A 54,342-nucleotide genomic window follows, 5' to 3' on the forward strand; every position below is an offset into this window, starting at 1 on the left:
AGCGCAGCACCCCGGTGCGTCCGCGCCCGCCGTCTCCCAGGCGGTCGAGCTGCCAGTACAGCCCGGAATAGGGGGTATGCCAGCGTGGGTCGGACAGGCGCTGGGTGTCGATGCGGGGCTCGCCCCGGGCATCGGTGTCCAGTCGGGCGGTCAGCTGGTCGAGCTGCAGCCGCAAGCCGCGCTCGAACTGGCTGGCCGCATGGTCTCGGAACAGCCCGTCCAGGAACACGCCGGCCAGCAGCAGCGAGACCGCCAGCATGACCAGGGTGCCGGCCAGCAGCCGCCAGCGCAGCGAACGCATGGGGTTCCGGCGGCTCATGAGGCGTGTGGTGCCAGCCGGTAACCCAGGCCACGCACCGTCTCGATCACGTCGCCCGGCAGCTTGCGGCGCAGCCGCGCCACGAACACTTCGATGGTGTTGGAGTCGCGGTCGAAGTCCTGGGCGTAGATGTGTTCCACCAGTTCGCTGCGCGAGACCACCCGACCGGGGTGATGCATGAGGTAGGCCAGCACCTTGTATTCGTGCGCGGTCAGCTCCACCGGCAGGCCGTCGGCACTGACCCGGCCACTGCGCGTGTCCAGCGCGACCGGGCCGCAGCGAAGCACCGCCGACGCCTGGCCGTGGGCGCGGCGGATCAGCGCCCGCAGACGCGCCAGCAGCTCCTCCATGTGGAAGGGCTTGGTGAGGTAGTCGTCTGCGCCGGCGTCGATGCCCGAGACCTTGTCGGTCCAGCTGTCGCGGGCGGTGAGGATGAGCACCGGCATCGTCAGCCCGGACTCACGCCAGCGGTGCAGCACGGTCAGACCGTCCAGCCGGGGCAACCCCAGGTCGAGCACGACGGCATCGAAGGCGCTGTGCTGGCCCAGGTGATGCGCGTCCACCCCGTTGTCGGCCTCGTCCACCGTGTAGCCGGCGGCCTGCAGGCCGGTGCGCAGCTGGCTGCGCAGAAGGGCTTCGTCTTCGACCAGGAGGATGCGCATGGGCGGCGATCGATCAGGGTTCCTTGCGGCGCTGGCGCAGCACCTCGGCGCTGCGGGCGTCGACCTCGAGCTTCATCAGCCGGCCACCCGGCTGCAGCAGCTTGAGCTCGTAGATCCAGCGCCCCTGATCGCGTTCCAGCTCCACCTCCAGCACCTGGCCGGGATGGCTGCGCTCCAGGCGCTGCAGCAAGGTGCTCAGCGGCAGCACCTCGCCCCGGACCAGGGCTTCGCGGGCCCTTTCGTGGTCATCATCGGCTGCGGCCAGACCCGGCCAGGCGGCAGCCACCAGCAGCACTGCGGCCAGGGCGCATGCCATTGGCCGTGCGGATCGGTGAGGCGGGCGGGACGCAGTCATGCCGGTCATTGTGGGGGCACTGCCTGAACGCGAGATGAACGCCGGCTTCAGGTGGCGTTCAAGGCCGGCGCCCAAGAATGCCTGCAACGGGTGAATGGCACCCGATCTTGACCCGGAGGACCTTCATGCACCCGATACGACCGCTGCTGACAGCCCTGGCCCTGTTTGTTGGCATGGCGGCCTGGCCTGCTGCCCATGCCGGCGACACCTCGCCCCAGGCCCAGCTGGAGCACTGGAGCGCTCAGGCCGGTGCGCCGGGGAATGCCGCGCGCGGTCAGGCCTTCTTCAACCGCACCCATGGCCGCGAATGGTCGTGTGCCTCGTGCCACGGGAACACGCCCACCACCGACGGCCAGCACGCCTCCACCGGCAAGCGCATGGCCCCGCTGGCCCCGGCGGCCAATCCCAAGGCGTTCACCGACACCGCTCGGGTCGAGAAATGGTTCCGACGCAACTGCCGCGACGTGCTCGACCGTGAATGCACCGCCGCCGAGAAAGCCGACGTGCTGGCCTGGCTGCTGCAGCTGCGCTGATTCCCCTTCATCGATGCCGGAGACCTTCATGACCCTGTCCCTTCCGATCACCCGCCGCTGGTTCGCCGCCCTGGCCTTGCCGCTGGGCCTGCTGTGCCTGGGCACCGCCCATGCCGATGACCGCCGCGACATGCCGCGCCAGGTGCCCAAGGCGTATCGGCAGGAATGTGCCGCCTGCCATGTGGCCTACCCACCCGGCATGCTCCCGGCCCGTTCGTGGCAGCGTGTGATGACCGGCCTGGACCGCCACTACGGCACCGATGCCAGTCTGGACGCTGCCACCGTGGCCCGGCTCGGCGACTGGCTGCAGACCCATGCCGCCACCGGTCGCCACGCGGCCGAAGCACCGGCCGACGACCGCATCACCCGAACCGCCTGGTTCGAACGCCAGCACCGCGGGATCGAGCCCGCCGTGTGGAAGCTGCCGTCGGTGCGCAGCGCCGCGCAGTGCGCGGCCTGCCACACCGGCGCCGAACAAGGCCGCTTCGATGACGACAACCTGCGCATGCCCGCCGGCCTCACGGCCCGCCAGCAACGCGCCTGGAACGACTGATTGCCCATCTGCCCGTCCCTGGAGATGACCGTGACACCCTCGACCCCTTTGACCCCTCCATCGCCCGCCATGGGTGCGTCAACGCACTCCGCAACGCCCACCGGCGCCCGCCCGCGCCGCGTCACCGATCTGCCCACGCGGCTTTACCACGCGCTGCTGGGCCTGTCGTTTGCCGGCGCTTACCTGAGTGCCGACAGCGAACGCTGGCGCTCGCTGCACATCACCCTTGGCTACACCATGGCCGCGCTCCTGGTCTTCCGGCTGCTCTACGGCCTGTTCGGTCCGCGCCCGCTGCGCTGGAGCTCGATGGCCTCGCGGCTGCGCGGCGTGGGTCCGTGGCTGCGGGCCTGGTCCACACCATCGCGGTTGAACGCCGCCCACTGGCGCCAGGGGCAGAACCTGCTGATGCTGCTGACGGTGGCAGGGCTGCTGGCCTGCATCGCGCCGCTGGTGCTCAGCGGCCACGCCAGCTGGAACGAGTGGGGCGGCGAAGGGATGACCGACGTTCTGGAGGAAGTGCATGAGGCACTGGGAGAGGGCCTGCTGGTGCTGGTCGGCCTGCACCTGGCGTTGCTGGCCGTTCTGGGCCTGAGCCGGGGCACGCCGGCGGTCACCCCCATGCTCACCGGCCGCGTGCCGGGGCCGGGTCCCGATCTGGTGACCAGCCAGCGCATCGGACTGGCGCTGTTGATGATGGCGGCCGCGGCATCGGGCTGGATCTGGGCCGCCTGGCCCGGACTTCCGACCTTCTGATCAGGCGACCAGAGCCACCGATTTCACCTGCGCCCACACCGCATCGCCCGTCTGCAGCCCGAGTTGCTGCAGCGCGCGCCGTGTGACCCGGGCCAGCAGCAGCGAAGGGCCGCAGCGCAGCTGCACCAGACACTGCGACGGGTGCGCGTCGTCGGCCACCTCGCCCAGGGTGCAGGGCAGGTGGTTCTGGATGCTGGTGCCCTCCGGCTCGCTCAGCGTCAGGCTGACATCGCGCGCCAGCACCCGGATGCGCACCGCCGTCCCCACCGCGGTACCGGCATCCCGCATCCACAGGGTGCCGCCCGGAATGGCCACCCGCATCAGGTGCCAGGGCACATCACGCTCGATCACCTCGCCGCGCAGCAGGCTGGCGGCGCGTTCGCCGTCGAACACCGGCGGATCGATGGCCGTCATCAGGTCCGCCGCCGGCCCGCTCGCCTTCACCTGGCCCTGTTCCAGCACCACCAGGTGATCGGCCAGCCGAGCCAGCTCGTCCACCGAGTGGGTCACGTACAGCATGGGCAGGGACAGCTCGTCGCGCAGGCGCTCCAGCCACGGCAGCACGTCCTGGCGGCGGGCCGGGTCGAGTGCCGCCAGCGGCTCATCGAGCAGCAGCACCCGCGGCTCGGTGGCCAGGGCGCGGGCCATCGCCACGCGCTGCCGTTCGCCGCCCGACAGGTGCCCGGGACGGCGCTGCAGCAGATGGCCGATGCCCAGCAGCTCCACCGCTGCCTCGAGCGTGGCCCGGGCCCGGCTCGAGCGCACCCGGCGCTGGCCGTACTGCAGGTTGCCCAGCACATCGAGGTGGTCGAACAGGCTGGCTTCCTGGAACACATACCCCAGGGGACGGCGATGGGTGGGCAGCCAGCAACCGGCGTCGTCGTCCTGCCAGACTTCACCACCCACGACCACCCGTGCCGCCCGCGCACGCTCCAGACCGGCCACGCAGCGCAGCAGGCTGGTCTTGCCCGAGCCCGACGGGCCGAACAGCACGCTGATGCCCCGGCCCGGCAGGCGCAGATCGGCCGAGAGCTCGAAACCGCTGCGGGGCAGGCGCACCCGGATCTGCAGATCGTCCGGGTTCATGCGGGCACCCGCTCCTGGCGACCCTTGAGCCAGGCCAGACCGGCCAGCACCACGAAGGAGAAACCCACCATGAACAGCGCCAGACCATGGGCCTGCGCGTACTCCATGGCCTCCACATGGCCGTAGATCTGGGTCGACACCACCCGGGTCTGGCCGGGAATGTTGCCCCCGATCATCAGCACCACGCCGAACTCGCCCACGGTGTGCGCAAAGCTCAGGATGGCGGCCGTGAGCAGGCCGGTGCGGGCCTGCGGCAGCGCCACGGTGAAGAAGGCGTCCAGCGGGCCGGCGCGCAGCGTGGACGCCACCTCCATGGGCCGGCGCCCCAGGGCCTCGAAGGCATGCTGCAGCGGCTGCACCGCGAACGGCAGCGAGAACACGATGGAGCCGATCAGCAGGCCGGTGAAGGTGAACGACAGCAGGCCCCAGCCCATGGCCTGGGTGAACTGCCCCAGCGGGCCCTGCGGGCCGAGCGCCACCAGCAGGTAGAAGCCCAGCACCGAGGGCGGCAGCACCAGCGGCAGCGTGACCAGTGCCGCCACCGGCGCACGCCAGCGGGAGGCGGTCTGTGACAGCCACCAGGCCAGCGGCGTGGCGATCAGCAGCAGCAGGACCGTGGTGAGCGAGGCCAGCTTCGCGGTCAGGGCGATGGCCTGCCAGGCTTCGGCAGCAAGCAGGGGCATGGTGGTGAAGGATCAGTGGCCGTAGCCGTGCGCCCGGATGATCTGCAGCGCGACCGGCGATCGAAGATAGCGCATCAGCGCCTGTGCCGCCGGGTTGTCGCGTCCCCGTTGCAGCAGCGCGGCGTCCTGCTGCAGCGGGCGGTGCAGTTCGGCCGGCACCACCCAGGCCGACCCGCCCGACAGGCGTCCGTCCACCTGCACCTGCGACAGCGCGACGAAGCCCATCGGCGCATTGCCGCTGGCCACGAACTGGTGCGCCTGGCCGATGCTCTCCCCCTGCACGAAACGCGGGCGCAGCGAGTCGATCAGGCCCATGCGGGTCAGCACCTCCACCGCGGCAGCACCGTAGGGCGCCAGCTTGGGATCGGCCAGGGCCAGTCGGTCCGGTCCCTTGCCGCGGAGCACCGCGCCTTGCGGATCCACCCGGCCGGGCGAGGCGCTCCACAGGACCAGACGGCCCACGGCATAGGTGAAGCGGCTGCCCGGCACCGCCAGCCCCTCGCGCTCCAGGCGTTCGGGCGTGGTGGTGTCGGCCGCCAGCAGCACCTCGAACGGTGCGCCGTTGCTGATCTGCGCATGAAAGCGCCCGGTGGAGCCGAAGGCCAGCACCGCCTGGTGACCGGTGTCCTGTTCGAAGCGCGCGGCGATCTTCTGCATCGGGACGGCGAAGTTGGCGGCCACGGCCACCGACACCTCGCCCGACCGGGCCAGGGCCGTGGTGAAGGCGATCACGGTGCACAGCACGGCGCGGAGCAGGGTGGTCGACAGGGTCATCTCGCTATTCCTGAAATGAATAGCGAAGAGTATAGGTCGTGGCCTACCATTGCCCCATGCCCGCACGAAAACCCCGTCCTCTCCTGCCGCTGGCCGATGTGCTGGGCCACGGCGCCAGCGACAAGCGCATCGACATCCTGCGCCGCATCGGTCAGGCCGGTTCCATTTCCGAGGCGGCCCGAGCCTCCGGCGTGAGCTACAAGGCCGCGTGGCAGGCCCTGGAAACCCTGGCCCAGCTCGCCGGCGTGCCGCTGGTGGAAAAAGCGGTCGGCGGCAGCGGCGGTGGCGGTGCCCGGCTCACCGCAGCCGGACTGCAGGTGCTGCAGGCCGCCGACGCCCTGCAGCAGGCCCGCGCACGCACCCTGGCCGAACTGGCCCGAACCCCGGCGCCGTCGGCCGGCGTGCAGCGGGCGGCGCTGGCCCTGCGCACCAGCATGCGCAACCAGTTGTCCTGCATGGTGGTGTCGGTGCGGCCGGTGCAGGGCATGGTGCGGGTCCGGCTGGCGCTGGACGACACGCTGGTGCTGCATGCGCGCATCACCCGCGAGAGCGCCCAGCTGCTGGGGCTGCAGCCCGGCTTGCCGGTGCTGGCCCTGTTCAAGGCCACGGCGGTGGCGGTGGCGGCGCAGCTGCCGGCGCGCGACGCCAGCAACCACCTGTGCGGATTGGCCACCCGCAGTCCGCGAGGCGGTGGTGAGGTGGGACTGCGCCTGGCCGACGGGCTGCAGGTGGTGGGATTCGCCGGGGCCGATCACGGTCTGCGCGCCGGGCAGCCGGCACAGGCCTGGCTGGACGAGTCGGCCGTGGTGCTGGCCCTGCCGGGCTGAACGGATATCCATCAGGGACATCCCGGTACCCGGCACGCAGGGGCGCCGCTAGGCTGGTCCCATGACCGAGAGCGAACTGGATCCCCGACGTCTGCGGCAGGTGGTGGCCCCGGCGGTCGATGCGGTGTGCGCCCATCGCATGGCCTGTGGTCGAACCCCTGACCGGGAGCAGCTCACCGCCATCCGCGAGGCCCTGGAGGACCATGTGCTGCAGGCCTTGCAGCAGGTGGATCTGACGGTCATGCCCCGCGACTGGTCGTGGGAGAGGGCCGCCGAGGCCTTTGCGGCCGAGCTGGCCGAGGTGCTCATGAAACAGCGCTGAAACTCCCGGCCCGGATCGGGGGTAACCTTGGGTGTTCCCATCCACCGACAGAAAGGAACGTCCATGAAAGGCGACCCGCAAGCCATTGCCCATCTGCAGGCGCAGCTCAAGAACGAACTCACCGCCATCAACCAGTACTTCGTGCACTACCGCATGCTCAAGCACTGGGGCCTGGACAAGCTGGCGGCCAAGGAATACAGCGAATCCATCGGCGAGATGAAGCACGCCGACCAGCTGATGGACCGCATCTTCACGCTCGATGGCCTGCCCAACCTGCAGGACCTGGGCAAGCTGAACATCGGCGAGGACGTGCCCGAGATCCTGCGCAGCGACCTGGCGCTGGAAACGGCGGCCCAGGTCACCATCAAGAACGGCATCGCCCACTGCGAATCGGTGCGGGACTACGTGTCGCGCGACCTGCTGCAGCACATCCTGGACGACACCGAGGAGCACATCGACTTCCTCGAAACCCAGCTGGAGCTGATCGAGAAGGTCGGCCTGCCCAACTACCTGCAGAGCCAGATGGGTTCGGTCAGCTGAGACCACCCCACCGGGCAGGTCTTGCGGATTTGAATGAGAGTAATTATCATTTGCTCAGATTCAACACCGCCACCCGCCCGCCATGATCGTCTGTGTCTGCCACCGCGTCAGCGACAAAACCATCGCCCAGTGCGCGCGTGCCGGCATGGCCTTCGACGACATCCAGCTCGAGCACGGCGTGGCCACCCAGTGCGGCCAGTGCGAAGGCTGTGCCCGCGACCTGTGGGCCGAATGTGCACCCCGCCAGATGGTGCTGCACCTGCGCCGGGACGATCAGGCCAGCGCCTGTTTGTGAATCCGCCCGTCCTTCATGATGAGCTTGAGCGACTGATCCGGCGTTCCCAGGAAGGCCAGGTCCTTCGACGGATCGCCATCCACCACCAGCAGATCGGCCAGCGCGCCTTCGGCAATCACCCCCAGCGGGGCCGGGTAGGGGTTGCGCGGGCCTGAGAGCGCCAGCAGCTCGCCGGCCGAGCCGGTGGCCAGCCTGAGCGCCTCCAGCGGCGGCATGAAGCGCGCCAGCTTGGCCAGCTGCCGCCCCTGTGACGCTGCCCCTTGCGGGTTGAACAGGATGTCGGTGCCGAAGGCCATCTTCACGCCCAGGGAGCGGCCCTCGCGGAAGGCGCGCTCGGTGCCCGAGGCCACCTGCTGCTGCTTGGCGATGCTGGCCGGGTCGGTGTAGCGGTTGGCGTCCTCGTCGGCCAGGAAGGGCTGGATGGACCACCACACGCCCTCGTCGCGCATCATGCGGATGGTGGCGCTGTCGGCCAGCTGGCCATGCTCGATGGACTTGACCCCGGCACGGATGGCGCGCTGGATGCCCTGCGAGGTGTAGACATGGGCGCACACATAGGTGCCCCAGTCGGCGGCGGCCTGCACGGCGGCCTTCATTTCCTCTTCCAGGTATTGCGTGGCGTCCAGCGGGTCGTACATCGAGGCCACGCCGCCGCCGGCCATGATCTTGATCTGGCTGGCCCCGCGCATGAGCTGTTCGCGTGCGCGCCGCAGCACCTCGTCGCGGCCGTCGGCAATGGCGGCAGCGCCCATGCGCTCGGTGTAGGACGGACCGTCCTGCGGCATGCGCGGCAGCTCGCTCAGGAACCGGAAATCGCCATGCCCCGAGGTCTGCGACACCATGGCCCCGCTGGGGTAGATGCGCGGCCCGTCGATCACGCCGCGGTCGATGGCCAGCTTGAGGCCGAACGAAGGTCCGCCCACGTCGCGCACGGTGGTGAAGCCGCGCATCAGCGTGGCGCCGGCCTGACGGCCCGCCATCAGGTGCACGAAGCCCACGTCCTGCGTCATGGCGGCGACCTGGCTCACGCCCACCAGCGTGGCGTGCCAGTGCGCGTCGATCAGGCCGGGAATGACGCTGCGCCCGCTGCAGTCGATGCGCTGGGCTTCGGCCGGGCCCTGGCCGGCCGGCACCAGGGCCTCGATGCGGCCATCGCGCACCAGGATGTCGCGCCCGGCCTGCAGGCGTGGGGTGCGGCCGTCGAAGAAGCGCAGGTTGGTCAGCAGCAGCGGCGGGCGCGCGCCGGCCGGCTGGGCCTGCACATGGGCCGGCTGCAGACCCAGCCCGGCGAACAGCGCCAGCACGGCGGCACTGCCACCCAGGAATTCGCGCCGCGACAGATCGGCCTCGATGCGCCGCATGGCGGCACGGGTGACGGCCGCGCCACACAGGCAGGGCTTGATGCCGGCGGGCAGCCGGGCTTCACCATCGGCGCTGTGCGTGTAGCAGACCATACACATGTTTGTCTCCCTGGGGCCTGGGCGCACTCGCACCACAAAGGCCGCAACCGCCGGTTATAGCGGCGAATCGGGCCGTGCAGGCGAATGACCGAGGAGGGGGATGAGCTGGCGGAGACTGTGAGATTCGAACTCACGGACGGTTGCCCGTCGGCAGTTTTCAAGACTGCTGGTTTAAACCACTCACCCAAGTCTCCGGGAAGGCCGCATTCTAGCGGGCCGGGTCTGCGCCGGGCCGATGCCGGCGCTCAGGCGGGCTGGGCGGCGGCGAGCATGCCCCGGGTCTCGATGAAGCGCACCACCTCGTCCACGCCGGCCAGGGTTTTCAGGTTGGTCATGACCCAGGGGCGGCGGGCGGCGTCGGGGCGCATGCGGGCGGTGTCGGCCTTCATGACCTCCAGATCGGCGCCCACGTGCGGGGCCAGGTCGGTCTTGTTGATGACGAACAGGTCGCTCTTGGTGATGCCGGGGCCGCCCTTGCGCGGGATCTTCTCGCCGGCGGCCACATCGATCACGTAGATGGTCAGGTCGGAGAGTTCGGGGCTGAAGGTGGCGGCCAGGTTGTCGCCGCCGGACTCGATGAACACCACGTCGGCATCCGGGAACTGCACCAGCATGCGGTCGATGGCATCGAGGTTGATGGAGGCGTCCTCGCGGATGGCGGTGTGCGGACAGCCACCGGTCTCCACGCCCATGATGCGCTCGGCCGGCAGCGCGCCGCTGACCGTGAGCAGGCGCTGGTCTTCCTTGGTGTAGATGTCGTTGGTGATGGCGATCAGGTCGTGCCGATCGCGCATGGCCTTGCACAGCATCTCCAGCAGGGTGGTCTTGCCCGAACCCACCGGCCCGCCGATGCCCACGCGCAGCGGGGGCAGGGTCTTGGTGCGGCCGGGGATGTGGTGCAGGGCGGTCATGGCGTTCGGTGCAGAGGGGATGGGGTCAGGAACGGAACAGGCGCGAATACTGGGTTTCGTGCCGGGCGGACAGGATGGCCAGCGAGGGCAGGAAGGACTGGCGCTGGTCGTCGCGCAGGCTGAGCGCCGTATCGACGGCCGCCGGTATGGCCGCCACCAGCCGCGCCAGCGTGCGCTGCCCGGCGCCCTGGCCCAGCGGCACGGCCTTCAGGGCGGCCTGCACCTGGTTCTCGGCCCAGGCGAAGGCCAGGGTGGTGACGCAGTCGCGCACCGGCGCACCGCTGTGGGCGGCGGCGGCCGACCAGGCCAGCGGCCAGGTGGGTGGCGCCAGATGGGCGGCATCGATGGCATCGATGAGGGTGGCACCGGCCGCACCCAGGCTGCGCGCCCAGGCCAGCAGGGAGTGGCCCATCTGTTCGGTCTGCAGCCGCAGCTCGTGGGTCTCGCGGGTGTGCAGCACCCAGGTGTTGAGGGCCTGCAGGCGGGCATGGTCGGCGCTGCGCCAGGCCGGCACCGCCTGGGCCACCACCGCCAGGTCGCTGCGGGCCTGGCCCAGGTGCAGCTGGTCGTCGAGCCAGCTCGCGGTGCTGGCCTCGTCGTGCACCAGGCCGGCGTCCACGGCGGCCTCCAGCCCCTCCGAATACGAGAACCCGCCCACCGGCAGGGCCGGCGACGCCAGCCACAGCAGCGGCAGCAGGGGCGGGGTTTCAGTGGTCATGCGGGTGGTGATGGTCGTGATGCCCGTGACCATGCCCATGGCCGTGGTGATGCCCGCCGGCCGCATAGGCCCCGCCTTCCGGCTCGAACGGTGCCATGCGTTCCTCCACCGTCAGGTGCATCGAGCGCAGCAGGTCCGCCAGCACATGGTCGGGTTCGATCTGCAGGTGGTCGGGGTGCAGCTCCACCGGCACATGGCGGTTGCCCAGGTGGTAGGCGGCGCGCAGCAGGTCGAAGGGCTGACCGTGCTCGGCACACGGGGTGATGCGCAGCACCGGCTGCGGGGCGGCCACCACGCGCAGCAGGCCGCCTTCCTGCGTGACCAGCACATCGCCGCCGCGCAGCACGGTGCCGCGCGGCAGGAACACGCCCACGCGCTGCTGGTCGGACGTCAGCGCATCGAAGCGGCTTTTCTGGCGCAGGTCCCAGTCCAGCACCAGCTGTGGCGCGCGCTGGAGCAGCACCGGCGCCAGGCCCTGGCCGCGGGGGACGAGTCGGGTGGCTTGCAGCATGGGTGTGTTCAGAACAGGAAGTAGCGCTGGGCCATGGGCAGCGAGCGTGCGGGTTCGCAGGTCAGCAGCACGCCATCGGCGCGCACCGCGTAGGTCTGCGGGTCGATCTCCATGCGGGGCAGCAGGGCGTTGTGCACCATGTCGGCCTTGGTGATGTGGCGGCAGCCCTGCACCGCCGCGAGCGTCTTGTGCAGGCCGTAGCGCGCACCCACACCGGCGGCCAGGGCCGACTGCGAGACGAAGCTCAGGCTGCTGCGCGCGCTGGCCCGGCCCAGCGCGCCGAACATGGGGCGGAAGTGCACCGGCTGGGGCGTGGGGATGGAGGCGTTCGGGTCGCCCATGGCGGCCAGGGCGATGCTGCCGCCCTTGAGCACCAGGCTGGGTTTGACGCCGAAGAAGGCCGGCTTCCAGACCACCAGGTCGGCCCACTTGCCCACTGCGATGGAGCCCACGACGTGCGAGATGCCGTGGGCAATCGCCGGGTTGATGGTGTACTTGGCCACATAGCGCCGCACCCGGAAGTTGTCGTGGCGGGTGCTGTCCTCGGGCAGCGTGCCGCGCTGGGCCTTCATCTTGTCGGCGGTCTGCCAGGTGCGGATGATCACCTCGCCCACCCGGCCCATGGCCTGGCTGTCGCTGCTCATGATGCTGATGGCACCCATGTCGTGCAGGATGTCCTCGGCGGCGATCGTCTCGCGGCGGATGCGGCTTTCGGCAAAGGCCAGGTCTTCCGGGATGCCGGCGTCCAGGTGGTGGCACACCATGAGCATGTCCACATGCTCGTCCAGCGTGTTCACCGTGTAGGGCATGGTGGGGTTGGTGGACGAGGGCAGGAAGTTGGCCTCGCCCACCACGCGCAGGATGTCGGGCGCATGGCCGCCGCCGGCCCCTTCGGTGTGGAAGGCGCACAGGGTGCGGGCCTTGCCCGAGGCGTCTTTCGTGGCGGCGATGGTGTCTTCCACGAAGCCCGATTCGTTGAGCGTGTCGCTGTGGATGGCGACCTGGGTGTCGGTCTCTTCGGCCACCGCCAGGCACTGGTCGATGGCGCTCGGGGTGGTGCCCCAGTCCTCGTGCAGCTTCAGGCCGATCACGCCGGCATCGATCTGCTCGCGCAGCGGCCCGGGCCGGCTGGCGTTGCCCTTGCCCAGGAAGCCAATGTTCATGGGCAGGTCGTCCACCGCCTGCAGCATGCGCTCGATGTGCCAGGGGCCGGGCGTGCAGGTGGTGGCCAGGGTGCCGGTGGCCGGCCCGGTGCCGCCACCCAGCATGGTGGTGATGCCCGAGGCCAGCGCCTCGTCCACCTGCTGCGGGCAGATGAAGTGGATGTGGCTGTCGATGCCGCCGGCGGTGACGATGTGGCCTTCACAGCTGATGATCTCGGTGCCCGGGCCGATGACGATGTCCACGCCCGGTTGCGTGTCCGGGTTGCCGGCCTTGCCGATGGCCACGATGCGCCCGTCCTTCAAACCGATGTCGGCCTTGACGATGCCGGCCGCATCCACGATGACCGCATTGGTCATGACCGTGTCCACCGCCCCGTCGGCCCGGCTGCGCTGGCTCTGGGCCATGCCGTCGCGGATGGTCTTGCCGCCGCCGAACTTGACCTCCTCGCCGTAGCCGCCGGCCCGCAGCGTGAGGTCGCGCTCGATCTCGATCACCAGGCCGGTGTCGGCCAGGCGCAGGCGGTCGCCCTCGGTGGGGCCGAACATGTCGGCATAGGCCTGGCGGCTGATGTGGGCCATGGGCGGTGTCCTCAAGCGTTCGGGTCGAGCGGGCCACGCACCTGGCCGCGGAAGCCATGCACCACGCGGGCGCCGGCGTAGTCCACCAGCTCCACCGTGCGTTGCTGGCCGGGCTCGAAGCGAACGGCAGTGCCGCTGGCAATGTTCAGCCGCATGCCGCGTGCGGCCGTGCGGTCGAACGACAGCGCCGCATTGGTCTCGGCAAAGTGGTAGTGCGAGCCGACCTGGATCGGCCGGTCGGCGGTGTTGCTCACCACCAGCGTGAGGGTGCGCCGGCCGGGGTTGAGCTCGTGCCGGCCTTCGTCGAGCAGCAGCTGGCCCGGAATGAGGCGGGGTGTGGGCAGTGCCATGGGGTGGTCCTGCTCAGCGGTCCTTGCCCGACCACCACAGGCCCAGGGCCACGGCAGCGGCGCTGGCGATCAGCCCCAGGGTGTCGGTGGCGTGCCAGTGGGCACCGGCCAGACCATGGCCGTCGTGGGCCAGGGCCAGGGCCGGTGCGAGCAGGGCTGCCGGGGTGATGAGGTGTCTCATGGGCATGGGTGGGTGGTTCAGGGGATGGGCTGGTGCACCGTGACCAGCTTGGTGCCGTCGGGGAAGGTGGCCTCGACCTGGATGTCCGGGATCATGTCGGCGATGCCCTCCATCACGTCGTCGCGGGTGAGCACGCGGCGGCCTTCGCTCATGAGCTCGGCCACGGTCTTGCCGTCGCGGGCGCCTTCCATCACGGCGGCGGTGATCAGCGCGACCGCCTCCGGGTGGTTCAGCTTGAGCCCCCGCGCCCGCCGCCGTTCGGCCAGCAGGGCGGCGGTGAAGATCAGCAGCTTGTCTTTCTCGCGCGGTGTCAGGTCCATGCAGCCGTCTCAGCAAGACCCGTGCCGGTCGGGCCATGGCACGAAAGCTGCACCTTGAGGCATGTGAATACGACCGATGCCACCGATCTGCCGCCGGGCCGCCCCAAGGCAGATCAGCCCCCCCGGGGGGCAGCGACCCGCGAAGCGGCGGAGCGTGGGGGCATGCCCCTGCAGCGCATCATCAAGGTGCGGCGGGACTACAACAGCTGGGTCGGCAGCGAGACCATGGAGGACTACGCGCTGCGCTTCACCCCGCAGCGGTTCCGCCGCTGGAGCGAATGGCGGGTGGCCAACACGGCGTTCGGGGCGGCGTCCTTCCTGATCCTGGAGGCGGTGGGCGCCACGCTGCTGGTGCAGTACGGCTTCACCAACGCGGCGCTGGCCATCCTGTGCACCGGGCTGATCATCTTCCTGGCGGGGCTGCCCATCAGCGTGTACGCCGCCCGCTACGGCGTGGACATGGACCTGCTCACGCGCGGCGCCGGCTTCGGCTACATCGGCTCGACCATCACCTCGCTCATCTACGCCTCCTTCACTTTCATCTTCTTCGCGCTGGAGGCGGCGGTCATGGCCTACGCCCTGGAGCTGGCGCTGGGCATTCCGCCGGCCTGGGGCTACCTGATCTGCGCCCTGGTGGTCATTCCGCTGGTGACGCACGGGGTGTCGGTCATCAGCCGCTTTCAGGTGTGGAGCCAGCCGCTGTGGATCGTGATGATGGTGGTGCCCTTCGTGGCCGTGGCCTGGATGTCGCCCGACACCTTCACCCAGGTCCTGCACTACGGTGGTGCGGATGGACAGGGCGGCGGCTTCCAGTGGCACCTGTTCGGTGCTGCGCTGACGGTGGGCATCGCCCTCATCACCCAGATGGGGGAACAGGCCGATTACCTGCGCTTCATGCCGGCGCCCCAGCCGGGTGCGCGCTGGCGCTGGTGGGCCGGCGTGCTGGCCGGCGGCCCGGGCTGGGTGGTGCTGGGCGTGCTCAAGATGCTGGGCGGCGCGGTGCTGGCCTACCTGGCCATCAGCCACGCCGTGCCCACCGACCGCGCGGTCGACCCCAACCAGATGTACCTGGCGGCCTACGAATACGTGTTCCCGCACCAGGGCTGGGCGATTGCGGCCACGGCGCTGTTCGTGGTGGTCTCGCAGATGAAGATCAACGTCACCAACGCGTATGCCGGCTCGCTGGCCTGGAGCAACTTCTTCTCGCGCATCACCCACAGCCATCCGGGGCGGGTGGTGTGGGTGGTGTTCAACACGCTGATCGCCTTCATGCTGATGGAGATGAAGGTGTTCGAGGCCCTGGGCCAGGTGCTGGGCGTGTACTCCAACATCGCGATCGCCTGGATCATGGCGGTGGTGGCCGACCTGGTCATCAACAAGCCCCTGGGCTGGTCGCCCAAGGGAATCGAGTTCAAGCGCGCCCACCTCTATGACGTGAACCCGGTGGGCGTGGGCGCCATGGTGCTGGCGTCGGCCGTGTCCATCGTGGCGCACCTGGGGTTGCTGGGGCCGATGGCCGAGGCCTTCTCGGCGGTGATCGCCATGGTCACGGCGTTCGTCACTGCACCGTTGATCGCCTATGTGACCAAGGGTCGGTACTACATCGCTCGCCCCCACGCTGCGCCGCTGCGCGATGCCGCCACCCAGCGCTGCGTCATCTGCGAGCGCGAATACGAGGCGCCCGACATGGCGCACTGCCCGGCCTACCAGGGGCACATCTGTTCGTTGTGCTGCACGCTCGATGCCCGCTGCGGCGATCTGTGCAAGCCCCATGCACGCCTGTCGGTGCAATGGGCCGGGGCGCTGCGTCGGCTGCTGCCGCGCAGCATCTGGCCCTACCTGGATGCTGGGCTGGGCCACTGGCTGCTGCTGATGCTGGTGATCGCTCCGTTGCTGGCGGTGGTGGTGGGGCTGCTGTACCGGCAGGAGGTGCAGGCCCTGGCCCGGGGTCTGGGCCAGGCCTTGCCGGTGCTCGACGGGGCGCTGCGCTCGGGCTTCCTGCGGGTGTACCTGGTGCTGCTGGTGGTGGCCGCCACCGTGGCCTGGTGGCTGGTGCTGGCCCACAAGAGCCGGGAGGTGGCCCAGGAGGAGTCCAACCGCCAGACCCATCTGCTGATGCAGGAGATCGATTCCCACCGCCGCACCGACGAAGCCCTGCAGCAGGCCCGCCGCGCCGCCGAACAGGCCAACCAGGCCAAGTCGCGCTACATCAGCACCATCAGCCACGAGCTGCGCACGCCGCTCAACAGCATCCTGGGTTATGCCCAGCTGCTGCAGGAGGACGAGCAGCTCGGCGGCCAGCAGGCGCACGCCATCCGCGTCATCCACCGGGGTGGCGAGCACCTGCTCTCGCTGATCGAAGGCACGCTCGACATCGCGCGCATCGAGAGCGGCAAGCTGGCGCTGGAAGTGCGGCCCATGGCCTTTGCCGACACGGTGCGCGAGGTGGCCAGCCTGTTCGAGCTGCAGGCACGCGGCAAGGGCCTGGGCTTCGGTTTCGAGCCGGCGGGGCGCCTGCCCGAGGCGGTGCGGGCCGACGAGAAGCGGGTGCGGCAGATCCTCATCAACCTGCTGGGCAACGCGGTCAAGTTCACCCGGCAGGGTCAGGTGCGGCTGAGGGTGGCCTATGCCCGCGAGATGGCGCACTTCGAGGTGCACGACACCGGCCCCGGCATGACGCCGCTGGAGCTGGAGCGGGTCTTCGAGCCGTTCGCACGGGGGCAGGGTGACCGGGCTTCGAGCGGTGCCGATCCCCTGCCCGGCACGCCCGATCCCACGGTCACCGGCACCGGTCTGGGTTTGACGATTGCCAAGATGCTGACCGACCTCATGGGGGGCGAACTGACGGTGCGCAGCGCGCCGGGGCAGGGCTCGGTCTTCACGGTGCGGCTGTTCCTGCCCGAGCTCAGCGGGGCGGCGCCGCAGCGCACGGCAGCCGCCCACCTGGCGGGCTACAGCGGCCCGCGCCGCTGCGTGATGGTGGTGGACAACGAAGAAGCCGATCGCGAGCTGATCGCCCGCTGGCTGCTGCCGCTGGGATTCGACGTGCTGCCGGCCCACAGCGGCCTGGATGCCCTGGCCCAGCTGGAAGGGCTGCGCCCGGGTGGTGCTGGCGCGCCGCACGCCATCTTCATGGACCTGGCCATGCCCGGCATCGATGGCTGGGAGACCGTGCGCCGCCTGCGTGCCCGTGGCTGGGGTCACATTCCGCTGGCCATCGTCTCGGCCAACGCCTTCGACCGGGGCCTGCAGAGCGACATCGAAGGCGGTCGCGGCCATCGCCCGCAGGACTTCTTCGTCAAGCCGGTGCGCCGGGACGACCTGCTGGCCTGGCTGACCCAGCACCTGTCGCTGCAGTGGATGGCCCCCGTCGACGCGCTGCCGGGCCCCGCCGTGCCCGCCGCCCCGCCACCAGTGCTGCCCGACCGCAGCGAACTCCTGCCCCTGCTGGCGCAGGTCCGCCTGGGCTACACCCGGGGCATCGTGCAGTGGGTCGACGACTGGGTGGAGCGCTGTCCGGCGCAGGCCGAACTGGCCCGTCGGCTGCGCACCCTGGCGCGCGAGTTCCGCTTCGATGCCATCGAAGAACTGATTGCCGGCCTGCCTGCTGCCCATGGACCCGACTGATTTCCCGCCTGCCGTGCACCCGGCCCATCCCCTGCGCCAGGACGGCGCGGTGGTGGTGCTCATCGTCGACGACGTGCCCGACAACGTGGCCCCGCTGCACGACGGGCTGGACGCGGCCGGCTACACCGTGCTGGTGGCACTCGACGGCGAATCGGCCCTGCGCCGGGCCAGTCAGGCCCGCCCGGACGTCATCCTGCTCGACGCGGTGATGCCGGGGCTGGACGGCTTCGAGGTGGCGCGGCGCCTGAAGGCCCGGCCCGAGACCGCCGACATCCCCATCATCTTCATGACCGGCCTGACCGACACCGAGCACCTGGTGGCGGCGCTGGAGGCGGGCGGCGCCGACTACGTCACCAAGCCGATCAAGCCGCGCGAGGTCATGGCCCGCATGGGCGTGCACCTGCGCCAGGCCCGGCAGGCACGCGAAGGCGCCGTGGAGCGCAGCCAGGCGCGGCATGCGCTGGATGCCTTCGGCTACGCCACCATCACCGTGCGCGAGCGCGACGGCCGCCTCATGTGGCAGACCCCGCTGGCGCGCAGCCTGCTGCGCCACCACTGCGGCACCGAGGCGCCGGTCACGCCCGAGCCGGTGCTGGCCTGGCTGCGCCGCCACATGAGCGAGGCCCGGGCCCTGCAGGAGCCGCCCCGCCTCACGCTGGACAACGGCCCGCGCCGCCTGACCTTCCGGCTGCACCAGCTGGTGGGCGACGAGGACCACGATCTGGCGGCCGACACCGGCGGCGACTGGCTGATCGTGATGCAGGAGACCTCGGACGAAACGGTGCTGGCCAGCCTGGCCGGCGCCTTCGGCCTCACCGCCCGCGAAGCCGAGGTGCTGTACTGGGTGGTGCGCGGCAAGATCAACCGCGACATCGCCGACATTCTGGGCGCCAGCCCCGCCACGGTGAAGAAGCACCTGGAGCGCATCCACGCCAAGCTGGGGGTGGAGACCCGCACCGCGGCGGCCGCCATGGCCCTGGCGCGGGTGCCGCAGCTGCAGCAGCCGGGCGGCTGACGCCGCCGTACGCCATGCGGCGTACATACGACCTACAGGGTTCTCCCTAGCATCCTCTTCACCACCCAAGCGGGCCCGTCGGCCCCTGGTGGACATCCAGGATCACAGGAGAAACGCCATGCCCCGCCACAACCCGATCGACTCCCAACCCCGCCGCCTGACCCTCAAGGCCCTGTCGGTGGCCGCCACCGTGGCCACCCTGGGCCTGGCCGGCCTGCCGGCCCATGCGCAGGACACCATCAAGGTCGGTGTGCTGCACAGCCTCTCCGGCACCATGGCCATCTCCGAGACCGTCCTCAAGGACACGGTGCTCATGGCCATCGACGAGATCAATGCCAAGGGCGGCGTGCTGGGCAAGAAGCTCGAGCCGGTGGTGGTGGACCCGGCCTCCAACTGGCCGCTGTTCGCCGAAAAGGCCCGCCAGCTCATCAGCCAGGACAAGGTGGCCGTGGTGTTCGGGTGCTGGACCTCGGTGAGCCGCAAGTCGGTGCTGCCGGTGTTCGAGGAGCTCAACAGCCTGCTGTTCTACCCGGTGCAGTACGAGGGTGAAGAGCTCAGCAAGAACGTGTTCTACACCGGTGCCGCGCCCAACCAGCAGGCCATCCCGGCGGTGGAATACCTCATGAGCAAGGACGGCGGTTCGGCCAAGCGCTTCGTGCTGCTGGGCACCGACTACGTGTATCCGCGCACCACCAACAAGATCCTGCGCGCCTTCCTCAAGTCCAAGGGCATCCCCGATGCGGACATCATGGAGGAGTACACGCCGTTCGGTCACAGCGACTACCAGACCATCATCGGCAACATCAAGAAGTTCGCCTCGGCCGGCAAGAAGACGGCGGTCATCTCCACCATCAACGGCGACTCCAACGTGCCGTTCTACAAGGAGCTGGGCAACGCCGGCCTGAAGGCCACCGACGTGCCGGTGGTGGCGTTCTCGGTGGGTGAGGAAGAACTGCGCGGCGTGGACACCAAGCCGCTGGTGGGGCACCTGGCCGCCTGGAACTACTTCATGAGCATCAAGAACCCGGCCAACGCCGCGTTCGTCAAGAAGTGGAGCGACTACGCCAAGGCCAAGAACATCCCGGGCCACAAGGACAAGCCGCTGACCAACGACCCGATGGAGGCCACCTACATCGGCATCAACATGTGGGCCCAGGCCGTGACCAAGGCCAAGAGCACCGACACCGACAAGGTGATCGCCGCCATGGCCGGCCAGACCTTCCAGGCCCCGGGCGGTTTTGTCTCCACCATGGACAAGGAGAACCACCACCTGCACAAGCCGGTGTTCATCGGTGAAGTGAAGGCCGACGGCCAGTTCAACGTGGTGTGGAAGACCAAGGGTCCGGTGGTGGCCGATCCCTGGAGCGATTACATCGCCGAGAACAAGGGCAAGAAGAACGTGCCCGAGAAGAAGTGAGCGTGTGCCGGTGACCGTTCCGACCCGACTCCTCGATCTGACCCGGCGGGCCGGGCGCCTGCTGGTCCTGCCATTGCTGATGGCCGCCGGCAGCGCCCAGGCCCTGTCGCCTGCCGACGCCCTGACGCTGGCCGCCGGTCAGGGTGACGAGCGGGTCGAGACGCTCAACCGGCTGGTGACCGAGGCCGATCCGCGCGCCGTGGCCCTGATCGAGGCCCTGGCCGACGGCTCGGTGCAGGTGCAGGGCGAGCAGGTGCTCATCCTGGCCGCCGACGGCAGTGCCACTGACGCGGTCACCGGTGCGGCCGTCACCCCCGACGGCACGGGCGAGGATGCGGTGGTCAACAACCGCATGCGCGGCGCGCTGGCCACGGCGCTGGCGGGCCGGGCCCTGTTCGGCACCGACGAGACGGCCCAGCGCGAGGCGGCCCGGCTGATCCAGCGCGGCAACTTCGACGAACCCGATGCCGCCCAGCTCCCCTTGATCGACAAGGCGCTGCAGGGCACGCTGCACGACGCGGCCCGGGCCGATCTGCAGCGGGCCCGTGCGGCCATCCTGCTGTCCAGCGAGGACACGGCCCAGCGGCTGGCGGCCGCCCAGGCGCTGTCGGGCGCCCGCGACCCATCGCTCAAGCCGGTGCTGGAGCGGCAGCTGCAGGCCGAGCAGGACCCCGCCGCCAAGGCCGCCATCAAGGCCGCCCTGTCCGCGCTGGACCGGTCGCTCATGATCAGCAGCGGACTGTCGCAGGCCTTCACCGGGATCAGCCTGGGCAGCATCCTGCTGCTGGCTGCGCTCGGCCTGGCCATCACCTACGGCCTGATGGGCGTGATCAACATGGCCCACGGCGAACTGATCATGATCGGCGCCTACGCCACCTGGCTGGTGCAGGTGTTCTTCCGCCAGCACCTGCCCGGCGCGTTCGACTGGTACCTGCTGGTGGCCATGCCGGTGGCCTTTGCCACCTCGGCCCTGGTGGGGGCGGCCATGGAGCGCAGCGTGATCCGCTTCCTGTACGGCCGCCCGCTTGAAACCTTGCTGGCCACCTGGGGCATCAGCCTGGTGCTGATGCAGGCGGTGCGCAGCCTGTTCGGCGCGCAGAACGTGGGGGTGGAGAACCCCAGCTGGATGAGCGGCAGCATCACCCTCATGGGCCAGCTCACGCTGCCCTGGAACCGGGTGCTGATCATCGTCTTTGCTGCCCTGGTGCTGCTGGGCGTGGCCCTGCTGATCGGCAAGACCCGGCTGGGCCTGTTCGTGCGCGGCGTGACCCAGAACCGGCCGATCGCCTCGTGCATGGGCGTCAACACCGCGCGCATCGACACCTGGGCCTTTGCCCTGGGCTCGGGCATCGCCGGACTGGCCGGCTGCGCGCTGAGCCAGATCGGCAACGTGGGCCCCGACCTGGGCCAGAGCTACATCGTCGATTCCTTCATGGTGGTGGTGCTGGGTGGCGTGGGCCAGCTGGCCGGCACGGTGTACGCCGCCCTCGGCCTGGGTCTGCTCAACAAGTTCATCGAGGGCTGGGCCGGTGCGGTGCTGGCCAAGATCGCGGTGCTGGTGTTCATCATCGTCTTCATCCAGAAACGCCCGCAAGGCATCTTTGCCCAGAAGGGCCGGAGCGCGGAGGCATGACCCATCCGACTGCCCCATCCGTGGCGCTGCCCGAACCCGGGCCGCTGCTCAGCCGCGCCGGCTGGAGCGCCTTCATCGTGGCCCTGCTGGTGGTGTGCGCCGCAGCACCCCTGCTCAACCTGGTGGTGCCGGCCGGCCACCCGCTGCACCTGAGCGACTACCTGGTGGGCCTGCTGGGCAAGATCATGTGCTACGCCATCTGTGCGCTGGCCATGGACCTGATCTGGGGCTACAGCGGCATCCTGAGCCTGGGGCATGGCCTGTTCTTCGCGCTGGGCGGCTACGTGATGGGCATGTACCTCATGCGCCAGATCGGCCGCGACGGCAACTACCAGAGCGACCTGCCCGACTTCATGGTGTTCCTGGACTGGAAGGAGCTGCCCTGGCACTGGGCCCTGTCCGACAGCTTTCTGGCCACCCTGCTGCTGGTGGTGCTGGTGCCCGGGCTGGTGGCCTTCGTGTTCGGCTACTTCGCCTTCCGCTCGCGCATCAAGGGGGTGTACTTCTCCATCATCACCCAGGCACTCACCTACGCCGCGCTGCTGCTGTTCTTCCGCAACGAGACCGGTCTGGGCGGCAACAACGGCTTCACCGATTTCAAGCGCATCCTGGGCATGCCCATCGCCACGCCGGGCATGCGCATGACGCTGTTCGTCATCACCGGGCTGGTGCTGCTGGGCTTCTTCCTGGGTGCGCGCTGGCTGGTGCGTTCCAAGTTCGGCCGGGTGCTGCAGGCCATCCGCGATGCCGAGAGCCGGGTCATGTTCTGCGGCTACAACCCGCTGGCCTACAAGCTGGCCATCTGGACGCTGTCGGCCGTGATGTGCGGCGTGGCCGGCGCGCTGTATGTGCCGCAGGTGGGCATCATCAACCCGGGCGAGCTGAGCCCGGCCAACAGCATCGAGATCGCGGTGTGGGCGGCGGTGGGCGGGCGCGGCACGCTGATCGGGCCCATCGTGGGGGCCTTCATGGTCAACGGCGCCAAGAGCTGGCTCACCGTCACCTTTCCCGAGTTCTGGCTGTACTGCCTGGGTGCGCTGTTCATCGTGGTCACGCTGTTCCTGCCGCAGGGTGTGGTGGGTCTGGTGAAGAAGCTGCGCCAGCGCGGGAGGTCGGCATGACACCGTGGCAGATGGAAGAGGGCGCCGAGCGCCACCGCCGGTTGCTGGAGAAGGCGGCGGCCGAGCCGGCGTCCGGCGGCCGCCAGGCCAGCTTCTCGCGGCCGCTGGTGCGCGGCGAGGTCGATGTCTCGCACGGCCGCATCCTGTACCTGGAAGACGTGCATGTGAGCTTCGACGGCTTCAAGGCCATCAACGGCCTGTCGCTGGACATCGCGCCGGGCGAGCTGCGCTGCATCATCGGACCCAACGGTGCCGGCAAGACCACCATGATGGACATCATCACCGGCAAGACCCGGCCCGACCGGGGCACGGTGTTCTTCGGCAGCACCATCGACCTGCTGGCCCACCGCGAGGCCGAGATCGCCACCCTGGGCATCGGCCGCAAGTTCCAGAAACCCACGGTGTTCGAGAACCTCAGCGTCTACGAGAACCTGGAGCTGGCCCTGGCGGCCGACCGCCGGGTGGGCGCCGCGCTGCGCTTCCGGCCCGACGGTGCCCAGCGCGACCGGTTGTCCGAGGTGCTGGTCACCATCCACCTGGCCGACCAGGTGCACCGGCAGGCCGGCCTGCTCAGCCACGGGCAGAAGCAGTGGCTGGAGATCGGCATGCTGCTGGTGCAGGACCCCAGGCTGCTGCTGCTGGACGAGCCGGTGGCCGGCATGACGGACGAGGAAACCGAGCGCACCGCCGAACTCTTCCGGGGCCTGGCCGGCCGCCATTCGCTCATGGTGGTGGAGCACGACATGGGGTTCGTGCGTGCGCTGGGCGGCAAGGTCACGGTGCTGTGCGATGGCGCGGTGCTGGCCGAGGGGTCGCTGGACGAGGTCCAGGCCGATGAACGCGTGATCGAGGTCTATCTGGGCCGCTGAGGACAACATGAGCCTGCTGGAAGTCAAGGACGTCAATCAGTACTACGGCGGCAGCCACATCCTGCGCAACGTGGGATTCTCGGCCGCCAAGGGCGAGGTGACCGTGGTGCTGGGCCGCAACGGCGTGGGCAAGACCACGCTGCTCAAGGCCCTCATGGGCCTGGTGCCGGTGGTCAGCGGCAGCGTGGTGCTCGATGGCCAGGCCATCACCACCCGCACGCCGTACGAACGTGCCCGCCTGGGCATGGGTTATGTACCGCAGGGCCGCGAGATCTTCGGGCGGCTCACGGTGCACGAGAACCTGCTCATGGGGCTGGCCACCCGGCCCGGCAGCACCCCGGTGCCCGAGGAGCTGTTCGAGCTGTTTCCGGTGCTGCGCCAGATGCTGGACCGCCGGGGCGGCGATCTCTCGGGCGGGCAGCAGCAGCAGCTGGCGATTGCGCGGGCGCTGGCCAGCGGTCCGCGGGTGCTGATGCTCGACGAGCCCACCGAGGGCATCCAGCCCAACATCATCAAGGACATCGGGCGGGTCATCCGCATGCTGGCCGACCGCGGCGACATGGCCATCGTGCTGGTCGAGCAGTACTACGATTTCGCCGAGGCCCTGGCCGACCGCTATGTGGTGATGGAGCGTGGCGAGGTGGTGGCCAGCGGCCCGGGCAGCGAGATGTCCACGCGCGGCGTGCGGCAGATGATCGCCATCTGACGGCGGGGCTTCAGGCCACCGTGGCTTCGTCGAGCAGGCCGGGTCGCGTGGGCGTGCGGAAGCCGGCCGGCAGCGCCACGCCGCCGGACTCGACCTCCCGGCTCTCGCCCAGCCGTGGCGGGCGCGCCCGGTAACGCTCCCGCAGGTCGTCCACCTGGACCTGCAGTTCATCGGCATCCGGAATGCGGTCGCGGTAACGGGCCAGCAGCTGGTGGGCCGACTCCAGCAGCTTGCCGTTGAGGGTGCGGGTGCCGTCGGCCAGCAGCTGCACGGCGGTGGCGCGCGGGTCGCCCTTGAGCGTCATGCGCATGGCGTCTTCGGTCATCTTCAGGATGCGGGCATGGCCGTCGCGCAGGATGGTGGTCCAGGCGTCGTTGCCTCCGCGAGCGGCTCCGGCCAGCAGCTCGCTGAGCGACCGGCCGGTGCCGAAGCGCAGGGCCAGGGCCTCGACCACGATGTCGGCATCCGGCGGTGGTGAACCGGCCTTGTGCAGCCGGGCCATCAGTCCCAGCAGGTTGCAGGCCGACTCGAAATCGAACGCCGGTTCGGTGACGCTGGCCGACAGGCGCTTGACCGTGTCCACCGCCACCTGGGGCTGCTTGTGCTGCAGGGCATTGAGGGCGGTCACCACATCGAGCAGGGCCTGTGGCCGCTCGGGCTCGAAGGCGCGGTCGCGCAGGCGGGTCATGTGTTCCACGCACGACAGCAGGCCGCGGTGGTCGTTGTTGTCCAGCCGGGCGAAGGCCAGCAGCACCAGGGCCTGGGGGTCGAACAGCTTGCTGTCCAGACCGGCGCGGGTGGCGCGGTCGAGCTTCTCCAGACCCACGCCGCGGTCACCGGCGTAGAACGCCAGCGTGCCGTGCTTGAGCAGGCGTGTGATGGACGACGGCGTGAGGCGGGTGGCCATCTCGAAGGTGGACAGCGCGTTCTCGAGCTGGCCCAGCTCGAACTGGGCCCGCCCCATGACGTCGTAGGCATCGGCATAGGCGTCGTCGTCGCTGATCAGGGCCTGCAGCGTGCTCATGGCCCGGGCGGGCTGCCCGCCCTCGATCTGGGCCCGTGCCACGCCCAGGCGGGCCCAGGGCAGGGTCTTGGCCTCGATCACCGCCTCGTAGAGCTTCTTCGCGTCGTCGACGGCACCGCTGCGCAGCATGAGTTCGGCACCGATGCGCGCCGCATACAGCCAGTAGGGCTGGCGCGACTCGAAGCGCTGCAGGCACAGCTGGGAAGCGGTGTCGAAGTCCTGCCGGTCGATGGCGCTGAAGATGTCCTGCAGCGCCCGCTTGCGCTGGCGTGCCTGCAGGATGCGTTCGTGCAGCCGTGCGGCGGTGTGCGGCTTGAGCAGGTAGGCGTCCAGCGCCGACTCGGCCGCCTCGGCCACCTTGCTGTAGGTGGCCTCCGCCGTGAGCATGATGAACACCGTGTAGAAGGGCAGGATCTGGTTGCGCCGCAGGTCGTCCAGCAGTTCCTGGCCCGAACTGCTGTCGCGGTCGAACTCCTGCTCGCAGATCACCACGTCGAAGCGGGAAGCCTCGAGCTTGCGGCGCGCGTCGTGCAGGCGCGAGCACTGCACCACGTTGCCCAGGCCGAGCTCGCGCAGCTGGGCCACCAGGATCGAGCGCGACTGGGGGTTGCCCTCGATGACCAGGGCAGTGGCTTCGTGCAGCGGAAGGGGTGCAGCAGGCTGAATGAACATGCGGATGCGTTCCCCGCGCGGGATGCAGCGGGGCCAAGCTGCATTCTGGGTGGCATCGGGCCCCGGCCAAGGCCGGAAAAGCGGGCGGCCGGCCCGGGAATTCCGGGCTTTGGCGGCGGCGTCAGATCCGCCAGATGCGTGGCGCTTCGGTGCTCAGGCCCCAGGCGGCGGCCCGCCAGGTCGCCCACACGGTCTGGAAGGCAGCCATCAGCGGCTCCACCAGGGCGGCGGTGGCCCGCACCACCACCATGTGGGGGTTGGGCGAGGTGGCGGCCACCCGCACCGGTCCGCTGTCGGGCAGCACCGCACGGGCCGCTTCCAGCAAGGCTTCGGTGCGTTGACGACCCAGCGGCTGGCCGCTGGCCAGCCACAGGCTGCCCAGGCAGCGCTGCCCGTCCAGCCCCACCGGGCTGTGCAGCAGCCGGGTGTCGGCCGCATCGATGAGCGACCGCTCCAGCCACAGGCCGTCCACCGACAGCTTCTGGGCGATGCGGCCCCGGTCGAACGCCTGGTCGGCGGCCGGCAGACCCAGGGCGCACACGTCCCAGCCCATGACTTCGGCATCGCCCCGCAGCACCATCTCGACCTGGTTGAGGGCGTCGCAGCCCGGGTAGGCCAGGGTTTCCAGCGGCACCCACTCCAGCCGCGCGCCGGGGTGCAGGTCCAGCCGCACCCGCTGCGCGGCGAGCCCGGCCTCGCTGCGGTAGAAGCGGGTTGCGCCCGGGGTGGACAGCAGCGCATGGGCGCCGCCGTGCACCGTCACGCCGATGTCCAGCGTGTCGCCGCCCACCAGCCCGGCCGGCGGGTGCACCAGCACGTTGTGGCAGATCGCATCGCCCTCGGGGTACAGGCTCTTGAGCACCCGCAGCGGGCCGCTGTGGTCGTGCTGCAGCACGGTGCGGCCGAGCTGCAGGGTGTAGTCCAGGTCGAGTCGGGCCTGCCAGGGCATGGGCAGCAGGTTCTCAGAAGTGGCGGCCGGCGGCGGCCAGGGCCGTCATGTTGAGCACCCGTCGCACCGTGGCGGCCGGGGTGAGGATGTGCACCGTGCGGGCCGCTCCCATGAGGATGGGACCCACGGTCACGCCGCCGCTGGTGGTGGTCTTGAGCACGTTGTAGAGGATGTTGGCCGCATCCAGGTTGGGGCAGACCAGCAGGTTGGCCGAGCCCGACAGCGTGCTGTCGCCCAGGTACGCGGCGCGGATCTCGGGCTGCAGCGCGGCATCGCCGTGCAGCTCGCCGTCGCACTCGATCTCGGGGTGGGCGGCCACGAACAGGTCGCGGGCACGGGCCATCTTGCGGGCCGAGGCGCGCTTGCTCGAGCCGTAGCTCGAGTGCGACAGGAAGGCCACCTTGGGCGGCAGGCCGAAGCGCTGCACCTCCTGCGCGGCCATCCAGGCGATCTCGGCCAGCTCCTCGGCGGTGGGGTCGTCGTTCACATAGGTGTCGGTCACGAACACCGGGCCACGGTCGGTCATGAGGGCGTTCACGGCGGCGTACTCGGCCACGCCCTCGGCCTTGCCCAGGATGCTGTCGATGCGCTCCAGGTGGGTCATGTAACTGCCCACCAGGCCGCAGATCAGGGCATCCGCATCACCCAGCGAGAGCATGAGCGAGCCGATGATGGTGTTGGAGCGGCGCACGGCGGCCTTGGCCACCTCGGGCGTGGCGCCCTGGCGCTTCATGAGCTGGTGGTAGTGCTCCCAGTACTGGCGGAAGCGCGGATCGTCCTCGGGGTTGACGTTCTCCACGTCCACACCCAGGCGCATGCGCAGGCCGGCCTTCTCGATGCGGGCGGCAATCACGGCGGGGCGGCCGATCAGGATGGGCCGTGCCAGCTGGTCGTCGATGGCCATCTGGGCGGCGCGCAGCGCACGCTCGTCCTCGCCGTCGGCATAAGCCACGCGCTTGCGGTCGGCCGGCACCGTCTTGGCGGCGTTGAACACCGGCTGCATCAGGATGCCGGTCTGGTACACGAAGCGCCCGAGCTGCTGGCGGTAGGCGTCCATGTCGGTGATGGGCCGCGTGGCCACGCCGGACTCGGCGGCGGCCTGGGCCACGGCCGGCGCGATGCGCAGGATCAGGCGCGAATCGAAGGGCTTGGGAATCAGGTAGTCGGGGCCGAAGCTCAGGTCCTGGCCGGCGTAGGCGCTGGCCACTTCCTCGCTGGTCTCGCTCTTCACCAGATCGGCGATCTGGCGCACGCAGGCCAGCTTCATGGCCTCGGTGATGCGGGTGGCGCCGCAGTCCAGGGCGCCCCGGAAGATGTAGGGGAAGCACAGGACGTTGTTGACCTGGTTCGGGTAGTCGCTGCGGCCGGTGGCAATGATGCAGTCCGGCCGCACCGCCTTGGCCAGTTCGGGGCGGATCTCGGGCTCCGGGTTGGCCAGCGCCAGGATGATGGGCCGGGACGCCATGGTCTTGACCATCTCGGCGGTCAGCACGCCGGGGGCCGAGCAACCCAGGAACACGTCGGCACCGTTCACGGCGTCAGCCAGGGTGCGTTTGTCGGTGGCCTGCGCGTAGCGCTGCTTGGATTCGTCCAGCCCGCCCGGGCGACCCTGGTAGATGACGCCCTTGGAGTCGCACACGAAGATGCGTTCGCGGCTCACGCCCAGGCCCACCATCACGTCCAGGCAGGCGATGGCGGCGGCACCCGCGCCGGAGACGGCCAGCGTGACCTCGCCGATGGGCTTGCCCACCAGTTCCAGGCCGTTGAGCAGCGCGGCGGCACTGATGATGGCGGTGCCGTGCTGGTCGTCGTGGAACACCGGGATGTTCATGCGCTCGCGCAGCTTCTTCTCGATATAGAAGCACTCGGGTGCCTTGATGTCCTCGAGGTTGATGCCGCCCAGCGTGGGCTCCAGCGCGGCAATGATCTCGATCAGCTTGTCCGGGTCCTTCTCGGCCAGCTCGATGTCGAACACGTCGATGCCGGCGAACTTCTTGAACAGGCAGCCCTTGCCCTCCATCACCGGCTTGCTGGCCAGCGGACCGATGTCGCCCAGGCCCAGCACGGCGGTGCCGTTGGTGACCACGCCCACCAGGTTGCCCCGGCTGGTGTAGTCGGCCGCCAGGTTGGGGTCGGCCTCGATGGCCAGGCAGGGATAGGCCACGCCGGGGGAGTACGCCAGCGACAGGTCGCGCTGGTTGGACAGCGGCTTGGTCGGCATGACCGACACCTTGCCGTGGCGGGGGGAGCGGTGGTATTCGAGTGCGGCGTCGCGCAGGGCTTGTTCGGCGGGCGTCATGGCTTGTCTCCGGTCGGCACGGGCGCTTTGCGCCCAAAAAGGGACCGATTGTGCTCCTGTCGGCAGCGGTCCCGCCGGCACCGGGACATGAAAAAACCCGCCACAGGGGCGGGTTGGCGAGCGGTCGGCGCGGGCGCCGTCACTTGCTGCGCTGGCCCTCGGTCAGGGTGTCGAGCTGGAAGCGTCCGCTCTTGTCCCAGAGCCACACATCGGTGTAGGTGACCCGGCCCATGCGCACCGGCGCCGGGAACGGCGCGGCCGAGCGCACGGTGCGTTCGATCTCGCGCATCACGTCGGGCACATGGCTGGGGGCGCGCATCCAGCTCAGGTTGCGCACATTGCCCAGGTGGTCCACTTCCACCTGCAGCACGCCCACCGCATGCATCAGGGGCGGCAGCTGCCCCTTGTAGATGCGCTCGCTGTTGAGCTTGTAGATGTGCTGGGCGCCGTCCTTGCGGTATTCCAGCGGCGATGTGGCGTTGGACACCAGCTTGGGCTGTGGCGCCACCACGGCCGGCGGAGGCGGCGGCGGAGGTGGCGGGGGCGGCGGCGGCGCCGGGGGCAGGGGCGCGGCGCAGGAGGCCAGCAGCACGGCGGTGGCTGCCCCCAGCCAGCCCCAGGGGCGGCGAAGCGTCAGGGGCCGGGGAGCGGGAGGAATGTCGTTCATGGATGGGACCTCGCAGGGGCGGGGGAGGGGGCCGTCGGGCAATCGCTCGGCGCGCCGAAGTGTAGTTCCGAACCGGCTCCGCCTTGACGGAGTTATCACGCAAACCTGCGTCGCCAAACACGCCTTACCTCCAGACACAGATCTGTGGCCGACGAGCGCCAGGCCCGCTGCCGTTCGATAGCCCGGGTTCTTCCGTCTGTCGCCGTGGGGCCATGGCTTCTGCGGTACCCTCACCGGCATCCGTTTTGCACCCACCCGTTTCAGATTCACATCAGCATGAAAACCCAAGCCGCCGTCGCCTGGAAAGCCGGCCAACCCCTGTCCATCGAAACCGTCGACCTGCAGGGTCCGAAATTCGGGGAGGTGCTGGTCGAGATCAAGGCCACCGGCATCTGCCACACCGATTACTACACCCTCAGCGGCGCCGACCCCGAAGGCATCTTTCCGGCCATCCTGGGCCACGAGGGGGCCGGCATCGTGGTGGACGTGGGCCCCGGCGTGACCAGCCTGAAGAAGGGCGACCACGTCATCCCCCTCTACACGCCCGAATGCCGCCAGTGCAAGTTCTGCCTGAGCCGCAAGACCAACCTGTGCCAGCTCATCCGCGGCACCCAGGGCAAGGGCCTGATGCCCGACGCCACCAGCCGCTTCAGCATCGACGGACAGCCCATCTTCCACTACATGGGCACCAGCACCTTCAGCAACTACACGGTCGCCCCGGAGATCAGCCTGGCCAAGATCCGCGAGGACGCGCCGTTCGACAAGGTCTGCTACATCGGCTGCGGCGTCACCACCGGCATCGGCGCGGTGCTGTTCACCGCCAAGGTCGAGGCCGGCGCCACGGTGGCCGTGTTCGGCCTGGGCGGCATCGGCCTGAACGTGATCCAGGGCGCGAAGATGGTGGGTGCCGACAAGATCATCGGCATCGACATCAACCCGGCCCGCGAAGCCATGGCACGCCAGTTCGGCATGACGCATTTCGTCAACCCCAAGGAGGTGCCCAATGTGGTGGACGCCATCGTGCAGCTCACCGACGGCGGTGCCGACTACAGCTTCGAGTGCATCGGCAACACCCAGGTCATGCGCCAGGCGCTGGAGTGCACCCACAAGGGCTGGGGCCGCAGCATCATCATCGGCGTGGCCGAAGCCGGTGCCGAGATCAGCACCCGCCCGTTCCAGCTGGTCACCGGCCGCAAGTGGGAGGGCTCGGCCTTCGGCGGCGCGCGGGGCCGCACCGACGTGCCGAAGATCGTCGACTGGTACATGGACGGCAAGATCAACATCGACGACCTCATCACCCACAAGCTGCCGCTCTCGCGCATCAACGAAGGCTTCGAGCTGATGAAGCGCGGCGAGTCGATCCGCACCGTGGTCGAGTACTGATCGGGACCGCAGCGCCATGGCCGATCGACCGCGCCGCTTCGACCTGATCGCCTTCGACTGGGACGGCACGCTCTACGACAGCACCGCCGTGATTGCGCGCTGCATCCAGCGGGCGGTGGCCGACGTGGGGGGCACCGTGCCCACCGACGAGGCGGCGCGTTACGTGATCGGCATGGGCCTGATGCAGGCCCTGGCCCATGCGGCACCCGACGTGCCGCCCGAGCGCTACCCGCAGCTCGGCGAGCGGTATCGCCACCATTACATGGCGCACCAGAACGACCTGTCGCTGTTCGATGGCGTGCTGCCGCTGCTGCACGGCCTGCGCGAACGTCACCACTGGCTGGCGGTGGCCACCGGCAAGAGCCGGCGCGGTCTGGATGAAGTGCTGCACACGGTCGAGCTCAAGGGCATGTTCGACGGCTCGCGCACCGCTGACGAGACCGCCGGCAAGCCCCACCCGCGCATGCTGCACGAGCTGATGCGCGAGTTCGGTGTGGAGCCTGAGCGCACCCTCATGATCGGCGACACCACGCACGACCTGCAGATGGCGCTCAACGCCGGCTGCGCCAGCGTGGCCGTGAGCTACGGCGCGCACGAGCCCGCCACGTTTGCCGAGCTGCGGCCGCTGGCCGTGGCCCATTCGGTGGCCGAGCTGCAGCGCTGGCTGGACGACAACGCCTGACCCCTCGCACCATGACGCCCGCCGACGACCTGATCCCGCTGTGCAACAGCGCCGACCTGCAGGACGCAGGGCGTGCCGTGCCGTTCGACATCAACTACGCGGGCCAGACCTGCCGTGCCTTTGCCATCCGCTGGCAGGGCAGGGTCCACGCCTACCTGAACCGCTGCACCCATGTGGCCATGGAGCTGGACTGGCAGCCCGATCGCTTTTTCGACGATTCCGGCCAGTGGCTGCTGTGCGCCACCCACGGGGCCCACTACCGGCCCGACACCGGCGCCTGCCAGGGCGGGCCGTGCCGGGGCGGGCTGGTCAGGATCGAGCTGGTGGAAGACCGTGGGGTCGTTCACTGGCGGTCACAATACCCGTTCAAACCGGTGGAATTCTGAAACCCCGAGCCTGCAGGCGCCCACACATGAACGAACACGACCCCTTCCCCATGACGTCTCCCGGCAGCCTGGGTGATGCCGCCGACAAGGCCGCCCGGCCCGCGCCGGCGCCGGCATCCGCTGTGGCCGGCTGGGAGCGCGAGGCCATCGAAAAGCTGCTGTTCGCCAACCTGCGCGAGCAGCAGGCGGCCCGCCGCTGGCGCATGTTCTCGCGCCTGGTGTGGATGGTGCTGTTCGGCGCCCTGGTGTGGCTGATCTATTCGGCCGAGTCCAGCAGCAGCTCCAGCAGCGCACCGCACACGGCGGTCATCAACGTCAAGGGCGAGATCGCCGACGGCGCCGAGGCCAGTGCCGAGAACATCGTGGGCTCGCTCAAGTCCGCCTTCGAGGACAGCGGCTCCCAGGCCGTGGTGCTGCTGATCAATTCGCCCGGCGGCAGCCCGGTGCAGGCCGGCATCATCAACGACGAGATCACCCGCCTCAAGGCGCTGCACAACAAGAAGGTGTATGCCGTGGTGGAGGAAACCTGCGCCTCGGCGGCCTACTACATCGCGGCGGCCGCCGACGAGATCTATGTGGACAAGGCCAGCCTGGTGGGGAGCATCGGCGTGCTCATGGACGGCTTCGGCTTCACCGGCCTGATGGACAAGCTGGGCATCGAGCGCCGCCTCATGACCGCCGGCGCCAACAAGGGCATGCTCGATCCGTTCAGCCCGCAGGACGAGACCCAGCGCGCCTACATCCAGTCCATGCTGGGCGAGATCCACGCCCAGTTCATCGCGGTGGTCAAGAAAGGCCGTGGCGAGCGCCTGAAGGAAGGCCCAGACACCTTCAGCGGCCTGGTCTGGAGCGGCCAGCAGGCGGTGCAGCTGGGTCTGGCCGACGGCCTGGGCAACCTGGACTTCGTGGCCCGCGAGATCGTCAAGGCCGAGGACATCGTGGATTACACCCACCGCGAGAACGTGGGCCTTCGCCTGGCCAAGCGCTTCGGCGCCAGCGTGGGCGAAGGCCTGTTCCACGCCGCCCGTGCCGCCGGCGTGCAGCTGCGCTGATACGTCCGGATACGTCCGGGGCAGCAAGGGACACCCGGACTCCCTAAGATGCCGGGTTTTCCCTGATCTGGAGGACTTCCCCGCATGACGCCCATCCGCAAGGCCGTGTTCCCCGTCGGTGGTCTCGGCACCCGATTCCTGCCGGCCACCAAGGCCATCCCGAAGGAAATGTTGCCGGTGGTCGACAAGCCGCTGATGCAGTACGCCGTGGAAGAGGCCTACGCCGCCGGCATCCGGGAAATGATCTTCGTCACCGGCCGCAACAAGCGCGCCATCGAAGACCATTTCGACACCGCCTACGAGCTCGAAGCCGAGCTGGAGGCCGCCGGCAAGGGGGCGCTGCTGGAACTGGTGCATTCCATCAAGCCCGACGACATGGATGTGTTCTATGTGCGCCAGCCGCGCGCGCTGGGCCTGGGCCATGCGGTGCTGTGTGCCGAGCGTCTGGTTGGTGATCGGCCCTTTGCCGTGCTGCTGGCCGACGACCTCATGATGGGCCGCGACCAGCTCCAGGGCGGCCCCACCGTCCTGGGCCAGATGGTCGATGCCTTTGCGCGCAGCCCGGGCACCGTGCTGGCGGTGCAGGACGTGCCCCGGGCCGACACCCGCCGCTACGGCGTGGTCGATGTGCGCGGTGCATCGGCGCCGCTGGCCGAGGTGTTTGCCATGGTCGAAAAACCGCATCCGGACCAGGCGCCGTCGACGCTGGCGGTGGCCGGTCGCTACATCCTCACCCCGGCGGTGTTCGAGAGCATCCGCCGCCAGCCCCGCGGCGCCGGTGGCGAGATCCAGCTCACCGACGGCATTGCCGCGCTGATCGGCACCGAGAAGGTCCAGGCCTTCCGCTACGAAGGCCGCCGCTACGACTGCGGCAGCAAGGAAGGCTTTCTGGAAGCCACCATCGACCTGGCCCTGGCCAACCCCGACCTGTCCGCGTCGGTGCGCGCGCACCTGGCCAAGGTCATGGGCTGATCGGACGGCGGGATTCAGCCGCCCAGCATGAACACCGCCGGCAGGTTCAGCGGCAGGGCACCGGCCCAGCCAGGGTGCTGCCGCCAGTCGGCCACGGTGGCGCTGCGGATGGCCTGCGCCGGCAGGCCCAGCCCAGCCGCCACCGCCAGCCGGGTGCCGGGCTGCAGCGTCTGCACCAGCGCGGCCAGCAGCGCGGCGTTGCGGTAGGGCGTCTCGATCAGCAGCTGCGCCTGCTGCAGCTTCAGCGCGGTGTTCTCCAGCGCCTTCAGGCGCTGGGTGCGTTCGGCGGCGTCCTGCGGCACATAACCCACGAAGGCGAACTGCTGGCCGTTCAGGCCGCTGGCGGCCAGCGCCAGCATCAGCGACACCGGGCCGGTGAGCGGGCGCACCTCGATGCCCAGCGCATGTGCCGCGCGCACCACCGCGCTGCCCGGGTCGGCCACGGCCGGCATGCCGGCCTCGCTCACCAGGCCCATGTCGTGCCCCTGCAGGGCCGGGGCCAGCAGCGCGCGCGCGGCGCGGTCGAGTTCGGCGTCGGGCCGGTGGTCGCCCTTCTTGTGCGCGCTGCGGGGCAGTTCGCTGATCTGCTGAGCCTGCAGGGGCGCCGCCAGCGGGAGCACCGCATCGACCCGCTTGAGGAAGGCCCGGGTGGACTTGGCGTTCTCGCTGATCCAGTGGGTCAGGGTGCTGGCGCTGCGCAGCGTGGCGTCGGGCAGCCAGGCGGTGATCGGCAGGCTGCTGTCCACCCCGAAGTCCAGCGGCGTGGGCACCAGGAACAGGCGGCCCAGGCTCATGGCAGCACCATCCCGGCCGCACGCAGCAGCCGGCAGGTGCGGATGAGGGGCAGGCCGATCAGGGCGGTGGGGTCGTCGCTGTCGATGCGCTCCAGCAGCGCAATGCCCAGGCCCTCGCTGCGCGCGCTGCCGGCGCAGTCGTAGGGTTGTTCGGCGCGCAGGTAGCGTTCGATCTCGGCGTCCGAGAGATCGCGGAACACCGCCCGCACCTCGGCCAGATCGACCGCCTCGAAACCGGTGGCCTCGCAGACCACGGCCAGTGCGGTCTGGAACACCACGGTGTGTCCGCGCATGCGGCGCAGCTGGGTCACGGCCCGCTCATGGCTGCCCGGCTTGCCCAGCGGTTCGCCGGCCAGGTCGGCCACCTGATCGCTGCCGATCACCACCGCCTGCGGGTGCCGGTGGGCCACGGCGCGCGCTTTGGCCAAGGCCAGGCGCAGGGCCAGGTCACGCGGTGCTTCGCCGGGCAACGGGGTTTCATCGACCTCCGGCGCGGCCACCTCGAAGGGCAGGGCCAGCCGCTCCAGCAGTTCGCGCCGGTAGCGGGAGGTCGATCCGAGGATCAGCAGGCGTTCGGGCAAGGGGCCGCGCTGGAAGGGGGGAGTGGTTTCGGACAGTTCGGCTTTGCTCATGCCCTGCATTCTCCACCGCTCCACTACACTGCCGCCCCATGAACAAACCGACCCGCACCGTCTGGAACCCCGCCCGGCTGGACGCCGCCGCGTTCGCCCAGGCCGATGCCTCGCTGGAAGGGCAGACCGCCCTGGCCGAACTGGAGCGTCTGGTCGAAGACCTGCACCTGCCGGACGATGGACCGGTCCCGGGCCAGGTGGCGTGGGCGCTGCGCGGCGAGATGCGCGCGCCCCGCACCGGTCAGCAGCCCGATGTCTGGCTGCACCTGCAGGCCTCCGTCACCGTGCCCCTGACCTGCCAGCGTTGCCTGGGTCCGGTGGATGCATCCCTGGAGGTCGACCGCTGGTTCCGTTTCGTGGCCGACGAAGCCACGGCCGAGGCGCAGGACGACGACTGCGAGGAAGACCTGCTGGCCCTCGAACCCCGACCGGACATGCTGGCCGTGCTGGAGGACGAACTGCTCATGTCGCTGCCGCTGGTGCCGCTGCACGACACCTGCCCGGAGCCTGTCCCGCTGGGCGATCCTGCTCCTATCGTGGAAGCAGCCCCCGAGCGCCCCCACCCGTTTGCACAGCTGGCCCGGTTGCGCGGCAAAGGCCCCGATGGCGCGTCCTGAAGGGCGGGCCTGTACGGGGCCTTCCTTCGGGCTATAATGCTTGGCTTTGCGCCAGCCGGCGCGTGACCGCGTCGGTCAGCCCCCACCAACACACAGGAGCCCACCATGGCCGTCCAGCAGAACAAGAAGTCCCCCTCCAAGCGCGGCATGCACCGTTCGCACAACGCCCTGAACGTGCCGGGCATCGCTGTCGAGCCGACCACCGGCGAAACCCACCTGCGCCACCACATCAGCCCCAACGGCTTCTACCGTGGTCGCCAGGTCCTGAAGAACAAGTCCGAAGCCTGATTCCGGGCCTGAGCCGGTGCCGTCGCGCCTGCGCGCGGCGTCCGGCGGTCCGGCATACACGGGCCCGCATGCTGCATGCGGGTCTTTTTTTTGCAAGGGCGCTCGGCAGCGTCCACTCGGGATGTTGAGATGATCACCGTCGCTGTGGATTGCATGGGGGGAGACATCGGGCCGCAGGTCACGATGCCCGCCTGTGCTGCGTTTCTCGCCAGCCACCCTCAGGCCCGCCTGGTTCTGGTCGGCCCGCCCGATCTGGCCGCCGGCTGGCCGCAGCTGGCTCGGCACGAGCGGGTGGACTGGGTGACCGCCACCGAGGTCGTCACCATGGACGACCCGGTCGAAGTGGCCTTGCGGCGCAAGAAGGACTCCTCGATGCGGGTGGCCATCGAGCAGGTCAAGAAGGGACAGGCCCAGGCGGCCGTGTCGGCCGGCAACACCGGTGCCCTCATGGCGATCGCCCGCTACGTGCTCAAGACGCTGGACGGCATCGACCGCCCGGCCATTGCCACCCAGATGCCCAACGCCCGCGGAGGCGCCACCACGGTGCTCGACCTGGGGGCCAACGTCGACTGCAGCGCGGAGCACCTGCTGCAGTTTGCGGTCATGGGCTCGGCCCTGGTGGCGGCTGCCACCGGCAAGCCCGAGCCCTCGGTCGGCCTGCTCAATGTGGGCGAAGAGGTCATCAAGGGCAGCGAGACCATCAAGAAGGCCGGCCAGCTGCTGCGCGACGCGGCGCAGGCCGGTGATCTCAACTTCGTCGGCAACATCGAGGGCAACGACATCTTCAAGGGCACGACCGACATCGTGGTGTGCGACGGCTTTGTCGGCAACGTGGCGCTCAAGGCCAGCGAGGGGCTGGCCTCGATGATCGGCGGCTTCCTGCGCGAAGAGTTCTCCAGCAGCATCTGGCGCAAACTGGCTGCCATCGTGGCCTATCCGGTGCTTTCGTCGTTCAAGAAGCGGGTGGATCACCGCCGGTACAACGGCGCGGCCCTGCTCGGCCTGCAGGGTCTGGTGTTCAAGAGCCACGGGTCGGCCGACGCGTTTGCGTTCGAGCAGGCGCTGGTGCGCGCTTATGATGCCGCCCACCGCGGCATGCTGGACAACGTCCGCGACCGCATCGCCCGGGCCGCGCCCCTGCTGGCCCCTGATTCGGTGCCCGGCGCCCTGAAGAACATTCCGACGATCTGATGGCCAGCGGCGTCCGCCGCCCGGTCGATCCGCCGTCCTGAACCGACTGCAGTCCCATGACCCGTCATTCCCGCATCACCGGAACCGGCAGCTGTCTGCCTCCCCGTCGCCTGACCAACGCCGACATGGTCGACCTGCTGGCGGCACGGGGCGTGGAGACCAGCGACGACTGGATCGTGGAGCGCACCGGCATCCGCGCCCGCCATTTCGTGGCCGACGGCGTGTTCGCCAGCGACCTGGCCACCGAGGCCGCCCGACGCGCCATCGAGGCCGCCGGCACCGACCCGGCCGGCATCGACCTGATCATCGTGGCCACGTCCACCCCGGACATGGTCTTCCCGTCCACTGCCGCCATCGTCCAGCACAAGCTCGGGCTGGCGGGCTGTCCCGCCTTCGACGTGCAGGCGGTGTGCAGCGGCTTCGTGTACGCCCTGACCGTGGCCGACGCCATGATCCGCAGCGGTTCGGCCAGCAAGGCGCTGGTGATCGGCTCGGAAGTGTTTTCGCGCCTGCTCGATTTCAACGACCGCACCACCTGCGTGCTGTTCGGTGACGGCGCCGGCGCCGTCGTGCTGGAGGCCTCCGACACACCCGGCATCCTGGCCACCGACCTGCATGCCGATGGTCGCCACGTGGGCATCCTGTGCGTGCCCGGCCATGTGAATGGCGGCCAGATCCTGGGCGATCCGGTGCTCAAGATGGACGGCCAGGCGGTGTTCAAGCTGGCCGTCGGCGTGCTGGAAGAAGCTGCCCGCGCCGTGCTGGCCAAGGCCGGCCGGACCGAGGCCGACATCGACTGGCTCATCCCTCACCAGGCCAACATCCGCATCATGCAGAGCACGGCGCGCAAGCTCAAGCTGCCGATGGACAAGGTGGTGGTCACGGTGGACCAGCACGGCAACACCTCGGCTGCCTCCATCCCGCTGGCGCTGGACCACGCAGTGCGCGCCGGGCAGGTCAAGCCCGGCGACACGCTCATGCTCGAAGGCGTGGGCGGCGGCTTCACCTGGGGTGCGGTGCTGGTGGATTTCTGACCGTCCCGGCCACCCCTTCCATCTTTCTCGAACAACACCATGAGTTCCTTCGCATTTGTCTTTCCGGGTCAGGGCTCGCAGGCCGTGGGCATGCTGGACGCCTGGGGCGACCACCCCGTCGTGCGCGACACGCTCCAGGAGGCCTCCGAGGCCCTGGGCGAAGACATCGGCCGCCTGATCCATGAAGGTCCCAAGGAGGCCCTGGCGCTGACCACCAACACCCAGCCGGTCATGCTGGTCGCCGGTGTGGCCGCCTGGCGCGTGTGGCGCGCCGAAGGCGGCGCCATGCCGGCCGTGATGGCCGGCCACTCCCTGGGCGAGTACTCCGCCTGGGTGGCTGCCGGTGCGCTCACCCTGGCCCAGGCTGCGCCGCTGGTGCGCTTCCGTGCTGCCGCCATGCAGGAGGCCGTGCCGGTGGGCACCGGTGCCATGGCCGCCATCCTGGGCATGGATGCCGAGCGGGTGCGGGCCGGCTGCGCCGAGGCCCAGGCCAGTTTCGGTGCCGGCAGCGCCGAGGTGGTGGAAGCCGTCAACTTCAACGACCCGGCCCAGACCGTGATCGCCGGCAGCAAGGCCGCCGTGGAAAAGGCCTGCGAGGTGCTCAAGGCCAATGGCGCCAAACGGGCCTTGCCCCTGCCGGTGTCCGCCCCGTTCCACTCCAGCCTCATGAAGCCGGCGGCCGACCGGCTGCGCGAGCAGCTGGCGGCCACCGTGCTGGCCCCGGCCACGGTGCCGGTCATCAACAACATCGACGTGACCATCGAGACCGACGCCGACCGCATCCGCGACGCGCTCTACCGCCAGGCCTTCGGACCGGTGCGCTGGGTGGAATGCGTGCAGGCCATCAAGGCCCGGGGCGTGACGAGCATCGTGGAGTGCGGCCCGGGCAAGGTGCTGTCCGGCATGGTCAAGCGCATCGATGCCGAGCTCAACGGCTACGCCCTGTTCGATCCGGCCACGCTGGCCGACGTCAAGGCCGCCCTGGCCTGATTTCCGGAGACACCCCATGACCGATTCCGTCTTCAAGGGCCAGATCGCCCTGGTCACCGGCGCCTCGCGTGGCATCGGTGCCGCCATCGCCCATGAACTCGCCGCCCGCGGTCTGACCGTCATCGGCACCGCCACCACCGACGACGGCGCTGCCCGCATCGGTGCCGCCCTGGCCGCCGTGCCGGGTGCGGGCGCCGGCTCGCGTGGCGCCTGCCTGGACGTGAACGACGCCACCGCCGCCGAAGCGCTGATCGATGGCATCGTGCAGGCCCACGGCGCACTGCATGTGCTGGTCAACAACGCCGGCATCACCCGCGACACCCTGGCCATGCGCATGAAGGACGCCGACTGGGACGCCGTGCTCGACACCAACCTCAAGGCGGTGTTCCGCATGAGCCGCGCCGTCATGCGGCCCATGATGAAGCAGCGGTACGGCCGCATCATCAGCATCACCAGCGTGGTGGGCGCTTCCGGCAACCCGGGTCAGGCCAACTATGCGGCCGCCAAGGCCGGTGTGGCCGGCATGACCCGAGCCCTGGCCCGCGAGCTGGGCAGCCGCCACATCACCGTCAACTGCGTGGCCCCCGGCTTCATCGAGACCGACATGACGGCCTCGCTGCCCGAGGCGCAGCAGCAGGCCCTGCTGGGCCAGATCCCTCTGGGGCATCTGGGCAAGCCGGCCGATATCGCCCACGCGGTGGCCTACCTGGCCAGCCCGCAGGCGGGCTACATCACCGGTCAGGAACTGCACGTCAACGGCGGCATGTTCATGGCCTGACGCCACCCGGGCCGATGTCCGCCCGGCCACCGCGTCTGGGGAGAACTCTCTAGGCCCGGCTAAAATGGCGGACTGTATTTCAACCAACCCCCCGAGGGACATATGAGCGACATCGAAGCACGCGTCAAGAAAATCATCGCCGAGCAGCTTGGCGTGGAAGAAGGTCAGGTCACCAACGAGAAAGCCTTCGTGGCCGATCTGGGCGCCGACTCGCTCGACACGGTCGAACTGGTGATGGCGCTGGAAGACGAGTTCGGCATCGAGATCCCCGACGAAGACGCCGAGAAGATCACGACCGTGCAGAACGCCATCGACTACGCGCTGGCCCACCAGAAGGGCTGATCGCAGCATGAGCCGTCGCCGTGTCGTCGTGACCGGCCTGGGTTGCATCAGCCCCGTGGGCAACACGGTGGCCGATGCCTGGGCCAACCTCCTGGCCGGACAGTCCGGCATTGACCACATCACCAAGTTCGATGCCACGAACTTCGCGTGCCGGTTCGCCGGTGAGGTCAAGGGGTTCGATCTGGAGTCCTACATCGGGGCCAAGGAGGCCCGGACCATGGACACCTTCATCCACTACGGCATCGCAGCGGCCCATCAGGCCGTGATGGACGCCGGCCTGCCCACGGGCGAGGCGCTGGATGAAGAGACGGCCACGCGCATCGGCTGCATCATCGGATCGGGCATCGGCGGCCTGCCGCTGATCGAAGACACCCACACCGAACTGACGAACCGCGGCCCGCGCCGCATCTCGCCGTTCTTCGTGCCGGCCTCGATCATCAACATGATCTCCGGCCATGTGTCGATGCGGTTCGGCTTCAAGGGGCCCAACCTGGCGGTGGTCACCGCCTGCACGACCGGCCTGCACTGCATCGGCGAGGCGGCCCGCAAGATCGAATACGGCGACGCCGACGTGGTGGTGGCCGGTGGTGCCGAGGCCACGGTGTCCCCGCTGGGCATTGGTGGCTTCGCCGCCATGCGCGCCCTGTCCACCCGCAACGACGATCCCAAGACCGCCTCCCGCCCCTGGGACAAGGACCGGGACGGTTTCGTGCTGGGCGAGGGTGCCGGCGTGCTGGTGCTCGAGGAGTACGAACATGCCAAGGCGCGGGGCGCACGCATCTACGCCGAGCTCGCGGGCTACGGCATGAGCGCCGACGCCGGCCACATGACGGCACCCAACATGGACGGCCCCCGCCGGGCCATGCTCAATGCCCTGCGCAATGGCGGCGTGAATGCCGACGAGGTGAACTACCTCAACGCACACGGCACTTCCACCCCCCTGGGCGACGCCAACGAGACCCAGGCGATCAAGGCTGCGCTGGGCGACCACGCCCGCCGCATCGTGGTGAGCTCCACCAAGTCCATGACTGGCCACCTGCTGGGTGGTGCCGGCGGCATCGAGAGCGTGTTCACCGTGATGGCGGTGCACGACCAGAAGATCCCGCCCACCATCAACATCTTCAATCAGGACCCCGAGTGCGACCTGGACTACTGCGCCAACACAGCCCGTGATGCCCGGGTGGATGTGGCGGTGAAGAACAACTTCGGCTTCGGCGGTACCAACGGCACGCTGGTTTTCCGTCGGGTCTGACGACCTCGACCGCCCTCCCGATGCGCAGCGCCCCACCCGTGGACCACCCGGTGGGGCGTTGTGCCGTCTGGGCCTGGTGCGGCGCGAGCCTGGGGCTGGTGGTCATCATCTTGGCTGCCGACCGATTGAGCGCCTGGGCCCGGCACGCGGACCTGACGCCGGACCGGTGGACAGCCCTGCTGGCAGTCCTGACCCTGGTCTGGTGGGTGGCGGCGTGGCGGTCATGGCGACGGCAGCCCGAGGGCCTGCTGCGCTGGCAACCGGATCCGGTCGATCCCGCTGCATCGGGCTGGCGCTGGTGCCAGGGACCCGGCTCCGAACCGTGCCACGTGACGGGGGTGCTGGATCTGGGGTCACTCTGGCTCGTCCGTATCGTCGGCAACACGTCGAACGGTGTGCCGAGATGGATCTGGTTGGCGTCCAGAGCGGCTCCTGAGGGGTGGTCGGCCCTTCGCCGCGCCGTGTGGGCATCCCGGGGAAACCCTGATGCGGTTGATCGTTCGGTTATATTCCCGCGCGCATGACACCGGAAGACCACACCGCTCCGCCACCCCCTGACAGCGACGTCATGCTGGTGCAGCGCACCCTGGCGGGCGAGCAGCGTGCCTTCGAGCTGCTGGTCATCAAGTACCAGCGCCGGGTCGAGCGCCTGATCGGGCGCATGGTGCGCGATGTGGACCTGGTGGAGGACATCGCCCAGGAAACCTTCATCCGGGCCTACCGCGCGCTGGCCCAGTTCCGGGGCGATGCCCAGTTCTACACCTGGCTCTACCGGATCGCGGTCAACACCGCCAAGAAGCAACTGCTGGAGCTGAAACGCGACCCGCTGGTTTTCCCGTCCCAGCTCAAATCCGGCGACGACGATGAAACTTCCGGGCCCGAACGCGAACCAAGCCTGGGAATGGCCGACACCGAGACGCCCGATGCGGTGCTGGCCAGCAAGGAGATTGCCGAGGCGGTGAACGCCGTCATGGAGTCGCTGCCGGAAGAGTTGCGCATGGCCATCACCCTGCGGGAGATCGAGGGCATGAGTTACGAAGAGATCGCAGAAGCGCTGGACTGCCCGATCGGTACCGTCCGTTCCCGCATCTTCCGCGCACGAGAGGCCATTTCCGGGCGGATCAAGCCCATGCTGGAACGTCAGGGGGGCAAGCGCTGGTGACGGCGCGACCCCTGTCGAGGGACACACCATGAACGCAACGCCATTTCCCACGAACCGACCCGATGCTGTCACCGGGCGGGATGAACGTCTGTCCCTGCTGAGCGACGCACGCGCCGACGTTGCCGAGCTGGACCAGCTCATTGACGAGCTGGACGAGGAGGGGGTCGAGACGCTGCAGCGCTACGAGCTGATCGGCGAGATCCTTCGCAGCGGCATGCCGGCCCGGCGCTCGTGCACCGATCCCCATCACTTCCTTTCCCGGGTCCGCGCCGGCATGGCACAGGAGCCTGTGGCGGTGCCTGCCCGGCCGGTGGCACAGCCCGTGGTGGCCGCGCTGCCGGCGCGCCCGCCAGCCGCCAACGACGGCGTGTTCCGCTGGAAACTGGTGGCCGGATTCGCCTCGCTCGCGGCGGTCATGGCCGTGAGCTGGAACCTGCTGGGCACCGCGACGCCTGCGGGTGCACCTGGCGGTGCTGCCCCGGTGCTGGTGCAGGCTCCGTCGGGCCCGGCCGCCGAGGTCGATCCGCCGGAGGCCGTGCTGGTCATGACGCCGCAGGGCGCCGTGGTGCGCGACCCCCAGCTCGAGCAGCTGCTCAACGAACATCGCCAGTTCGGCGGCATGAACGCGCTGCAGGCGCCCACCGGCTTCCTGCGCAACGCCACCTACGACCGTGAAGGGCGCTGATCGGCCATGACCCAGATCGCTGTGTCCCAGGCTGTCCGTCGTCGGCTGTTCTCCGTGCCGCGCGCACGCGTGGCCCACCGCCATCCATGGCGCCACTGGGTGGCCGCTGCACTGACCGCCGTGGCGGCCGGCACCCTGGCGCCCGCCTGGGCCCAGGGATCGGCGGGCGCCGCGCAGGCCCCGGTGCGCAGCATCAACGAATGGCTCACCCGCATGCACGAGGCCTCCCGCATGCGGGCCTACACCGGCACGCTGGTGGTCACCGCCGGCGCCTCCATGTCGGCCTCGAAGATCTGGCACGTGTGCGACGGCACGCGGCAGATGGAGCGGGTCGACACCCTCACGGGGGAGCCGAGGACCACGCTGCGGCGCGACAACGAGGTCATCACCTTCATCCCCGAGTCGCGCACGGCGGTGGTGGAAAAACGCGAGTCGCTGGGCCTGTTCCCTGACATGCTTCGCACGCCGGAAAACCTCATTCCCGGGTTCTATTCGGTCCGTGAGCTGGGGCACCAGCGCGTCGCAGGCCATCTGGCCGACATGGTCGAGATCCTGCCCAAGGACGACCTGCGCTTCGGCTACCGGATCTGGTCCGAACAGGGCACCGGCCTGGTGGTCAAGCTGCAGACCCTTGGACCGCAGGGCGCGGTGCTGGAGCAGGTGGCCTTCACCGAGCTGCAGCTGGATGCGCCGGTGAGCATGGAGAAGCTGGCGGCCTCGATGAAGGACACCCGCGGCTACGAGGTGGTTCGTCCCGCCCTCAAGAAGACCACGCCGGAAGCCCAGGGCTGGCGTCTGAAGGAGCCGGTACCGGGTTTCAGTTCCATGAGCTGCCATGTGCGTGAGTCCGAAACCCCTGCCAAAGGCGGATCGGCGCCCATGCAGTGGGTGTTCTCCGACGGTCTGGCCTCGGTGTCGCTTTTCGTGGAGCCCTACGACCCGCGCCAGCACGTGCAGGAAAAAGCCGCCACCATGGGTGCCACCCAGTCGGTGAGCCGCCGTGTGGGGGAATACTGGGTCACGGCGCTGGGGGAAGTGCCTCGCGCCACACTCCAGCGCTTCACTCGATCACTGGAACGCGCCCGACCCTGACCGGACCGCTCCCGAGTGGCTTGCGGGCGGCCCTTCGCCTGTGCACACATCATGAGGAAGTCGATGAACCTGTCTGAACGTCGTTCTGCCCGTCGCCTGTTGCCGGTCCTGCTGGCCACGGCGGTCCTGTCGGCCGGCGGCACCGCCGCGCTGATGCACCACCAACCGGTACAGGCGCAGAGCGCTGTCGTGCGGGGTCTGCCCGATTTCACCGAACTGGTCGACATGGTCGGTCCGTCGGTGGTGAACATCCGCACCCTGGAGCGCCGTGATCCTTCCGCGGGCGCCACCAGCCCCGATGAGCAGATGCTCGAGTTCTTCCGCCGCTTCGGCATTCCGGTGCCGCCGGGCGCTGCACCGCGGGGTCCGCGCCAGGGCCAGGGTCAGCCGGAGGAGCGTCCGCGCGGCGTGGGATCCGGTTTCGTGCTCAGCGCCGACGGCCTGATCATGACCAATGCCCACGTGGTGGATGGCGCCGACGAGCTCATCGTCACCCTGCCCGACAAGCGCGAGTTCAAGGCCCGCGTGGTCGGCGCCGACAAGCGCACCGACGTGGCGGTGGTCAAGATCGAGGCCAGCGGTCTCTCGCCGGTGAAGATCGGCGACGTCAACCGGCTCCGGGTGGGGGAGTGGGTCATGGCCATCGGTTCGCCGTTCGGCCTCGAGAACACGGTCACCGCCGGCATCGTCAGCGCCAAGCAGCGCGACACCGGCGACTTCCTGCCCTTCATCCAGACCGATGTGGCCATCAACCCGGGCAACTCGGGCGGGCCGCTGATCAACATGCGCGGCGAGGTGATCGGCATCAACAGCCAGATCTATTCCCGCTCCGGCGGATTCCAGGGCATCTCGTTCGCCATTCCCATCGATGAAGCGGTGCGGGTGTCCGATCAGCTCCGGTCCAGCGGTCGCGTCACGCGCGGCCGCATCGGGGTGCAGATCGACCAGGTCAGCAAGGAAGTGGCCGAGTCCCTCGGGCTGGGTCAGCCCAAGGGTGCCCTGGTCAGGGGCGTGGAGCCCGACTCGCCGGCGGCACGCGCCGGCATCGAGCCGGGCGACATCATCCTGAAGTTCGATGGCAAGGAAGTCGAGAAGTCGGTCGACCTGCCCCGCATGGTGGGCAACACCAAGCCGGGCAGCCGCAGCAACGTCACGGTGCTGCGCCGGGGCAATCAGCGCGACCTGTCCATCACGGTGGCCGAGCTGGAGCCGGACCGTCCCGAGACCCGTGCGGCAGCGCCGGAGCCCAAGGCCGCACCGGTCACGCCGGCCCTGCAGAACCTGGGCCTCGCGCTGGCGGAACTGACGCCGGCCGAACGCAAGGAGCTGGGTCTCAAGGGCGGCGTCCGCATTGCGTCGGCCGATGGAGCCGCTGCCCGCGCCGGCCTGCGGGAAGGCGATGTGATACTGGCCATCGGCAACACCGAGGTGGCGTCGGCCAAGGAGGTGGAGGCGGTGATGGCGCGCATCGACAAGGCCCGGCCGGTGACGGTGCTGTTCCGTCGCGGCGACTGGGCCCAGTACGCGGTCATCCGGCCGCAGCGCTGACCGGCAGGCTGCAGGGGCAAATACCCCCGCAGCCTTTCTGGTTTTCCGGCCCATTCCATTCCTGGTGGCCGATTCACCACATGGGTTAATGACCCGATGGTCGGTAACAGGGAGCGCAATGTGAGCGATTGCTGACCTAATGGTCGAAAGACCGCCCGGTTATCGATAAAATCCAGGTCCATTGCGGACCATTCGGTGCATCACGCTGCAGTCCAACCCATGATGTGGAAGGCTGAGCGGGTGTCCACCGATCATCCACAGACGGTCTGCCAACGAGCGTCCCGTTCTGTGGATAAGCTGTAGATAAATCGCCCTGTTGCTGCCCTGCGACAAGGCGCTGCGAGGGGTTGGCGGCTGTGCGCCATGGGCTTTTTGCCTACAATGAAACCCCAACTATCGCAGTTGCCATTGATTGTTGGTTACGGGCGCGTCAGCAGCTGACGCGCCCTTTTTTATGTCCTTGGCGGACGTCGCTTTCCTTGTGTGGCGCCCGTCGAACGTGTGCCTGTCCGACCTGATGAACCACATCCGCAACTTCTCCATCATCGCGCACATCGACCATGGCAAGTCGACGCTGGCCGACCGCATCATCTCGCGCTGCGGTGGTCTCTCCGATCGGGAGATGAGCGAGCAGGTGCTCGACTCCATGGACCTGGAGAAGGAGCGCGGCATCACCATCAAGGCACAGACCGCCGCGCTCCAGTACAAGGCGCGTGATGGTCAGGTCTACAACCTCAACCTGATCGACACCCCGGGCCACGTGGATTTCTCGTACGAGGTCAGCCGGTCGCTCAGCGCCTGCGAGGGCGCTCTGCTGGTGGTGGATGCCAGTCAGGGCGTGGAAGCGCAGACGGTGGCCAACTGCTACACCGCCCTCGACCTCGGTGTGGAAGTGCTGCCGGTGCTCAACAAGATGGACCTGCCGCAGGCCGATCCCGAGAACGCCAAGCAGGAGATCGAGGACGTCATCGGCATCGATGCCACCGACGCGGTGCCGTGCTCGGCCAAGACCGGCATGGGCGTGGACGACATCCTGGAGATGGTGGTGGCCAGGGTGCCGGCGCCTCGCGGCAATCCGGATGCGCCGCTGCGCGCCATGATCATCGACAGCTGGTTCGACAACTACGTCGGCGTGGTCATGCTGGTGCGGGTCGTCGATGGCCGCCTGGCCCGGGGCGACAAGGTCAAGCTCATGGCCACCGATTCGCTCTACAACGCCGAGAAGCTGGGCGTCTTCACGCCGCACAACGAACCCCGCGAATCGCTCGAGGCGGGCGAGGTGGGCTACATCATTGCCGGCATCAAGGAACTCAAGGCCGCCAAGGTCGGCGACACGGTGACGGCCGTCAAGACCAGCAGCGGCGCCAACCTGGCGTTTGCCACCGAGGCGCTGCCCGGCTTCAAGGAGGTGCAGCCGCAGGTGTTTGCCGGCCTGTACCCCTCCGAGGCCAGCGAATACGACCAGCTGCGCGATGCGCTGGAGAAGCTGCAGCTCAACGACGCTGCACTGCGCTACGAGCCCGAGGTGTCGCAGGCACTGGGTTTCGGCTTCCGCTGCGGCTTCCTGGGGCTGCTGCACATGGAGATCGTGCAGGAGCGCCTCGAGCGCGAGTTCGACCAGGACCTCATCACCACCGCGCCCAGCGTGGTCTACCAGGTGGTCAAGGGCGACGGCGAGATCATCATGGTGGAGAACCCGTCCAAGATGCCCGAAGCCGGTCGCATCGAGGAAATCCGGGAGCCCATCGTCACGGTGCACCTGTACATGCCGCAGGAGTATGTGGGCGCCGTCATGACGCTGGCCAACCAGAAGCGCGGCGTGCAGCTCAACATGGCCTACCACGGCAAGCAGGTCATGCTGACCTACGACATGCCGCTGGGCGAGATCGTGCTGGACTTCTTCGACAAGCTCAAGAGCGTCAGCCGGGGCTACGCGTCCATGGACTACGAGTTCAAGGAGTACCGCGCATCCGACGTGGTCAAGGTCGACATGCTGCTCAACGGCGAGAAGGTGGACGCGCTGTCCATCATCGTCCACCGCACCCAGTCGCAGTACCGGGGCAGGGCGGTGGCGGCCAAGATGCGCGAGATCATCAGCCGTCAGCAGTTCGACGTGGCCATCCAGGCGGCCATCGGGGGCAACGTGATCGCCCGCGAGACCATCAAGGCGCTGCGCAAGAACGTGCTGGCAAAATGCTACGGCGGCGACATCACCCGCAAGCGCAAGCTCCTCGAAAAACAGAAAGCAGGCAAGAAACGCATGAAACAGATCGGCTCGGTCGAGGTGCCCCAGGAGGCGTTTCTGGCCATCCTGCAGGTGGAAGAGTGATGCCGGCGGCCATGGGAACGCTCACCGCGGTGGTGCTCGCGGCCTTCGTGGGCTATGCGGCGGCCTGGTACACCGGTGCGGTGGAAGGCAACTTTGCGCTGCTGCTCATGCTGGCCACGCTGGTCACGGGCCTGTACTGGGTGGCCGAAAAACTGTATTTCCTGCCTGCTCGGCGCAAGGCGGCGCAGCAGCTGGTGGACGAGCACCAGCAGCGCCAGCAGGCCCTGACGGCGCAGGGCTTCGGTCAGCCCGATGCCGGTCTGGAGACCGCGCGCCAGAAGCTGCTGGCCCAGCCCTGGTGGCTGGACTGGACCGCCGGCCTGTTCCCGGTCATCCTGGCGGTGTTCGTGCTGCGATCGTTCCTGTTCGAGCCGTTCAAGATTCCCTCGGGTTCCATGATCCCCACGCTGCGGGTGGGCGACCTGATCCTGGTGAGCAAGTACCACTACGGCGTGCGGCTGCCGGTGTTCAACACCAAGATCATCGACAACCACCAGCCCCAGCGCGGGGATGTGATGGTGTTCCGGTACCCGCCGCAGCCCAGCCTCGACTACATCAAGCGGGTGGTCGGCGTGCCGGGCGACGAAGTGGCCTACCTCAACAAGAAGCTCACCATCAACGGTCAGCCGGTGCCGCGCGAGGTGCTGCCGGACTTCCTCGACCGCGACTCGATGCGGTTCTCACGACAGTTCCGCGAGACGCTCGGCAGCAAGAGCTACAACACGCTCAACGACGACGACCGACCGGCGTTCGTGCCGGGGGCCACCGAGTTTCCTTTCAACGATGCCTGCCGCTACACCGTGGAAGGCGTGATCTGCAAAGTGCCTGCCGGTCACTATTTCATGATGGGCGACAATCGCGACAATTCCCTCGATTCGCGCTTCTGGGGCTTCGTGCCCGAGGCCAACATCGTGGGCAAGGCCTTCTTCGTCTGGATGAATTTCAGCGACCCCGGACGGATCGGCCGGTTCGAGTGACAACGTCAACTGGGAGCTTTCCGCATGCGCCAGCAACATCGCCTTTTCCCCGTCCCGGCACCGCAGCTGCGTCAGCGCGGCCTGACCTTCGTCGGGCTTTTGGTGGTCGGCATCCTGGTGGCGCTGGCGGCCCTGGTGGCCGCCCAGGTGTTCCCGACCTACGTGGAGTACCTCGCGGTCCAGAAGGCATCGGTCAAGGCTTCCCAGGGCAGCACCGTGGCCGAGGTGCGCAGCCTGTTCGACAAGGCGGCGGCCATCGACAACATCACCTCGGTCAAGGGCGCCGACATCAACGTCACCAAGGCCGGCAATGCGGTGGTGGTGAGCTTCGCCTACACCAAGGAAATCCATCTGGCCGGTCCGGCCTGGCTGGTCATGAAGTACGAGGGTTCGTCGCGTTGACCGGTCAATCTGCCGGCAGCCTGCGCACCGTCGGGGGATGGCCTTGAGCCCCGAGCTGGTCGTCCTGCAGCAGAAGCTGCAGCACCGTTTCAACAACCCCCGCCTGCTGGAGCGGGCCCTGACCCACCGCAGCTTCAGTGCCGATCACAACGAGCGGCTGGAATTCCTGGGTGACTCGGTGCTGAACCTGGCCGTGGCCGGGCTGCTGTTCGAGAAACTCTCCAGCCTGCCCGAGGGCGATCTCTCCCGCATCCGCGCCCACCTGGTCAAGCAGGACACCCTGTTCCAGCTGGCCACCGGCCTGGGTCTGGCCCAGGGCCTCAAGCTCGGTGACGGCGAGAAGCGCTCGGGGGGCCACAAGCGGCCCTCCATCCTGGCCGACGCGCTGGAGGCCATCATCGGCGCGGTCCACCTCGACGCGGGCTTCCCCGTGGCGGAAGCCCTGGTGCGGCGCCTGTTCAGCGGGGTCGAGCTCGATGCCCGCATGACGTCGCTGGGCAAGGATCCCAAGACCGAGCTGCAGGAGTGGCTGCAGGCGCGCAAGATGCCGCTGCCTTCATACCGGGTGGTGGCCATCACCGGCGAGGCGCACCAGCAGACCTTCGACGTGGAGTGCGCCGTGCCGCAGGCCGGCATCAGCGAACGGGGCATCGGCGCTTCCCGCCGCGCCGGCGAACAGGCGGCTGCTGCAGCCGTCATCCAGCGGCTGACCGTGCGGTCGCCGTCCACCTCTTCCTGACTGCCATGGCCAAGACACCCCCTCCTTCACCGCCCGCCGACGATCTGGACGCCATGCTGGCCCGCGCCCTGGGCAAGCCCGTGGCGGCGGGCGCTGCGGGCGAGGCGCCCGAGGCCGCCCCCGATGAGCGCGAGCCGGTCGATCCGGCCGAGCAGAAGTGCGGCTATGTGGCCATCGTCGGCAAGCCCAATGTGGGCAAGTCCACCCTGCTCAACGCCCTGGTGGGCCAGAAGGTCAGCATCACCTCGCGCAAGGCCCAGACCACCCGGCATCGCATCACCGGCATGCGCACCGAGGGCGCGACCCAGTTCGTGTTCGTCGACACGCCCGGTTTCCAGACCCGCCACGGCAATGCGCTCAACCGCTCGCTGAACAAGACGGTGCTGGGCGCGGTGGCCGACATGGACCTGATCCTGTTCGTGGTGGAGGCCGGTCGTTTCAACCTGGCCGATGCCAAGGTGCTGGACCTGCTGCCCCAGGGCGTCCCGGTCATGCTGATCGCCAACAAGTTCGACCTGCTGCACCGCCGCGGCGAGCTGGCACCCTGGCTGCGCTCGATGCAGGACCGCCATCCGTTTGCCGAATACGTGCCCATGTCGGCCAAGACGCCGCGCGACGTGCAGCGCCTGCTCGCCATCTGCGAGAAGTACCTGCCGCAGCAGCCCTGGATGTTCGACCCCGAGGAGCTCACCGACCGCAGCGAGCGCTTCATGGCCGGCGAGATGGTGCGCGAGAAGCTGTTCCGCCTGACCGGCGACGAGCTGCCCTACACCTCCACCGTGGTCATCGACAAGTTCGAGGAAGAAGAGGGCGGCCTGCGGCGCATCGCAGCCACCATCGTGGTCGAGCGCGAGGGCCACAAGGGCATGGTGATCGGCGAGAAGGGCGAGAAGCTCAAGCGCATCGGCACCGAAGCCCGCCAGGAACTGGAAAAGCTCTGGGACTGCAAGGTGTTCCTGGAGCTGTGGGTCAAGGTCCGCTCCGGCTGGGCCGACGACGACGCACGCGTGCGGTCCTTCGGCTACGAGTGATGAGCAAACGGGCGCACGAAGAACCGGCGTTCGTCCTGCACCGCTACGACTGGAGCGAGTCCAGCCTCATCCTGGAGGTGTTCGGTCGCCGGCATGGCCGCATTGCGCTGGCGGCCAAGGGGGTCAAGCGCCCCACCTCCCAGTTCCGCCCCGTGCTGCTGCCGCTGCAGCCGCTGCTGCTGTCATGGTCGGGGGATGCCGAGGTCCGCACCCTCAAGTCGGCCCAATGGCAGGGCGGCCATGTCATGCCCACCGGCGACGCCCTGCTGGCGGGCAGCTACCTCAACGAACTGCTGCTCAAGATGCTGGCGCGCGACGACCCGCATCCCCCGCTCTTCGACCACTACGCCCTGGCGGTGCAGCTGCTGGCCGAGCGCGGGGGAGAGCTGCAGTCGCTGGTGGTGCGGGGCTTCGAGCTGGTGCTGCTGCGGGCCATCGGTCTGTTGCCCGACCTGTCCTGCGAGGGCAGCAGCCTCGCCCCCCTCGATCCCTTGCAGCGCTATGTGCTGTTGCTCGAAGGCGGCCTGCGCCTGGCCCACGGCGACGATGCCCATGCCCTGACCGGCGCGGTCTGGATGGCCCTGGACACGGCGCTGGGTCAGCCGGCGCCGCTGGTACCCGTGATGCGCGCCGTGGCCGATGTCCACCAGACCCTGAGGATCCCGCTGCGCAACCTGCTGCACTACCATGGCGGCGTGCGGGTGTTCGGCACCCGTCAGCTGTTGCTCGATGTCCAGGCCCTGAGCCGGCGGCATGCGCCTTCCAGCCCACCCGACCGTTCCGCCACGTCCGTCCCTGAATCCCCATGACCCGCCCCGATCACCGCACCGCCCTGTCGGTCAATGTCAACAAGGTGGCCCTGGTGCGCAACACGCGCCACCTCGGCATCCCGTCGGTCACCCGTGCTGCCACCCTGTGCCTGCAGGCCGGGGCGCAGGGCATCACGGTGCATCCCCGGCCGGACCAGCGCCACATCCGCACCCACGACGTGCACGACCTGGCCGCCCTGCTCAAGGAATGGCCGGACCGCGAGTACAACATCGAGGGCAACCCGTTCCACAACCTCATGCCGTTCGTGCGCGAACTGCGGCCGCACCAGGTGACCTTCGTGCCGGACAGCGAGGGCCAGTTCACCAGCGACCACGGCTGGCGGTTTCCGGAGGATGCCCAGCGCCTGCGCCCGCTGATCGCCGAGTGCCGCGAGCTCGGTGTGCGGGTCAGCCTGTTCATGGATGCCGATGCGCCGGCCATGGCGCAGGCCAGGGCGGTCGGTGCCGACCGGGTGGAGCTCTACACCGAGCCCTACGCGGCCGCCTTCGGCACCCCCGACCAGGCAGCGCAGCTGGAGCGGTTCCGCGCCGCCGCGCAGGCCGCCCTGCTGGCCGGTCTGGGCGTCAATGCCGGCCACGACCTCAACCGGGACAACCTGGTGCCGTTCCTGCGCACCGTGCCGGGCGTGAGCGAGGTTTCCATCGGCCATGCCCTCATGGCCGACGCCCTGGAGCTGGGTTACGCCGCCACCGTGACCGACTACCTGCGCTGCATCGACCGCGCCCACGCCTGAGCCGGCGAGATGATCTACGGCATCGGTACCGACGTCTGCGACATCCGCCGCATCGAGGCCACGCTGCAGCGCCAGGGCGAGCGCTTTGCCCACAAGGTGCTGGGCGAGGCGGAGCTGGCGGTCTGGCAGGCCCGAACCGCCCGCTGGCCCGGCCGCGGCCTGAGCTACTTGGCCACCCGGTTTTCCGCCAAGGAGGCTTTCTCCAAGGCCATCGGTCTGGGCATGCGCATGCCCATGAGCTGGCGGCGCTGCGAGATCCTGAACCACCCCGGCGGTCAGCCCTACATCCGTCTGCATGGTGACCTGCGGGTCTGGTTCGAGGAGCGGAACCTGCAGGCCCATGTGACGGTCTCCGATGAAGCCGATCATGCCGCCAGCTTCGTGGTGGTCGAAGTCCTGCCTCCCCCTGTTTCCTGATTGCCCCATGAGCCATCACGCCCCCCTGATCATCGACGTGGCCGGTCACCGGCTGACCCCGGCCGATCGCCGCCGCCTGAGCCACCCGCTGGTGGGCGGCGTCATCCTG

General features: G+C 69.1%; 59 protein-coding genes, 1 tRNA gene and 1 pseudogene (2 of these 61 cut by a window edge). 40 read left to right on the forward strand and 21 right to left on the reverse strand.

Translation table 11 applies throughout. From position 1 onward, the window contains the following. The 3 genes in view from CAP38_RS01620 to CAP38_RS01630 are tightly spaced (at most 13 nt apart) and all read right to left on the reverse strand, a layout consistent with a single transcriptional unit that may run on beyond the window. On the reverse strand, positions 1-319 hold the 5' end (the start) of the coding sequence (locus CAP38_RS01620) for a sensor histidine kinase (RefSeq protein ID WP_086119135.1). 1,097 nt of this gene lie to the left of the window's left edge; 319 of the gene's 1,416 nt are visible here — the first part of the coding sequence; it begins with the start codon at positions 317-319; the stop codon falls past the left edge of the window. Beyond that, positions 316-981, reverse strand: coding sequence for a response regulator transcription factor (locus CAP38_RS01625; RefSeq protein ID WP_086119136.1), 666 nt, complete (start codon positions 979-981; stop codon positions 316-318). The genes CAP38_RS01620 and CAP38_RS01625 overlap by 4 nt, the downstream gene beginning before the upstream one ends. A gap of 13 nt (positions 982-994) precedes the next feature. Continuing rightward, positions 995-1,336 carry a PepSY domain-containing protein gene (locus CAP38_RS01630; RefSeq protein ID WP_256924186.1) on the reverse strand — a complete coding sequence of 114 codons (342 nt, stop codon included), beginning with the start codon at positions 1,334-1,336 and terminating at the stop codon, positions 995-997. A gap of 125 nt (positions 1,337-1,461) precedes the next feature. Between CAP38_RS01630 and CAP38_RS01635 the strand changes: the two genes are divergently transcribed. The 3 genes from CAP38_RS01635 (at position 1,462) to CAP38_RS01645 (ending at position 3,175) form a co-directional block, all read left to right on the forward strand. Further along, the gene (locus CAP38_RS01635; RefSeq protein ID WP_086119138.1) at positions 1,462-1,869 is read left to right on the forward strand and encodes a DUF1924 domain-containing protein; all 408 of its coding nucleotides are present in this window, start codon (positions 1,462-1,464) and stop codon (positions 1,867-1,869) included. 28 nt (positions 1,870-1,897) lie between these two features. After that, entirely contained in the window at positions 1,898-2,422 is a 525-nt protein-coding gene (locus CAP38_RS01640) for a diheme cytochrome c (protein ID WP_086119714.1), read from the forward strand. A 69-nt stretch (positions 2,423-2,491) separates the two neighbouring features. Further along, complete coding sequence (locus tag CAP38_RS01645; protein ID WP_179188429.1) at positions 2,492-3,175, forward strand: cytochrome b/b6 domain-containing protein; 684 nt, start codon at positions 2,492-2,494, stop codon at positions 3,173-3,175. On the opposite strand, the gene modC is transcribed toward CAP38_RS01645, so the two are convergent. From modC to modA, 3 genes are read right to left on the reverse strand one after another with little or no spacing between them, the layout of a single operon-like run. Further along, entirely contained in the window at positions 3,176-4,261 is a 1,086-nt protein-coding gene (modC, locus tag CAP38_RS01650) for a molybdenum ABC transporter ATP-binding protein (protein WP_086119140.1), read from the reverse strand. It lies immediately after the preceding gene. Next, a complete protein-coding gene (modB, locus tag CAP38_RS01655) occupies positions 4,258-4,944 on the reverse strand; it encodes a molybdate ABC transporter permease subunit (RefSeq protein WP_179188430.1) in 687 nt (228 codons plus the stop codon). The genes modC and modB overlap by 4 nt, the downstream gene beginning before the upstream one ends. Before the next feature lie 12 nt (positions 4,945-4,956). Further along, positions 4,957-5,718: a molybdate ABC transporter substrate-binding protein gene (modA, locus tag CAP38_RS01660; RefSeq protein WP_086119141.1), complete on the reverse strand. Its 762-nt coding sequence runs from the start codon at positions 5,716-5,718 to the stop codon at positions 4,957-4,959. Positions 5,719-5,774: 56 nt separating this feature from the next. Here modA and CAP38_RS01665 point away from each other — a divergent pair, with 56 nt between their 5' ends. The 4 genes from CAP38_RS01665 to CAP38_RS01680 all read left to right on the forward strand — a co-directional run bounded on the left by CAP38_RS01665 (position 5,775) and on the right by CAP38_RS01680 (position 7,702). Continuing rightward, positions 5,775-6,545 carry a TOBE domain-containing protein gene (locus CAP38_RS01665; protein WP_086119142.1) on the forward strand — a complete coding sequence of 257 codons (771 nt, stop codon included), beginning with the start codon at positions 5,775-5,777 and terminating at the stop codon, positions 6,543-6,545. Between the two features lie 61 nt (positions 6,546-6,606). Beyond that, positions 6,607-6,867 carry a hypothetical protein gene (locus CAP38_RS01670; protein ID WP_086119143.1) on the forward strand — a complete coding sequence of 87 codons (261 nt, stop codon included), beginning with the start codon at positions 6,607-6,609 and terminating at the stop codon, positions 6,865-6,867. A 63-nt stretch (positions 6,868-6,930) separates the two neighbouring features. After that, on the forward strand, positions 6,931-7,407 hold the full coding sequence (gene bfr / locus CAP38_RS01675) for a bacterioferritin (RefSeq protein ID WP_086119144.1): 477 nt from the start codon (positions 6,931-6,933) through the stop codon (positions 7,405-7,407). Positions 7,408-7,489: 82 nt separating this feature from the next. Beyond that, positions 7,490-7,702, forward strand: a complete 213-nt coding sequence (locus CAP38_RS01680; protein WP_086119145.1) for a bacterioferritin-associated ferredoxin — start codon at positions 7,490-7,492, stop codon at positions 7,700-7,702. On the opposite strand, the gene CAP38_RS01685 is transcribed toward CAP38_RS01680, so the two are convergent. From CAP38_RS01685 to CAP38_RS01720, 9 genes and pseudogenes are all read right to left on the reverse strand, one after another. Next, positions 7,681-9,156 (reverse strand): amidohydrolase family protein, encoded by a 1,476-nt coding sequence (locus CAP38_RS01685; RefSeq protein ID WP_086119146.1) that lies wholly within the window; start codon positions 9,154-9,156, stop codon positions 7,681-7,683. The two genes, CAP38_RS01680 and CAP38_RS01685, sit on opposite strands and share 22 nt — an antisense overlap. 112 nt (positions 9,157-9,268) lie before the next feature. Beyond that, positions 9,269-9,356, reverse strand: a tRNA-Ser gene (locus tag CAP38_RS01690). Between the two features lie 51 nt (positions 9,357-9,407). Next, positions 9,408-10,073: an urease accessory protein UreG gene (ureG, locus tag CAP38_RS01695; protein ID WP_086119147.1), complete on the reverse strand. Its 666-nt coding sequence runs from the start codon at positions 10,071-10,073 to the stop codon at positions 9,408-9,410. A 25-nt stretch (positions 10,074-10,098) separates the two neighbouring features. Beyond that, positions 10,099-10,791, reverse strand: coding sequence for an urease accessory protein UreF (locus CAP38_RS01700; protein ID WP_086119716.1), 693 nt, complete (start codon positions 10,789-10,791; stop codon positions 10,099-10,101). Beyond that, a pseudogene (gene ureE / locus CAP38_RS01705) lies at positions 10,784-11,302 on the reverse strand (urease accessory protein UreE); the annotation flags it as partial. The pseudogene ureE and the gene CAP38_RS01700, both read right to left, overlap by 8 nt. A gap of 8 nt (positions 11,303-11,310) precedes the next feature. Then, on the reverse strand, positions 11,311-13,044 hold the full coding sequence (gene ureC / locus CAP38_RS01710) for an urease subunit alpha (RefSeq protein WP_086119149.1): 1,734 nt from the start codon (positions 13,042-13,044) through the stop codon (positions 11,311-11,313). 11 nt (positions 13,045-13,055) lie between these two features. Then, positions 13,056-13,394 (reverse strand): urease subunit beta, encoded by a 339-nt coding sequence (locus tag CAP38_RS01715; protein WP_086119150.1) that lies wholly within the window; start codon positions 13,392-13,394, stop codon positions 13,056-13,058. Between the two features lie 13 nt (positions 13,395-13,407). After that, positions 13,408-13,581: a hypothetical protein gene (locus CAP38_RS15310; protein WP_179188405.1), complete on the reverse strand. Its 174-nt coding sequence runs from the start codon at positions 13,579-13,581 to the stop codon at positions 13,408-13,410. Positions 13,582-13,592: 11 nt separating this feature from the next. After that, positions 13,593-13,895, reverse strand: coding sequence for an urease subunit gamma (locus CAP38_RS01720; RefSeq protein WP_086119151.1), 303 nt, complete (start codon positions 13,893-13,895; stop codon positions 13,593-13,595). A 162-nt stretch (positions 13,896-14,057) separates the two neighbouring features. Between CAP38_RS01720 and CAP38_RS01725 the strand changes: the two genes are divergently transcribed. The 7 genes from CAP38_RS01725 (at position 14,058) to urtE (ending at position 24,283) form a co-directional block, all read left to right on the forward strand. Beyond that, the gene (locus CAP38_RS01725) at positions 14,058-17,522 is read left to right on the forward strand and encodes an ATP-binding protein (protein ID WP_086119152.1); all 3,465 of its coding nucleotides are present in this window, start codon (positions 14,058-14,060) and stop codon (positions 17,520-17,522) included. Beyond that, a complete protein-coding gene (locus CAP38_RS01730; RefSeq protein WP_086119717.1) occupies positions 17,509-18,537 on the forward strand; it encodes a response regulator in 1,029 nt (342 codons plus the stop codon). The genes CAP38_RS01725 and CAP38_RS01730 overlap by 14 nt, the downstream gene beginning before the upstream one ends. Before the next feature lie 118 nt (positions 18,538-18,655). Continuing rightward, entirely contained in the window at positions 18,656-19,954 is a 1,299-nt protein-coding gene (urtA, locus tag CAP38_RS01735; protein WP_086119153.1) for an urea ABC transporter substrate-binding protein, read from the forward strand. A 79-nt stretch (positions 19,955-20,033) separates the two neighbouring features. Further along, the gene (gene urtB, locus CAP38_RS01740) at positions 20,034-21,587 is read left to right on the forward strand and encodes an urea ABC transporter permease subunit UrtB (protein WP_086119154.1); all 1,554 of its coding nucleotides are present in this window, start codon (positions 20,034-20,036) and stop codon (positions 21,585-21,587) included. After that, the gene (urtC, locus tag CAP38_RS01745) at positions 21,584-22,708 is read left to right on the forward strand and encodes an urea ABC transporter permease subunit UrtC (protein WP_086119155.1); all 1,125 of its coding nucleotides are present in this window, start codon (positions 21,584-21,586) and stop codon (positions 22,706-22,708) included. Before urtB ends, urtC begins: the two co-directional genes overlap by 4 nt. Then, complete coding sequence (gene urtD, locus CAP38_RS01750) at positions 22,705-23,577, forward strand: urea ABC transporter ATP-binding protein UrtD (protein ID WP_086119156.1); 873 nt, start codon at positions 22,705-22,707, stop codon at positions 23,575-23,577. Before urtC ends, urtD begins: the two co-directional genes overlap by 4 nt. 13 nt (positions 23,578-23,590) lie before the next feature. Next, positions 23,591-24,283 (forward strand): urea ABC transporter ATP-binding subunit UrtE, encoded by a 693-nt coding sequence (urtE, locus tag CAP38_RS01755; protein ID WP_086119718.1) that lies wholly within the window; start codon positions 23,591-23,593, stop codon positions 24,281-24,283. 10 nt (positions 24,284-24,293) lie between these two features. Here the strand turns inward: urtE and CAP38_RS01760 are convergent, their stop codons facing one another. The 4 genes from CAP38_RS01760 to CAP38_RS01775 form a co-directional block, all read right to left on the reverse strand. After that, positions 24,294-25,979: a response regulator gene (locus tag CAP38_RS01760; protein WP_086119157.1), complete on the reverse strand. Its 1,686-nt coding sequence runs from the start codon at positions 25,977-25,979 to the stop codon at positions 24,294-24,296. 121 nt (positions 25,980-26,100) lie between these two features. Beyond that, positions 26,101-26,928 carry an urease accessory protein UreD gene (locus CAP38_RS01765; protein ID WP_086119158.1) on the reverse strand — a complete coding sequence of 276 codons (828 nt, stop codon included), beginning with the start codon at positions 26,926-26,928 and terminating at the stop codon, positions 26,101-26,103. 13 nt (positions 26,929-26,941) lie between these two features. Beyond that, positions 26,942-29,227 carry an NADP-dependent malic enzyme gene (locus CAP38_RS01770; protein WP_086119159.1) on the reverse strand — a complete coding sequence of 762 codons (2,286 nt, stop codon included), beginning with the start codon at positions 29,225-29,227 and terminating at the stop codon, positions 26,942-26,944. Between the two features lie 139 nt (positions 29,228-29,366). Then, entirely contained in the window at positions 29,367-29,894 is a 528-nt protein-coding gene (locus CAP38_RS01775; protein WP_086119160.1) for an energy transducer TonB, read from the reverse strand. 276 nt (positions 29,895-30,170) lie between these two features. On the opposite strand from CAP38_RS01775, the gene CAP38_RS01780 reads away from it, so the two are divergent. From CAP38_RS01780 to galU, 5 genes are all read left to right on the forward strand, one after another. Next, positions 30,171-31,277: an S-(hydroxymethyl)glutathione dehydrogenase/class III alcohol dehydrogenase gene (locus CAP38_RS01780; RefSeq protein ID WP_086119161.1), complete on the forward strand. Its 1,107-nt coding sequence runs from the start codon at positions 30,171-30,173 to the stop codon at positions 31,275-31,277. A gap of 16 nt (positions 31,278-31,293) precedes the next feature. After that, positions 31,294-31,959 (forward strand): HAD family hydrolase, encoded by a 666-nt coding sequence (locus tag CAP38_RS01785; protein WP_086119162.1) that lies wholly within the window; start codon positions 31,294-31,296, stop codon positions 31,957-31,959. A gap of 11 nt (positions 31,960-31,970) precedes the next feature. Beyond that, positions 31,971-32,345, forward strand: coding sequence for a Rieske 2Fe-2S domain-containing protein (locus tag CAP38_RS01790; protein WP_086119163.1), 375 nt, complete (start codon positions 31,971-31,973; stop codon positions 32,343-32,345). Positions 32,346-32,371: 26 nt separating this feature from the next. Next, positions 32,372-33,397, forward strand: coding sequence for a S49 family peptidase (locus CAP38_RS01795; RefSeq protein WP_086119164.1), 1,026 nt, complete (start codon positions 32,372-32,374; stop codon positions 33,395-33,397). A gap of 84 nt (positions 33,398-33,481) precedes the next feature. Next, on the forward strand, positions 33,482-34,369 hold the full coding sequence (gene galU / locus CAP38_RS01800) for a UTP--glucose-1-phosphate uridylyltransferase GalU (RefSeq protein WP_086119165.1): 888 nt from the start codon (positions 33,482-33,484) through the stop codon (positions 34,367-34,369). Between the two features lie 14 nt (positions 34,370-34,383). On the opposite strand, the gene CAP38_RS01805 is transcribed toward galU, so the two are convergent. Further along, positions 34,384-35,163 (reverse strand): SAM-dependent methyltransferase, encoded by a 780-nt coding sequence (locus CAP38_RS01805; protein ID WP_086119166.1) that lies wholly within the window; start codon positions 35,161-35,163, stop codon positions 34,384-34,386. Continuing rightward, positions 35,160-35,795, reverse strand: coding sequence for a Maf family nucleotide pyrophosphatase (locus CAP38_RS01810; RefSeq protein ID WP_086119719.1), 636 nt, complete (start codon positions 35,793-35,795; stop codon positions 35,160-35,162). The genes CAP38_RS01805 and CAP38_RS01810 overlap by 4 nt, the downstream gene beginning before the upstream one ends. Before the next feature lie 38 nt (positions 35,796-35,833). Between CAP38_RS01810 and CAP38_RS01815 the strand changes: the two genes are divergently transcribed. From CAP38_RS01815 to nagZ, 21 genes are all read left to right on the forward strand, one after another. Continuing rightward, the gene (locus CAP38_RS01815) at positions 35,834-36,412 is read left to right on the forward strand and encodes a DUF177 domain-containing protein (RefSeq protein ID WP_086119167.1); all 579 of its coding nucleotides are present in this window, start codon (positions 35,834-35,836) and stop codon (positions 36,410-36,412) included. Positions 36,413-36,517: 105 nt separating this feature from the next. Further along, positions 36,518-36,700, forward strand: a complete 183-nt coding sequence (gene rpmF, locus CAP38_RS01820) for a 50S ribosomal protein L32 (protein ID WP_005794249.1) — start codon at positions 36,518-36,520, stop codon at positions 36,698-36,700. A 129-nt stretch (positions 36,701-36,829) separates the two neighbouring features. Further along, positions 36,830-37,891 carry a phosphate acyltransferase PlsX gene (plsX, locus tag CAP38_RS01825; protein ID WP_086119168.1) on the forward strand — a complete coding sequence of 354 codons (1,062 nt, stop codon included), beginning with the start codon at positions 36,830-36,832 and terminating at the stop codon, positions 37,889-37,891. Between the two features lie 56 nt (positions 37,892-37,947). Continuing rightward, positions 37,948-38,925: a beta-ketoacyl-ACP synthase III gene (locus CAP38_RS01830; protein WP_086119169.1), complete on the forward strand. Its 978-nt coding sequence runs from the start codon at positions 37,948-37,950 to the stop codon at positions 38,923-38,925. A gap of 39 nt (positions 38,926-38,964) precedes the next feature. Beyond that, positions 38,965-39,915, forward strand: a complete 951-nt coding sequence (fabD, locus tag CAP38_RS01835) for an ACP S-malonyltransferase (RefSeq protein ID WP_086119170.1) — start codon at positions 38,965-38,967, stop codon at positions 39,913-39,915. Positions 39,916-39,931: 16 nt separating this feature from the next. Then, positions 39,932-40,693, forward strand: a complete 762-nt coding sequence (gene fabG, locus CAP38_RS01840) for a 3-oxoacyl-ACP reductase FabG (RefSeq protein ID WP_086119171.1) — start codon at positions 39,932-39,934, stop codon at positions 40,691-40,693. Between the two features lie 102 nt (positions 40,694-40,795). Next, entirely contained in the window at positions 40,796-41,035 is a 240-nt protein-coding gene (gene acpP, locus CAP38_RS01845) for an acyl carrier protein (protein WP_086119172.1), read from the forward strand. Between the two features lie 7 nt (positions 41,036-41,042). Beyond that, positions 41,043-42,287, forward strand: coding sequence for a beta-ketoacyl-ACP synthase II (gene fabF, locus CAP38_RS01850; RefSeq protein ID WP_086119173.1), 1,245 nt, complete (start codon positions 41,043-41,045; stop codon positions 42,285-42,287). Positions 42,288-42,807: 520 nt separating this feature from the next. Further along, positions 42,808-43,449 (forward strand): RNA polymerase sigma factor RpoE, encoded by a 642-nt coding sequence (rpoE, locus tag CAP38_RS01855; protein WP_086119174.1) that lies wholly within the window; start codon positions 42,808-42,810, stop codon positions 43,447-43,449. 28 nt (positions 43,450-43,477) lie between these two features. Then, positions 43,478-44,134 (forward strand): sigma-E factor negative regulatory protein, encoded by a 657-nt coding sequence (locus CAP38_RS01860; RefSeq protein WP_086119175.1) that lies wholly within the window; start codon positions 43,478-43,480, stop codon positions 44,132-44,134. Between the two features lie 6 nt (positions 44,135-44,140). After that, positions 44,141-45,226, forward strand: coding sequence for a MucB/RseB C-terminal domain-containing protein (locus tag CAP38_RS01865; RefSeq protein ID WP_086119176.1), 1,086 nt, complete (start codon positions 44,141-44,143; stop codon positions 45,224-45,226). Between the two features lie 63 nt (positions 45,227-45,289). Next, positions 45,290-46,774, forward strand: coding sequence for a DegQ family serine endoprotease (locus tag CAP38_RS01870; RefSeq protein WP_179188431.1), 1,485 nt, complete (start codon positions 45,290-45,292; stop codon positions 46,772-46,774). 517 nt (positions 46,775-47,291) lie between these two features. Further along, positions 47,292-49,103, forward strand: a complete 1,812-nt coding sequence (lepA, locus tag CAP38_RS01875; protein WP_086119721.1) for a translation elongation factor 4 — start codon at positions 47,292-47,294, stop codon at positions 49,101-49,103. Positions 49,104-49,114: 11 nt separating this feature from the next. Further along, positions 49,115-50,080, forward strand: coding sequence for a signal peptidase I (gene lepB, locus CAP38_RS01880; RefSeq protein WP_086119722.1), 966 nt, complete (start codon positions 49,115-49,117; stop codon positions 50,078-50,080). Between the two features lie 24 nt (positions 50,081-50,104). Continuing rightward, positions 50,105-50,482 carry a DUF4845 domain-containing protein gene (locus CAP38_RS01885; RefSeq protein WP_086119177.1) on the forward strand — a complete coding sequence of 126 codons (378 nt, stop codon included), beginning with the start codon at positions 50,105-50,107 and terminating at the stop codon, positions 50,480-50,482. 37 nt (positions 50,483-50,519) lie between these two features. Beyond that, entirely contained in the window at positions 50,520-51,221 is a 702-nt protein-coding gene (rnc, locus tag CAP38_RS01890) for a ribonuclease III (RefSeq protein ID WP_086119178.1), read from the forward strand. Between the two features lie 5 nt (positions 51,222-51,226). Then, complete coding sequence (gene era, locus CAP38_RS01895; RefSeq protein ID WP_086119179.1) at positions 51,227-52,252, forward strand: GTPase Era; 1,026 nt, start codon at positions 51,227-51,229, stop codon at positions 52,250-52,252. Further along, a complete protein-coding gene (gene recO / locus CAP38_RS01900) occupies positions 52,249-53,061 on the forward strand; it encodes a DNA repair protein RecO (RefSeq protein WP_086119180.1) in 813 nt (270 codons plus the stop codon). Before era ends, recO begins: the two co-directional genes overlap by 4 nt. Then, entirely contained in the window at positions 53,058-53,816 is a 759-nt protein-coding gene (locus CAP38_RS01905) for a pyridoxine 5'-phosphate synthase (protein ID WP_086119181.1), read from the forward strand. Before recO ends, CAP38_RS01905 begins: the two co-directional genes overlap by 4 nt. A gap of 9 nt (positions 53,817-53,825) precedes the next feature. Continuing rightward, complete coding sequence (gene acpS, locus CAP38_RS01910; protein ID WP_086119182.1) at positions 53,826-54,233, forward strand: holo-ACP synthase; 408 nt, start codon at positions 53,826-53,828, stop codon at positions 54,231-54,233. 7 nt (positions 54,234-54,240) lie between these two features. Next, positions 54,241-54,342: the 5' end (the start) of a beta-N-acetylhexosaminidase gene (gene nagZ, locus CAP38_RS01915; protein ID WP_086119183.1), read on the forward strand. The gene runs 987 nt beyond the window's last position; only the first 102 of its 1,089 coding nucleotides appear in the window; it begins with the start codon at positions 54,241-54,243; the stop codon falls past the right edge of the window.

It is taken from the genome of Hydrogenophaga sp. IBVHS2 (assembly GCF_002127215.1).
Lineage (GTDB): Bacteria > Pseudomonadota > Gammaproteobacteria > Burkholderiales > Burkholderiaceae_C > Hydrogenophaga.

What these genes read in the sequence shown, in the direction of transcription:
- CAP38_RS01625 (WP_086119136.1), bottom strand. Translation starts at nt 981, where the DNA reads ATGCGCATCCTCCTGGTCGAAGACGAAGCCCTTCTGCGCAGCCAGCTG.
- CAP38_RS01630 (WP_256924186.1), bottom strand. Translation starts at nt 1,336, where the DNA reads ATGACTGCGTCCCGCCCGCCTCACCGATCCGCACGGCCAATGGCATGC.
- CAP38_RS01635 (WP_086119138.1), top strand. Translation starts at nt 1,462, where the DNA reads ATGCACCCGATACGACCGCTGCTGACAGCCCTGGCCCTGTTTGTTGGC.
- CAP38_RS01640 (WP_086119714.1), top strand. Translation starts at nt 1,898, where the DNA reads ATGACCCTGTCCCTTCCGATCACCCGCCGCTGGTTCGCCGCCCTGGCC.
- CAP38_RS01645 (WP_179188429.1), top strand. Translation starts at nt 2,492, where the DNA reads ATGGGTGCGTCAACGCACTCCGCAACGCCCACCGGCGCCCGCCCGCGC.
- modC (WP_086119140.1), bottom strand. Translation starts at nt 4,261, where the DNA reads ATGAACCCGGACGATCTGCAGATCCGGGTGCGCCTGCCCCGCAGCGGT.
- modB (WP_179188430.1), bottom strand. Translation starts at nt 4,944, where the DNA reads ATGCCCCTGCTTGCTGCCGAAGCCTGGCAGGCCATCGCCCTGACCGCG.
- modA (WP_086119141.1), bottom strand. Translation starts at nt 5,718, where the DNA reads ATGACCCTGTCGACCACCCTGCTCCGCGCCGTGCTGTGCACCGTGATC.
- CAP38_RS01665 (WP_086119142.1), top strand. Translation starts at nt 5,775, where the DNA reads ATGCCCGCACGAAAACCCCGTCCTCTCCTGCCGCTGGCCGATGTGCTG.
- CAP38_RS01670 (WP_086119143.1), top strand. Translation starts at nt 6,607, where the DNA reads ATGACCGAGAGCGAACTGGATCCCCGACGTCTGCGGCAGGTGGTGGCC.
- bfr (WP_086119144.1), top strand. Translation starts at nt 6,931, where the DNA reads ATGAAAGGCGACCCGCAAGCCATTGCCCATCTGCAGGCGCAGCTCAAG.
- CAP38_RS01680 (WP_086119145.1), top strand. Translation starts at nt 7,490, where the DNA reads ATGATCGTCTGTGTCTGCCACCGCGTCAGCGACAAAACCATCGCCCAG.
- CAP38_RS01685 (WP_086119146.1), bottom strand. Translation starts at nt 9,156, where the DNA reads ATGGTCTGCTACACGCACAGCGCCGATGGTGAAGCCCGGCTGCCCGCC.
- ureG (WP_086119147.1), bottom strand. Translation starts at nt 10,073, where the DNA reads ATGACCGCCCTGCACCACATCCCCGGCCGCACCAAGACCCTGCCCCCG.
- CAP38_RS01700 (WP_086119716.1), bottom strand. Translation starts at nt 10,791, where the DNA reads ATGACCACTGAAACCCCGCCCCTGCTGCCGCTGCTGTGGCTGGCGTCG.
- ureC (WP_086119149.1), bottom strand. Translation starts at nt 13,044, where the DNA reads ATGGCCCACATCAGCCGCCAGGCCTATGCCGACATGTTCGGCCCCACC.
- CAP38_RS01715 (WP_086119150.1), bottom strand. Translation starts at nt 13,394, where the DNA reads ATGGCACTGCCCACACCCCGCCTCATTCCGGGCCAGCTGCTGCTCGAC.
- CAP38_RS15310 (WP_179188405.1), bottom strand. Translation starts at nt 13,581, where the DNA reads ATGCCCATGAGACACCTCATCACCCCGGCAGCCCTGCTCGCACCGGCC.
- CAP38_RS01720 (WP_086119151.1), bottom strand. Translation starts at nt 13,895, where the DNA reads ATGGACCTGACACCGCGCGAGAAAGACAAGCTGCTGATCTTCACCGCC.
- CAP38_RS01725 (WP_086119152.1), top strand. Translation starts at nt 14,058, where the DNA reads ATGCCCCTGCAGCGCATCATCAAGGTGCGGCGGGACTACAACAGCTGG.
- CAP38_RS01730 (WP_086119717.1), top strand. Translation starts at nt 17,509, where the DNA reads ATGGACCCGACTGATTTCCCGCCTGCCGTGCACCCGGCCCATCCCCTG.
- urtA (WP_086119153.1), top strand. Translation starts at nt 18,656, where the DNA reads ATGCCCCGCCACAACCCGATCGACTCCCAACCCCGCCGCCTGACCCTC.
- urtB (WP_086119154.1), top strand. Translation starts at nt 20,034, where the DNA reads ATGGCCGCCGGCAGCGCCCAGGCCCTGTCGCCTGCCGACGCCCTGACG.
- urtC (WP_086119155.1), top strand. Translation starts at nt 21,584, where the DNA reads ATGACCCATCCGACTGCCCCATCCGTGGCGCTGCCCGAACCCGGGCCG.
- urtD (WP_086119156.1), top strand. Translation starts at nt 22,705, where the DNA reads ATGACACCGTGGCAGATGGAAGAGGGCGCCGAGCGCCACCGCCGGTTG.
- CAP38_RS01760 (WP_086119157.1), bottom strand. Translation starts at nt 25,979, where the DNA reads ATGTTCATTCAGCCTGCTGCACCCCTTCCGCTGCACGAAGCCACTGCC.
- CAP38_RS01765 (WP_086119158.1), bottom strand. Translation starts at nt 26,928, where the DNA reads ATGCCCTGGCAGGCCCGACTCGACCTGGACTACACCCTGCAGCTCGGC.
- CAP38_RS01770 (WP_086119159.1), bottom strand. Translation starts at nt 29,227, where the DNA reads ATGACGCCCGCCGAACAAGCCCTGCGCGACGCCGCACTCGAATACCAC.
- CAP38_RS01775 (WP_086119160.1), bottom strand. Translation starts at nt 29,894, where the DNA reads ATGAACGACATTCCTCCCGCTCCCCGGCCCCTGACGCTTCGCCGCCCC.
- CAP38_RS01780 (WP_086119161.1), top strand. Translation starts at nt 30,171, where the DNA reads ATGAAAACCCAAGCCGCCGTCGCCTGGAAAGCCGGCCAACCCCTGTCC.
- CAP38_RS01785 (WP_086119162.1), top strand. Translation starts at nt 31,294, where the DNA reads ATGGCCGATCGACCGCGCCGCTTCGACCTGATCGCCTTCGACTGGGAC.
- CAP38_RS01790 (WP_086119163.1), top strand. Translation starts at nt 31,971, where the DNA reads ATGACGCCCGCCGACGACCTGATCCCGCTGTGCAACAGCGCCGACCTG.
- CAP38_RS01795 (WP_086119164.1), top strand. Translation starts at nt 32,372, where the DNA reads ATGAACGAACACGACCCCTTCCCCATGACGTCTCCCGGCAGCCTGGGT.
- galU (WP_086119165.1), top strand. Translation starts at nt 33,482, where the DNA reads ATGACGCCCATCCGCAAGGCCGTGTTCCCCGTCGGTGGTCTCGGCACC.
- CAP38_RS01805 (WP_086119166.1), bottom strand. Translation starts at nt 35,163, where the DNA reads ATGAGCCTGGGCCGCCTGTTCCTGGTGCCCACGCCGCTGGACTTCGGG.
- CAP38_RS01810 (WP_086119719.1), bottom strand. Translation starts at nt 35,795, where the DNA reads ATGAGCAAAGCCGAACTGTCCGAAACCACTCCCCCCTTCCAGCGCGGC.
- CAP38_RS01815 (WP_086119167.1), top strand. Translation starts at nt 35,834, where the DNA reads ATGAACAAACCGACCCGCACCGTCTGGAACCCCGCCCGGCTGGACGCC.
- rpmF (WP_005794249.1), top strand. Translation starts at nt 36,518, where the DNA reads ATGGCCGTCCAGCAGAACAAGAAGTCCCCCTCCAAGCGCGGCATGCAC.
- plsX (WP_086119168.1), top strand. Translation starts at nt 36,830, where the DNA reads ATGATCACCGTCGCTGTGGATTGCATGGGGGGAGACATCGGGCCGCAG.
- CAP38_RS01830 (WP_086119169.1), top strand. Translation starts at nt 37,948, where the DNA reads ATGACCCGTCATTCCCGCATCACCGGAACCGGCAGCTGTCTGCCTCCC.
- fabD (WP_086119170.1), top strand. Translation starts at nt 38,965, where the DNA reads ATGAGTTCCTTCGCATTTGTCTTTCCGGGTCAGGGCTCGCAGGCCGTG.
- fabG (WP_086119171.1), top strand. Translation starts at nt 39,932, where the DNA reads ATGACCGATTCCGTCTTCAAGGGCCAGATCGCCCTGGTCACCGGCGCC.
- acpP (WP_086119172.1), top strand. Translation starts at nt 40,796, where the DNA reads ATGAGCGACATCGAAGCACGCGTCAAGAAAATCATCGCCGAGCAGCTT.
- fabF (WP_086119173.1), top strand. Translation starts at nt 41,043, where the DNA reads ATGAGCCGTCGCCGTGTCGTCGTGACCGGCCTGGGTTGCATCAGCCCC.
- rpoE (WP_086119174.1), top strand. Translation starts at nt 42,808, where the DNA reads ATGACACCGGAAGACCACACCGCTCCGCCACCCCCTGACAGCGACGTC.
- CAP38_RS01860 (WP_086119175.1), top strand. Translation starts at nt 43,478, where the DNA reads ATGAACGCAACGCCATTTCCCACGAACCGACCCGATGCTGTCACCGGG.
- CAP38_RS01865 (WP_086119176.1), top strand. Translation starts at nt 44,141, where the DNA reads ATGACCCAGATCGCTGTGTCCCAGGCTGTCCGTCGTCGGCTGTTCTCC.
- CAP38_RS01870 (WP_179188431.1), top strand. Translation starts at nt 45,290, where the DNA reads ATGAACCTGTCTGAACGTCGTTCTGCCCGTCGCCTGTTGCCGGTCCTG.
- lepA (WP_086119721.1), top strand. Translation starts at nt 47,292, where the DNA reads ATGAACCACATCCGCAACTTCTCCATCATCGCGCACATCGACCATGGC.
- lepB (WP_086119722.1), top strand. Translation starts at nt 49,115, where the DNA reads ATGGGAACGCTCACCGCGGTGGTGCTCGCGGCCTTCGTGGGCTATGCG.
- CAP38_RS01885 (WP_086119177.1), top strand. Translation starts at nt 50,105, where the DNA reads ATGCGCCAGCAACATCGCCTTTTCCCCGTCCCGGCACCGCAGCTGCGT.
- rnc (WP_086119178.1), top strand. Translation starts at nt 50,520, where the DNA reads ATGGCCTTGAGCCCCGAGCTGGTCGTCCTGCAGCAGAAGCTGCAGCAC.
- era (WP_086119179.1), top strand. Translation starts at nt 51,227, where the DNA reads ATGGCCAAGACACCCCCTCCTTCACCGCCCGCCGACGATCTGGACGCC.
- CAP38_RS01905 (WP_086119181.1), top strand. Translation starts at nt 53,058, where the DNA reads ATGACCCGCCCCGATCACCGCACCGCCCTGTCGGTCAATGTCAACAAG.
- acpS (WP_086119182.1), top strand. Translation starts at nt 53,826, where the DNA reads ATGATCTACGGCATCGGTACCGACGTCTGCGACATCCGCCGCATCGAG.